Origin of the sequence: Agrococcus sp. DT81.2, assembly GCF_049844935.1 — a bacterium.
Classification (GTDB): domain Bacteria; phylum Actinomycetota; class Actinomycetes; order Actinomycetales; family Microbacteriaceae; genus Agrococcus.
In genome coordinates, this window is the sequence record NZ_JBNCLZ010000009.1 from 1 (window position 1) to 54,728 (window position 54,728).

General features: G+C 72.3%; 56 protein-coding genes and 2 tRNA genes (1 of these 58 running past the window's edge). 38 read left to right on the plus strand and 20 right to left on the minus strand.

Annotation, left to right across the window (positions count from 1 at the left end; translation table 11 throughout):
• Positions 1–55: 55 nt before the first annotated feature.
• The 4 genes from ACLQ21_RS14295 to ACLQ21_RS14310 all read right to left on the minus strand — a co-directional run bounded on the left by ACLQ21_RS14295 (position 56) and on the right by ACLQ21_RS14310 (position 2,041).
• Positions 56–128: transfer RNA gene (locus ACLQ21_RS14295), tRNA-His, on the minus strand.
• A 66-nt stretch (positions 129–194) separates the two neighbouring features.
• Complete coding sequence (gene orn / locus ACLQ21_RS14300) at positions 195–779, minus strand: oligoribonuclease (protein ID WP_425664715.1); 585 nt, start codon at positions 777–779, stop codon at positions 195–197.
• A 67-nt stretch (positions 780–846) separates the two neighbouring features.
• Positions 847–1,488 (minus strand): HAD family hydrolase, encoded by a 642-nt coding sequence (locus ACLQ21_RS14305; RefSeq protein ID WP_425664635.1) that lies wholly within the window; start codon positions 1,486–1,488, stop codon positions 847–849.
• Positions 1,489–1,516: 28 nt separating this feature from the next.
• A complete protein-coding gene (locus tag ACLQ21_RS14310) occupies positions 1,517–2,041 on the minus strand; it encodes a pyridoxamine 5'-phosphate oxidase family protein (protein WP_425664636.1) in 525 nt (174 codons plus the stop codon).
• A gap of 112 nt (positions 2,042–2,153) precedes the next feature.
• Between ACLQ21_RS14310 and ACLQ21_RS14315 the strand changes: the two genes are divergently transcribed.
• From ACLQ21_RS14315 to ACLQ21_RS14325, 3 genes are all read left to right on the plus strand, one after another.
• Positions 2,154–2,226 (plus strand) — tRNA-Arg (locus tag ACLQ21_RS14315).
• A gap of 202 nt (positions 2,227–2,428) precedes the next feature.
• Positions 2,429–3,103 carry a DedA family protein gene (locus ACLQ21_RS14320; protein ID WP_425664637.1) on the plus strand — a complete coding sequence of 225 codons (675 nt, stop codon included), beginning with the start codon at positions 2,429–2,431 and terminating at the stop codon, positions 3,101–3,103.
• A 107-nt stretch (positions 3,104–3,210) separates the two neighbouring features.
• Positions 3,211–3,771: a YceI family protein gene (locus ACLQ21_RS14325; RefSeq protein WP_425664638.1), complete on the plus strand. Its 561-nt coding sequence runs from the start codon at positions 3,211–3,213 to the stop codon at positions 3,769–3,771.
• A 51-nt stretch (positions 3,772–3,822) separates the two neighbouring features.
• Here the strand turns inward: ACLQ21_RS14325 and ACLQ21_RS14330 are convergent, their stop codons facing one another.
• Complete coding sequence (locus ACLQ21_RS14330; protein WP_425664639.1) at positions 3,823–4,074, minus strand: hypothetical protein; 252 nt, start codon at positions 4,072–4,074, stop codon at positions 3,823–3,825.
• Positions 4,075–4,144: 70 nt separating this feature from the next.
• On the opposite strand from ACLQ21_RS14330, the gene msrA reads away from it, so the two are divergent.
• The 6 genes from msrA to ACLQ21_RS14360 all read left to right on the plus strand — a co-directional run bounded on the left by msrA (position 4,145) and on the right by ACLQ21_RS14360 (position 9,475).
• Positions 4,145–4,669 (plus strand): peptide-methionine (S)-S-oxide reductase MsrA, encoded by a 525-nt coding sequence (msrA, locus tag ACLQ21_RS14335; RefSeq protein WP_425664640.1) that lies wholly within the window; start codon positions 4,145–4,147, stop codon positions 4,667–4,669.
• A gap of 64 nt (positions 4,670–4,733) precedes the next feature.
• On the plus strand, positions 4,734–5,222 hold the full coding sequence (locus tag ACLQ21_RS14340; protein WP_425664641.1) for a single-stranded DNA-binding protein: 489 nt from the start codon (positions 4,734–4,736) through the stop codon (positions 5,220–5,222).
• A 73-nt stretch (positions 5,223–5,295) separates the two neighbouring features.
• Positions 5,296–5,754 (plus strand): DUF6993 domain-containing protein, encoded by a 459-nt coding sequence (locus tag ACLQ21_RS14345; protein ID WP_425664642.1) that lies wholly within the window; start codon positions 5,296–5,298, stop codon positions 5,752–5,754.
• Positions 5,755–5,758: 4 nt separating this feature from the next.
• Positions 5,759–7,441, plus strand: a complete 1,683-nt coding sequence (ettA, locus tag ACLQ21_RS14350) for an energy-dependent translational throttle protein EttA (RefSeq protein ID WP_425664643.1) — start codon at positions 5,759–5,761, stop codon at positions 7,439–7,441.
• A complete protein-coding gene (locus ACLQ21_RS14355; RefSeq protein WP_425664644.1) occupies positions 7,441–7,896 on the plus strand; it encodes an acyl-CoA thioesterase in 456 nt (151 codons plus the stop codon). The genes ettA and ACLQ21_RS14355 overlap by 1 nt, the downstream gene beginning before the upstream one ends.
• 52 nt (positions 7,897–7,948) lie before the next feature.
• Positions 7,949–9,475: a CoA-acylating methylmalonate-semialdehyde dehydrogenase gene (locus tag ACLQ21_RS14360; RefSeq protein WP_425664645.1), complete on the plus strand. Its 1,527-nt coding sequence runs from the start codon at positions 7,949–7,951 to the stop codon at positions 9,473–9,475.
• Positions 9,476–9,549: 74 nt separating this feature from the next.
• Here the strand turns inward: ACLQ21_RS14360 and ACLQ21_RS14365 are convergent, their stop codons facing one another.
• Both ACLQ21_RS14365 and ACLQ21_RS14370 read right to left on the minus strand, forming a co-directional pair.
• Positions 9,550–10,122, minus strand: a complete 573-nt coding sequence (locus tag ACLQ21_RS14365; protein ID WP_425664646.1) for a GNAT family N-acetyltransferase — start codon at positions 10,120–10,122, stop codon at positions 9,550–9,552.
• On the minus strand, positions 10,119–11,003 hold the full coding sequence (locus ACLQ21_RS14370; RefSeq protein ID WP_425664647.1) for an acyl-CoA thioesterase: 885 nt from the start codon (positions 11,001–11,003) through the stop codon (positions 10,119–10,121). Before ACLQ21_RS14370 ends, ACLQ21_RS14365 begins: the two co-directional genes overlap by 4 nt.
• A 52-nt stretch (positions 11,004–11,055) precedes the next feature.
• Between ACLQ21_RS14370 and ACLQ21_RS14375 the strand changes: the two genes are divergently transcribed.
• A complete protein-coding gene (locus ACLQ21_RS14375; RefSeq protein ID WP_425664648.1) occupies positions 11,056–11,670 on the plus strand; it encodes a hypothetical protein in 615 nt (204 codons plus the stop codon).
• Positions 11,671–11,712: 42 nt separating this feature from the next.
• Here ACLQ21_RS14375 and ACLQ21_RS14380 read toward each other — a convergent pair whose 3' ends face one another.
• Genes ACLQ21_RS14380 through ACLQ21_RS14395 form a run of 4 tightly spaced genes read right to left on the minus strand, consistent with a single transcriptional unit; the run spans position 11,713 to position 14,406 of the window.
• Positions 11,713–12,171: a VOC family protein gene (locus ACLQ21_RS14380; RefSeq protein ID WP_425664649.1), complete on the minus strand. Its 459-nt coding sequence runs from the start codon at positions 12,169–12,171 to the stop codon at positions 11,713–11,715.
• Positions 12,172–12,210: 39 nt separating this feature from the next.
• Complete coding sequence (locus ACLQ21_RS14385) at positions 12,211–12,642, minus strand: NUDIX domain-containing protein (protein WP_425664650.1); 432 nt, start codon at positions 12,640–12,642, stop codon at positions 12,211–12,213.
• Positions 12,639–13,676, minus strand: a complete 1,038-nt coding sequence (locus ACLQ21_RS14390) for an App1 family protein (protein WP_425664651.1) — start codon at positions 13,674–13,676, stop codon at positions 12,639–12,641. Before ACLQ21_RS14390 ends, ACLQ21_RS14385 begins: the two co-directional genes overlap by 4 nt.
• A gap of 34 nt (positions 13,677–13,710) precedes the next feature.
• The gene (locus ACLQ21_RS14395; protein ID WP_425664652.1) at positions 13,711–14,406 is read right to left on the minus strand and encodes an SOS response-associated peptidase; all 696 of its coding nucleotides are present in this window, start codon (positions 14,404–14,406) and stop codon (positions 13,711–13,713) included.
• A gap of 48 nt (positions 14,407–14,454) precedes the next feature.
• Between ACLQ21_RS14395 and ACLQ21_RS14400 the strand changes: the two genes are divergently transcribed.
• The 5 genes from ACLQ21_RS14400 (at position 14,455) to cydC (ending at position 20,996) form a co-directional block, all read left to right on the plus strand.
• Entirely contained in the window at positions 14,455–15,126 is a 672-nt protein-coding gene (locus ACLQ21_RS14400; RefSeq protein ID WP_425664653.1) for a TetR/AcrR family transcriptional regulator, read from the plus strand.
• Positions 15,127–15,193: 67 nt separating this feature from the next.
• Positions 15,194–16,612 carry a cytochrome ubiquinol oxidase subunit I gene (locus ACLQ21_RS14405; protein WP_425664654.1) on the plus strand — a complete coding sequence of 473 codons (1,419 nt, stop codon included), beginning with the start codon at positions 15,194–15,196 and terminating at the stop codon, positions 16,610–16,612.
• Positions 16,613–16,621: 9 nt separating this feature from the next.
• Entirely contained in the window at positions 16,622–17,653 is a 1,032-nt protein-coding gene (cydB, locus tag ACLQ21_RS14410) for a cytochrome d ubiquinol oxidase subunit II (protein ID WP_425664655.1), read from the plus strand.
• A complete protein-coding gene (gene cydD / locus ACLQ21_RS14415) occupies positions 17,593–19,302 on the plus strand; it encodes a thiol reductant ABC exporter subunit CydD (protein WP_425664656.1) in 1,710 nt (569 codons plus the stop codon). Before cydB ends, cydD begins: the two co-directional genes overlap by 61 nt.
• Positions 19,299–20,996, plus strand: a complete 1,698-nt coding sequence (gene cydC, locus ACLQ21_RS14420; protein ID WP_425664657.1) for a thiol reductant ABC exporter subunit CydC — start codon at positions 19,299–19,301, stop codon at positions 20,994–20,996. The genes cydD and cydC overlap by 4 nt, the downstream gene beginning before the upstream one ends.
• Before the next feature lie 3 nt (positions 20,997–20,999).
• Here the strand turns inward: cydC and ACLQ21_RS14425 are convergent, their stop codons facing one another.
• Together ACLQ21_RS14425 and ACLQ21_RS14430 are read right to left on the minus strand one after the other, a co-directional pair.
• Positions 21,000–21,656, minus strand: a complete 657-nt coding sequence (locus tag ACLQ21_RS14425; RefSeq protein WP_425664658.1) for a DedA family protein — start codon at positions 21,654–21,656, stop codon at positions 21,000–21,002.
• Positions 21,653–22,477, minus strand: a complete 825-nt coding sequence (locus ACLQ21_RS14430) for an aminotransferase class IV (protein WP_425664659.1) — start codon at positions 22,475–22,477, stop codon at positions 21,653–21,655. The genes ACLQ21_RS14425 and ACLQ21_RS14430 overlap by 4 nt, the downstream gene beginning before the upstream one ends.
• 12 nt (positions 22,478–22,489) lie before the next feature.
• On the opposite strand from ACLQ21_RS14430, the gene ACLQ21_RS14435 reads away from it, so the two are divergent.
• The gene (locus ACLQ21_RS14435) at positions 22,490–23,800 is read left to right on the plus strand and encodes an anthranilate synthase component I family protein (protein WP_425664660.1); all 1,311 of its coding nucleotides are present in this window, start codon (positions 22,490–22,492) and stop codon (positions 23,798–23,800) included.
• A 479-nt stretch (positions 23,801–24,279) separates the two neighbouring features.
• Here ACLQ21_RS14435 and ACLQ21_RS14440 read toward each other — a convergent pair whose 3' ends face one another.
• From ACLQ21_RS14440 to ACLQ21_RS14450, 3 genes are all read right to left on the minus strand, one after another.
• Positions 24,280–24,618, minus strand: coding sequence for an ArsR/SmtB family transcription factor (locus tag ACLQ21_RS14440; RefSeq protein WP_425664661.1), 339 nt, complete (start codon positions 24,616–24,618; stop codon positions 24,280–24,282).
• Positions 24,615–25,538, minus strand: a complete 924-nt coding sequence (locus tag ACLQ21_RS14445) for an SRPBCC domain-containing protein (protein WP_425664662.1) — start codon at positions 25,536–25,538, stop codon at positions 24,615–24,617. Before ACLQ21_RS14445 ends, ACLQ21_RS14440 begins: the two co-directional genes overlap by 4 nt.
• An 80-nt stretch (positions 25,539–25,618) precedes the next feature.
• Positions 25,619–26,146: an SRPBCC family protein gene (locus tag ACLQ21_RS14450; RefSeq protein ID WP_425664663.1), complete on the minus strand. Its 528-nt coding sequence runs from the start codon at positions 26,144–26,146 to the stop codon at positions 25,619–25,621.
• 75 nt (positions 26,147–26,221) lie between these two features.
• Between ACLQ21_RS14450 and leuS the strand changes: the two genes are divergently transcribed.
• Entirely contained in the window at positions 26,222–28,765 is a 2,544-nt protein-coding gene (gene leuS, locus ACLQ21_RS14455; RefSeq protein WP_425664664.1) for a leucine--tRNA ligase, read from the plus strand.
• Positions 28,766–29,008: 243 nt separating this feature from the next.
• Here the strand turns inward: leuS and ACLQ21_RS14460 are convergent, their stop codons facing one another.
• Positions 29,009–30,583, minus strand: coding sequence for a DUF4041 domain-containing protein (locus ACLQ21_RS14460; protein WP_425664665.1), 1,575 nt, complete (start codon positions 30,581–30,583; stop codon positions 29,009–29,011).
• 128 nt (positions 30,584–30,711) lie between these two features.
• Here ACLQ21_RS14460 and ACLQ21_RS14465 point away from each other — a divergent pair, with 128 nt between their 5' ends.
• The 4 genes from ACLQ21_RS14465 to holA all read left to right on the plus strand — a co-directional run bounded on the left by ACLQ21_RS14465 (position 30,712) and on the right by holA (position 35,536).
• On the plus strand, positions 30,712–31,296 hold the full coding sequence (locus ACLQ21_RS14465) for a helix-hairpin-helix domain-containing protein (protein WP_425664666.1): 585 nt from the start codon (positions 30,712–30,714) through the stop codon (positions 31,294–31,296).
• A 33-nt stretch (positions 31,297–31,329) separates the two neighbouring features.
• Positions 31,330–33,558 carry a ComEC/Rec2 family competence protein gene (locus ACLQ21_RS14470; protein WP_425664667.1) on the plus strand — a complete coding sequence of 743 codons (2,229 nt, stop codon included), beginning with the start codon at positions 31,330–31,332 and terminating at the stop codon, positions 33,556–33,558.
• Between the two features lie 177 nt (positions 33,559–33,735).
• Positions 33,736–34,494 (plus strand): KH domain-containing protein, encoded by a 759-nt coding sequence (locus ACLQ21_RS14475; protein WP_425664668.1) that lies wholly within the window; start codon positions 33,736–33,738, stop codon positions 34,492–34,494.
• A 49-nt stretch (positions 34,495–34,543) separates the two neighbouring features.
• A complete protein-coding gene (gene holA / locus ACLQ21_RS14480) occupies positions 34,544–35,536 on the plus strand; it encodes a DNA polymerase III subunit delta (protein WP_425664669.1) in 993 nt (330 codons plus the stop codon).
• A gap of 352 nt (positions 35,537–35,888) precedes the next feature.
• Here the strand turns inward: holA and rpsT are convergent, their stop codons facing one another.
• The gene (gene rpsT / locus ACLQ21_RS14485; protein WP_425664670.1) at positions 35,889–36,149 is read right to left on the minus strand and encodes a 30S ribosomal protein S20; all 261 of its coding nucleotides are present in this window, start codon (positions 36,147–36,149) and stop codon (positions 35,889–35,891) included.
• Positions 36,150–36,386: 237 nt separating this feature from the next.
• Here rpsT and lepA point away from each other — a divergent pair, with 237 nt between their 5' ends.
• Genes lepA through hemW form a run of 3 tightly spaced genes read left to right on the plus strand, consistent with a single transcriptional unit; the run spans position 36,387 to position 40,077 of the window.
• Positions 36,387–38,237, plus strand: coding sequence for a translation elongation factor 4 (gene lepA, locus ACLQ21_RS14490; protein ID WP_425664671.1), 1,851 nt, complete (start codon positions 36,387–36,389; stop codon positions 38,235–38,237).
• The gene (locus ACLQ21_RS14495) at positions 38,234–38,869 is read left to right on the plus strand and encodes a DUF1990 family protein (RefSeq protein WP_425664672.1); all 636 of its coding nucleotides are present in this window, start codon (positions 38,234–38,236) and stop codon (positions 38,867–38,869) included. Before lepA ends, ACLQ21_RS14495 begins: the two co-directional genes overlap by 4 nt.
• A gap of 2 nt (positions 38,870–38,871) precedes the next feature.
• Positions 38,872–40,077, plus strand: a complete 1,206-nt coding sequence (hemW, locus tag ACLQ21_RS14500) for a radical SAM family heme chaperone HemW (RefSeq protein ID WP_425664673.1) — start codon at positions 38,872–38,874, stop codon at positions 40,075–40,077.
• Between the two features lie 23 nt (positions 40,078–40,100).
• Here hemW and ACLQ21_RS14505 read toward each other — a convergent pair whose 3' ends face one another.
• Entirely contained in the window at positions 40,101–41,060 is a 960-nt protein-coding gene (locus tag ACLQ21_RS14505) for a DUF4870 domain-containing protein (RefSeq protein ID WP_425664674.1), read from the minus strand.
• Between the two features lie 190 nt (positions 41,061–41,250).
• Between ACLQ21_RS14505 and hrcA the strand changes: the two genes are divergently transcribed.
• Genes hrcA through era form a run of 8 tightly spaced genes read left to right on the plus strand, consistent with a single transcriptional unit; the run spans position 41,251 to position 48,163 of the window.
• The gene (hrcA, locus tag ACLQ21_RS14510) at positions 41,251–42,264 is read left to right on the plus strand and encodes a heat-inducible transcriptional repressor HrcA (protein WP_425664675.1); all 1,014 of its coding nucleotides are present in this window, start codon (positions 41,251–41,253) and stop codon (positions 42,262–42,264) included.
• Positions 42,265–43,350 carry a molecular chaperone DnaJ gene (dnaJ, locus tag ACLQ21_RS14515; RefSeq protein ID WP_425664676.1) on the plus strand — a complete coding sequence of 362 codons (1,086 nt, stop codon included), beginning with the start codon at positions 42,265–42,267 and terminating at the stop codon, positions 43,348–43,350.
• A complete protein-coding gene (locus ACLQ21_RS14520) occupies positions 43,350–44,075 on the plus strand; it encodes a 16S rRNA (uracil(1498)-N(3))-methyltransferase (protein ID WP_425664677.1) in 726 nt (241 codons plus the stop codon). Before dnaJ ends, ACLQ21_RS14520 begins: the two co-directional genes overlap by 1 nt.
• 25 nt (positions 44,076–44,100) lie before the next feature.
• Positions 44,101–44,445 (plus strand): histidine triad nucleotide-binding protein, encoded by a 345-nt coding sequence (locus tag ACLQ21_RS14525; protein ID WP_425664678.1) that lies wholly within the window; start codon positions 44,101–44,103, stop codon positions 44,443–44,445.
• Between the two features lie 34 nt (positions 44,446–44,479).
• Positions 44,480–45,448, plus strand: a complete 969-nt coding sequence (locus tag ACLQ21_RS14530; RefSeq protein WP_425664716.1) for a PhoH family protein — start codon at positions 44,480–44,482, stop codon at positions 45,446–45,448.
• Positions 45,448–45,924 carry an rRNA maturation RNase YbeY gene (gene ybeY / locus ACLQ21_RS14535; protein ID WP_425664679.1) on the plus strand — a complete coding sequence of 159 codons (477 nt, stop codon included), beginning with the start codon at positions 45,448–45,450 and terminating at the stop codon, positions 45,922–45,924. The genes ACLQ21_RS14530 and ybeY overlap by 1 nt, the downstream gene beginning before the upstream one ends.
• Positions 45,924–47,201 (plus strand): hemolysin family protein, encoded by a 1,278-nt coding sequence (locus ACLQ21_RS14540; protein ID WP_425664680.1) that lies wholly within the window; start codon positions 45,924–45,926, stop codon positions 47,199–47,201. The genes ybeY and ACLQ21_RS14540 overlap by 1 nt, the downstream gene beginning before the upstream one ends.
• Positions 47,201–48,163 (plus strand): GTPase Era, encoded by a 963-nt coding sequence (era, locus tag ACLQ21_RS14545; protein ID WP_425664717.1) that lies wholly within the window; start codon positions 47,201–47,203, stop codon positions 48,161–48,163. Before ACLQ21_RS14540 ends, era begins: the two co-directional genes overlap by 1 nt.
• Before the next feature lie 227 nt (positions 48,164–48,390).
• Here era and ACLQ21_RS14550 read toward each other — a convergent pair whose 3' ends face one another.
• Positions 48,391–49,170: an FkbM family methyltransferase gene (locus ACLQ21_RS14550; RefSeq protein WP_425664681.1), complete on the minus strand. Its 780-nt coding sequence runs from the start codon at positions 49,168–49,170 to the stop codon at positions 48,391–48,393.
• Positions 49,171–49,421: 251 nt separating this feature from the next.
• Between ACLQ21_RS14550 and ACLQ21_RS14555 the strand changes: the two genes are divergently transcribed.
• The 6 genes from ACLQ21_RS14555 to ACLQ21_RS14580 all read left to right on the plus strand — a co-directional run.
• Positions 49,422–50,699 (plus strand): sensor histidine kinase, encoded by a 1,278-nt coding sequence (locus tag ACLQ21_RS14555; protein ID WP_425664682.1) that lies wholly within the window; start codon positions 49,422–49,424, stop codon positions 50,697–50,699.
• On the plus strand, positions 50,696–51,346 hold the full coding sequence (locus tag ACLQ21_RS14560; protein WP_425664683.1) for a response regulator: 651 nt from the start codon (positions 50,696–50,698) through the stop codon (positions 51,344–51,346). The genes ACLQ21_RS14555 and ACLQ21_RS14560 overlap by 4 nt, the downstream gene beginning before the upstream one ends.
• Before the next feature lie 68 nt (positions 51,347–51,414).
• Complete coding sequence (locus ACLQ21_RS14565) at positions 51,415–51,699, plus strand: DUF1905 domain-containing protein (RefSeq protein ID WP_425664684.1); 285 nt, start codon at positions 51,415–51,417, stop codon at positions 51,697–51,699.
• 50 nt (positions 51,700–51,749) lie between these two features.
• Positions 51,750–52,487, plus strand: a complete 738-nt coding sequence (locus ACLQ21_RS14570) for an alpha/beta fold hydrolase (protein ID WP_425664685.1) — start codon at positions 51,750–51,752, stop codon at positions 52,485–52,487.
• Between the two features lie 723 nt (positions 52,488–53,210).
• A complete protein-coding gene (locus ACLQ21_RS14575) occupies positions 53,211–54,026 on the plus strand; it encodes an ABC transporter ATP-binding protein (protein WP_425664686.1) in 816 nt (271 codons plus the stop codon).
• A protein-coding gene (locus tag ACLQ21_RS14580) for an FtsX-like permease family protein (RefSeq protein WP_425664687.1) crosses the window boundary here: on the plus strand, positions 54,023–54,728 show its beginning. Its footprint extends 734 nt past the window's final position; only the first 706 of its 1,440 coding nucleotides appear in the window; the start codon lies at positions 54,023–54,025; its stop codon lies beyond the right edge, outside the window. The genes ACLQ21_RS14575 and ACLQ21_RS14580 overlap by 4 nt, the downstream gene beginning before the upstream one ends.

Consider the following 54,728-nt stretch of genomic DNA (forward strand, 5'->3'; position numbering starts at 1 on the left):
TGGCACGTGGCCTTCGCTTCCGCCAACTTCCGCGTGTTTCCGCGGGTTATTCGAGGGTGAGTAACGGGACTTGAACCCGCGACATCCGCCACCACAAGGCGGCGCTCTACCAACTGAGCTATACCCACCATGCGCGCTGAAAGCGCAACCAGGACAGTGTACGACATCCTGAGCCGGATCGCCGCATCGGGCGCTCACTCCGGCTGCAGCGCCCCGAACCCGTCCGAGACTTCGCGGGCGATCGCCTGCAGCTCCTCGCTCGAGCGGCCGGGCGCATCGGTGAACACGGCGCGGCGGTAGTAGCGCAGCTCGCGGATCGACTCGAGGATGTCGGCGAGCGCGCGGTGGCCGCCCGCCTTCTCGGGCGCCTGGAAGTACGCACGCGGGAACCAGCGGCGCGAAAGCTCCTTGATGCTCGACACGTCGATCGAGCGGTAGTGCAGGAACCCGTCGAGCGTCGGCATGTAGCGCGCGATGAACATGCGGTCGGTGCCGATCGTGTTGCCGCCGAGCGGTGCGGAGCGCTCGAGCGGCACGAAGCGCTGCACGTACTCGAGCACCTCGAGCTCGGCCTCGGCGAGCGAGACACCGTGCTCGAGCTGCAGGTCGAGGCCACTCGTGGCGTGCATCTGCCGCACGAAGTCGCCCATCTGCGCGAGCGCCGCGTCGGAGGGCTTGATCACCACCTGCAGCCCCGGGTCGAGCACCTCGAGCTCGAAGTCAGTGACGACGACCGCCATCTCGATGAGCTCGTCGACCGATGGGTCGAGGCCCGTCATCTCGCAGTCGATCCAGACGATCCGATCAGCAGCAGCCACGCGGCGAGTCTACGGGGCGACGGCCAGCTCAGCCGAGCGCCGCGAAGAGCTCGTCGGGGTCGACGTCTGCGAGCGTGGCGATGGTGCGCTCGGCCGGCACCGGGGATGCGATGAGCTGTGTCGTCAGAAACCACAGCCGCGCGCCGGCGGCGGTCGCGGAGCGGGCGCCGCTGCCGGAGTCCTCGAAGGCGATGCTGGCGGATGCGTCGGCGCCCAGCCTGCGGATCGCGAGCGCGTAGGGCTCGGGGTCGGGTTTGGAGCGCTCGACGTCGTCGGCGGAGACGGCGAAGCGCAAGGCACCCTCCGGAGCCGCTTCGAGCATCGCCTGCGCATTGGCGGCGCTCGCGTTCGTGATGAGCGCCGCCGGGATGCCGGCAGCGGCGACGCGCTCGAGCAGCGCGAGGCTGCCGGGGAGCCACGGCACCTCGTCGCGCACGAGCTCGGCGACGGCGCCCGCGACCGTTGCGATGACCGACGTGGTGTCCATGGTGACGCCGCGCTCGCGCATCCGCTCGGCCCAGTCGACCATCGGCCTGCCCGTCGTCCAGTGGGCGTCGTCGGCGGTCCACTCGATGCGGTGCCGGCGCGCGAACACGCGCATCTCGTCGTGCCACATGGGCTCCGAGTCGATGAGGGTCCCGTCCATGTCGAACAGCAGCGCACCGGTCATGCCTCCACCCTGGCATGCCGCGCGACGCTCACCAGCGGAAGCGCGTCACGTCCCTCGGGAAGTCGAACCACGCGAGCACCCGCTCCGGCGTGATGACGCGCAGTCCGCCGCCGTCATCGCTCGCCCAGGCGTCGGGCGGCGGCGTGTAGGCGTCGTCGGTGTACTTGCTGAACGCCGCGGCGAGCCGAGCGCCGAGCCCTTCGGGCGCCGCGCGGGCGGCGAGCGAGCGCCCCTCGACGATGACGACCTGCGTGCCGCTCTCGAGAGTGAGCGTCACGGCGGGATTGCGCTCGGCGTTGCGCGCGTGGCGGGTGGTCGGCGCCCCGTCGTACCAGAAGCGGCCCTCCACCCAGACGCCCCACCGGGGGATGCTGTGGGGCCGACCGTCGGGACGCACCGTCGAGATCCAGTAGTGCTTCGATGCGACGAGCCGTGCCTCGACCTCTGCCCAGTCGAGCAGCCCCTCGTCGTCGGACGGCAGTCCGTAGCCCTCGGGCATCCTGGGGCGGTCGCGCCGGTGCGGCGGCGCGAGCGGTTCCAACTCGGTCTCCATGCGCGGCACGCTATGGGCGGCCGCCCACACCGCGCCAGAGGCGGCTGCCGCAGACCAGACGCCGGCCCGCGGCGGAGCCGATGTGCGCGCGAGCGCCCGGTAGATTGGGTCAGCCCCCGTAGCTCAGCGGATAGAGCAGAGGCCTTCTAATCCTTTTGTCGCGGGTTCGACTCCCGCCGGGGGCGCATCTAGGGCTGTCACTGGTCGCTTCGTATTGCCGCGCGTGCCAAGAATCCTTCACCGAGACGATACGGCCCGACACCGGGATCGGGATGCGATGTGCGCTGCCGGAACTGCCATGCGATCGTGACGATCGAGCGCAGGCGCTCGTCGTGGCACGATGCGTACATGACGCGCTGAGCGGATCGACGACCGTAGGCTGTCGTGGTGCTCCCGACGATCCTGCAGTCCATCCCGCCGTCCGACGAGCTGAGTGGCGTCGCAGGCTGGGCGGTCGGGCTCATGGAGGCGGTCGGCGCGCCAGGCGCGGGGATCGCCATCGCGGCCGAGAACCTGTTCCCGCCCATCCCGAGCGAGGTCATCCTGCCGCTCGCGGGACTGACCGCGGCGGCCGGCGGGTTCTCGCTTGCTGAGGCGATCCTCTGGACGACCGCCGGCTCGGTCGTCGGCGCCCTGCTGCTCTACTCGCTCGGCAGGATCCTCGGCCACGAGCGGCTCGCGCGCATCGCGGAGAGGATGCCGCTCGTGCGCTCGAGCGACATCGACAAGACGACGGCGTGGTTCGCCAAGCACGGCTGGAAGACGGTGTTCTTCGGGCGCTTCCTACCGATCTTCCGCAGCCTCATCTCGATCCCGGCCGGGATCGAGCGGATGCCGGTGCCGCTGTTCCTCGGCCTCACCGCCGTCGGCTCCGCCATCTGGAACACGATCTTCATCATGATCGGCTACACGCTCGGCCAGAACTGGCACGTGATCGAGCCGTACATGGACTGGCTGCAGTGGCTCGTCATCGGAGCGGTCCTGGTCGTGATCGCGTGGTGGGTCTCGCGCCGCATGCTGCTCAACCACCGAGAGGGCAAGCACCTCCTGCACGGCGAGTGACCGGCGGCCGGTCGGACGGATCGGGAATGGATGCCGCGCAGACGCGGTTCCCTCCTCGTAGACCTGCTCGTTCGAATCTGAACGAGGTATCCGACCGAAAGGCCCCCATGCTGCAGAACATCCCCGGCTACCAGCCCGGCACCTACGTCATCGACGGCTCGCACTCGAACGTGACCTTCTCCGTCCGCCACATGATGGTGGCGAAGGTCCGCGGCGAGATCGAAGGCCTCGAGGGCACCATCGTGCTGGCAGAGCAGCCCGAGGACTCGACGATCACCGCGACCGTCGACCCGTCGACGATCAACACGAAGAACGCCGACCGCGACGCGCACCTGCGCTCGGCCGACTTCTTCGCCTCCGACGAGCACCCCACCTGGACGTTCCAGTCCACCGGTGCCCGCGTCGAGGGCGACGACCTCTTCATCGACGGCGAGCTGCAGATCCGCGGCGTGAGCAAGCCCGTCTCGCTCCTGGTCGAGTTCGGCGGCATCGGACCCGACACGTGGGGCAACACCCGCGCCGGCGCCTCGGCACGCACGCGCATCAAGCGCAGCGACTTCGGCATCACCTGGAACGTCGCGATCGAGACCGGCGGCGTCATGCTGTCCGACGACATCGACGTCGAGATCGAGATCTCCGCGATCCAGCAGGCTCCCGTCGCGGCCTGAGTCCACTGGCGAAGCGGGGTCGGGGCGCGAGCCCCGGCCCCGCTTCGGCTGTCAGGGGCCGGTGAAGCAGGCGAGCGCGTCGGCGAGCGACCAGCCGCCGCCGATCGGCACCATCGCCGTGCCGCCCGGCAGCAGCCGGCGCGCTTCGAAGGCGGGGCCGGTGGGACCGTCGACGCGGGCGATGTAGCCGAGCGCGAGGCCGGATGCGCTGACGACGCGCCAGAGGTCGTCGCGCACGCGGCGGGTGGCGACTCCGGTCGCCTGCGGCGCCGTGCGCCGCTGGGTGCTGGACATGATGGCCATGGCCGCTCCTCTCCCTCGACTGCACGCTACGAGGGGCCACCCACACAGGTGCGGGCGCTAGGCTCGCCGCATGCAGGAGATCGTGCTCGCCGGTGGTTGCTTCTGGTGCCTGGACGCCGCGTACCGCGTCGTCGACGGCGTCGAGGATGTCGTGTCGGGCTACACGGGCGGCGACGTCGCGCACCCGAGCTACGAGGCCGTGTGCACCGGCCGGACCGGTCACGCGGAGGCGGTGAAGGTCGTCTACGACGAGTCCCGGCTGCCCACCGAGGTCGTGCTCGACATGTTCTTCACCATGCACGACCCGCGGCAGCTGAACCGGCAGGGCAACGACATCGGCACGCAGTACCGCTCCGCGATGTTCTACCGCGATGACGCGGAGCGCGAGCGCTTCGAGACCGCGATCGCTCGCGCGAGCGACTGGTGGCCGGGCGAGATCGTGACGACGCTCGAGCCGCTCGGCGACTTCTTCGAGGCCGAGGACTACCACCAGGACTTCTTCGCCAAGAACCCGACGCAGGGCTACTGCCTCGCGGTCGCCGCGCCGAAGGTGAACAAGATCCGCGCGGGCTTCGCCGACTACCTGCGCGTCTGACGTTCTCCACAGGGCCGACCTGTCGCCGCGCGGCGCTCCCCGCGCGAAGTGCATCCTCCGTGACATGAACGAAGATGTGATCACCGTCGTCGGCAAGCTCGGCGGCGACCCCACCCTCAAGTCCGTGCACGGCGACCGGGTCGCGGAGTTCCGCCTCGCAAGCACCGCCCGCCGCAAGGAGGGCGACGAGTACGTCAACGGGCACACCAACTGGTACTCGGTCGAGGCGTGGGGCGACTTCGCGCAGCACGTCGCCGCATCGCTGCGGAAGGGCGACCTGATCGTGGTGCTCGGCAAGCTGAGGATCGAGCAGTGGGAGTCGGGGGAGAAGCGCGGCACGAGCGTGAAGATCCGCGCCGAGCACCTCGGCCACTCGCTGCGCACGGGCGCCGTCGCGAAGGATCGGCGCCCCGCGCCCGACCCGGCCACGTCGCTGCCGGAGCAGGAGCCGGTGCACGGCCCGGAGAGCCCCCGCCAGGTCGAGCCGGTGCTGCAGGCCGTCGGCCAGGATGCGTGGACCGCGCCGCTCGCGGAGCCCGACCAGCCGTTCTGAGCGTCGCTCGTTCCGGTCCCTGCTCGCCGCCCTAGGGTGGAGCCGTCCAAGGCGGTCGGGGTGAGGAGGGTGCGTGCGTCGGTTCGCAGCCCTCGCGGTGCTCGCGTCGCTCCTCATGGTCGGCTGCGGTCAGCTGCCCGGCTCGACCGCGCCCGGCTCGGCCGCGCCCGGCGCGACGGCCACCGGCTCGACCCCTCCCGTCGCGACCCAGCCGGATGACGCGGACCCCGAACCGTCGGAATCCGCCGACGCGGAGCTCGAGGCCTTCCTCGCCGCGATCACCGGGCACACGCCGACCGACCCCGAGGCGCTCGTCGCAGCCGTCGAATCCGCGGGCTTCCCGCGCTCCTCGATCGAGCGCACCCGCGAGGTCGACTCGCTCGGGGCGCCCGTGACGTTCCTCCAGATCGCGGTGCTGACGAGCGACGGCTGCATCATCGGCCAGGTGGGCGACGGCGAGCCGATCGCCGTGCGCGCGTCCGCGCTCGGCGGCGGCCGGTGCCTCGTAGGGGAGATCGTCGGCCTAGACTGAGGGCATGGCCGAGTACATCTTCTCCATGGTGCGCGCCCGCAAGACGGTGGGCGACAAGGTGATCCTCGACGACGTCACGACCGCGGTCCTGCCGGGCGCGAAGATCGGCGTCGTCGGACCCAACGGCGCGGGGAAGTCGACGATCCTCAAGATCATCGCCGGCCTCGACACGCCGTCGAACGGCGACGCGAAGCTCACGCCCGGATACTCCGTCGGCATCCTCATGCAGGAGCCGGAGCTCGACGAGTCGAAGACGGTGCTCGAGAACGTCCAGGAGGCCTTCGGGCACCTGACGGCCAAGATCACGCGCTTCAATGAGATCTCCGCCGAGATGGCGAACCCCGACGCCGACTTCGACGCCCTCATGTCCGAGATGGGCACGCTGCAGGAGGAGATCGACGCCGCCGACGCGTGGGACCTCGACTCGCAGCTCGAGCAGGCGATGGACGCCCTGCGCTGCCCGCCGGGGGACTGGCCGGTCACGACCCTCTCCGGAGGCGAGCGCCGCCGCGTCGCGCTCTGCAAGCTGCTGCTCGAGAAGCCCGACCTGCTGCTGCTCGACGAGCCCACCAACCACCTCGACGCCGAGAGCGTGCTGTGGCTCGAGCAGCACCTCGCGAAGTACCCCGGCGCCGTCATGGCCGTCACGCACGACCGGTACTTCCTCGACCACGTCGCTGGCTGGATCTGCGAGGTCGACCGCGGCCGCCTCTACCCCTATGAGGGCAACTACTCGACTTACCTCGAGAAGAAGGCCGAACGCCTTCAGGTGCAGGGCAAGAAGGACCAGAAGCTCGCGAAGCGCCTCTCGGAGGAGCTCGACTGGGTGCGCTCCAACGCCAAGGGCCGTCAGGCGAAGTCGAAGGCGCGCCTCGCCCGCTACGAGGAGATGGCAGCCGAGGCCGAGCGCACCAGGAAGCTCGACTTCGAGGAGATCACGATCCCCCCGGGCCCGCGCCTGGGATCGATCGTGCTCGAGGCGGATGATCTCGAGAAGGGCTTCGGCGACCGCAAGCTCATCGACGGCCTCTCGTTCTCGCTGCCCCGCAACGGCATCGTCGGCGTCATCGGCCCGAACGGCGTCGGCAAGACCACGCTGTTCAAGACGATCGTGGGCCTCGAGCCCCTCGACGACGGCGCGCTGAAGATCGGCGAGACCGTGAAGCTGAGCTACGTCGACCAGAACCGCTCGAACATCGACCCGAACAAGAACCTGTGGGAGGTCGTCTCCGACGGCCTCGACTACATCCAGGTCGGCAACGTCGAGATCCCGTCGCGCGCCTACGTGAGCCAGTTCGGCTTCAAGGGGCCCGACCAGCAGAAGCGCGCAGGCATCCTCTCCGGCGGCGAGCGCAACCGGCTGAACCTCGCGATGACGCTCAAGCAGGGCGGCAACCTGCTGCTGCTCGACGAGCCCACGAACGACCTCGACATCGAGACCCTGGGCAGCCTCGAGAACGCGCTGCTCGAGTTCCCCGGCTGCGCCGTGGTGATCACGCACGACCGGTGGTTCCTCGACCGCATCGCGACGCACATCCTCGCCTACGAGGGCACCGACGAGGACCCCGCCCAGTGGTACTGGTTCGAGGGCAACTTCGAGGCGTACGAGGAGAACAAGATCGAGCGCCTGGGCCCCGACGCCGCGAAGCCGCACCGCTCCGCCTACCGGAAGCTCACGAGGGACTGATGCGCCTCGAGGTGCCCGTGCAGGTGCGGTGGTCCGACCTCGACGCGTACGGGCACGTCAACAACGCCTCGCTGCTGACGCTGCTCGAGGAGGCCCGCGTGACGGCCTTCTGGGCCGGCGGTCCAGAGGGCTCTCCCACGACCGCGGTCATCGACGCTGGGCCCGGTGCGTCGAGCCTCACGGTGATCGCGCGCCAGGAGGCCGAGTACCTCGCGCAGATCCCGCACCACCGGCTGCCGATCCGGGTCGACATCTGGCTCGGCCACATGGGCGGCGCGAGCCTGCAGGTCTGCTACGAGGTGCGCTCGCCCGATCGCGACGAGCTCTACGCGCGCGCCGCGACGATCGTCGTGATGCTGGATGCGGTGACCGGCACACCACGCCGGCTCACCGATGCGGAGCGCAGGGCCTGGGAGCCGTACCTCGAGGCACCGGTCGAGTTCCGCCGCGCCTGACGCTCGGTAGGCTGGCGGGGCAACGATGCCACCACGCCGAGGAGCTGCCACCATGACCGACACCGTCGTCGACACCGCGAGCCCGACCGCCCCGCCCGCCTCCATCCCGCACTGGATCGCCGGCCGCCGTCAGGAGGGCGCGAACCGCACCGCGCCCGTCTTCAACCCCGCGCTCGGCACCGCCGTCAGCGAGGTGGCCCTCGCGAGCGCCGACGAGGTCGCCGACGCGATCGCGACCGCGAAGGCCGCGTACCCGGCCTGGCGCGACCTGTCGATCGCGAAGCGGCAGGCGATCATGTTCCGCTTCCGCGAGCTGATCGTGAGCCGCAAGGACGACCTCGCGAGGATCATCACGCGCGAGCACGGCAAGGTGCACGCGGATGCGCTCGGCGAGATCGCGCGCGCGATCGAGGTCGTCGAGCTCGCGACCGCGTTCCCGCTGCTCACGAAGGGCGAGTACTCCGAGAACGCGTCCACCGGCGTCGACGTCTACTCGCTGCGGCAGCCGCTCGGCGTCGTCGGCATCATCAGCCCCTTCAACTTCCCCGCGATGGTGCCGCTGTGGTTCGCGCCCATCGCGCTCGCCTCCGGGAACGTCGTCGTGCTCAAGCCGAGCGAGAAGGATCCGTCGGCGTCGGTGTTCATCGCCGAGCTCTACCAGGAGGCGGGCCTGCCCGACGGCGTGCTCACCGTGGTGCACGGTGACAAGGAGGCCGTCGACACGCTGCTGACGCATCCCGACGTCGCGGCGATCTCGTTCGTCGGCTCCACGCCCATCGCGCAGTACGTCTACGAGACCGGCTCGAAGCACGGCAAGCGGGTGCAGGCGCTCGGCGGCGCCAAGAACCACATGCTCGTGCTGCCCGACGCCGACCTCGACGTGACGGCCGACGCGGCAGTCAACGCCGGCTTCGGCTCGGCGGGCGAGCGCTGCATGGCGATCTCGGTCGTCGTCGCGGTCGACTCGATCGCCGACGAGCTCGCAGCGAAGATCGCCGAGAAGATGGGCGGCATCCGCACGGGCGACGGCACCCGCGACAACGACATGGGTCCGCTCATCACCGGCGCGCACCGCGACAAGGTCGCCGGGTACATCCAGACCGCCGCCGACGACGGCGCGGAGCTCGTCGTCGACGGCCGCGACCCCGAGGTGGACGGCGACCCCAACGGCTTCTGGATCAAGCCGACGCTCATCGACAAGGTGCCGACCGACTCCGCCGCCTACAAGGAGGAGATCTTCGGGCCGGTGCTCTCGATCGTGCGCGTCGCCTCCTACGAGGAGGGCCTCGAGCTCATCAACGCGAACCCGTACGGCAACGGCACGGCGATCTTCACGAACGACGGCGGCGCGGCGCGGCGCTTCCAGAACGAGGTGCAGGTCGGCATGGTCGGCATCAACGTGCCGATCCCCGTGCCGGTCGGCTACCACTCGTTCGGCGGCTGGAAGCAGTCGATCTTCGGCCAGGGCAAGGCGTACGGCAAGCACGCGTACGACTTCTACACGCGCGAGAAGGTCGTGACGAGCCGCTGGCTCGACCCGAGCCACGGCGGCCTCAACCTGGGCTTCCCCTCGAACTGACCGATCCTTCTCAACGTCGCCAGTGGTCGCGCGACCCGCCCTGCGGGCTGAGCGACCACTGGCGACGTCGAGGATCAGGGGTGGCGGATCGCCAGGATGAGCGACGTGCCGAGCTCGCCGGTCGCCGGGTTGACCTCGTCCTCGACGTGCCGCGCCTCGACGACCATGCCGAGCCGCTCGGCGACGCGGCGCGAGGCGACGTTCTCCTCGTCGAGGTGCGCGATCACGCGGTGCGCACCGATGGCCCACGCGAGCCGCAGCGCGGCACTCGCCGCCTCGGTCGCGATGCCCTTGCCCTGGGCGCCGGGCGCGATCATCCAGCCGAGCTCCGCCTGCCTGCTGCGGAGGCTCGTGATCCGCACCATCAGGTCGCCGACGAGTGCGCCATCGTGCTCGATGCCCAGCTGCACGGCGTCGCCGTCGCGCAGGAAGACCGGCGCGCCGCCGGCCGTCCACGCCATGAGCTCTGCCTCCGTCTGGTCGGGCGTGTACGTCCAGCGCCGCTGGCCTGGCGCGTTGCGGTAGCCGCGCACCGCATCGAAGTCGTCCGGCCGCAGCGTGCGCAGCAGCAGGCGCTCGGTGCGCAGCGGCAACGCGTCGCGCAGCGCGCGCATCGCCTCCGCGGGCGCGATCGGGTCGACCCTCATCCGCCGACCGGCTCTCCGGGTACGCGCACCATGCCCTCCTGGGCGATCGTCGCGACGTGCGTCCCGTCGGCCGTGTAGACGAAGCCGTTCGCGAGCCCGCGTCCGCCGCCCGACGAGCTGGTCTCGAGCTCGAGCAGCAGCCACTCGTCGACGCGCGCCGGCCGGTGCCACCAGACGGCGTGGTCGAGGCTCGCCGCCTTGAGCCCCGGCGTGGCCCAGGCCGCGCCGTGCATGCGGACGATGGGCTCGAGGATCGCGTAGTCCGACAGGTAGGCGAGCGCCGCGCGGTGCAGCGCGTCGTCGTCGGGGAGCGCATCCTTCGCCTTCACCCACACGTGCTGCTTGCCGTTGCGGGGACGCGACGGGTCGGGCACGTACACCGGCCCCTCCACGTGGCGGATGTCGAACGGCCGGGCGATGACCGCCCGCGCCTGCGGGTGGCCGGCGTAGGGGGCGAGGAGGTCCTCCGAGCTCGGCAGCTCCTCGGGGGCGGGCAGCCCCTTCGGGCTCGGGTGCTGCGAGCTGGGCCCCTCGTCGACGTCCTGGAACGACGAGATCATCGACATGATGGGCAGCCCGTGCTGGTAGGCCTGCACGCGGCGGGTGGTGAACGAGCGGCCGTCGTGGATGCGCTCGACCGAGAACGTGATCGGCAGCTCCACGTCGCCGGGCCGCACGAAGTAGCCGTGCACGGAGTGGATGGGGCGCGCGGCATCGACGGTGCGCTGCGCGGCGACCACTGCCTGCGCCATCACCTGACCGCCGAAGACGCGCCCGAACGGCATCGGGTGGCTCGTGCCGGTGAAGATGTCCTCGCTCGTCCGAGCACCGGTGTCCTCGAGGGTCAGGGTCTCCAGCAGGATGCGGATGCGCTCGGTCATGCGGTCCTCTCGACGATGCCCGACACCGGGGCCGCTCTAGTCTAGGGAGCGCATGCACGCCATCCTCGCCCTCGACGAGCGCGCGCGCGCCGACCTCATCCTGCTGCTCGACCGCGCCGCGGTCTTCGGCGACGGCGCAGTGCGGCTCGTCGCTGACGGCGACGTCGCGCTGCTCACCACCCCGCTCACCGCGGCGAGCGGACTGCTCGACACCGGCCCCACGATCCTCGTCGCGCGCGCGTCGCGCATGCGGGAGCCGGCCCGCTTCGACGGCGTGGTCGCCCTGCCGGCGCTGCGCGACGCGCTCCGCGCCGGCGCCGATGTCGAGATCCCGGATGCGGTGGGCCGGCCCGCGTGGGCGGCCGTGTCGCCGCCGCAGGGCGGATGGGCCCACGCGGGCGACGTGCCCGCCGACGCGGTGCGCCTGCTCGCCACGCAGGCCGCCGCCGATGTCGAGGCGGCGCTGCCGCGCTCGCCGGGCGAGGCCGTGCGGCGGCGGGCCGAGCGCGCCGTGTGGGGGCGCGTCGTCGACCCCAGCGGGCTCACGGCCGGTCAGGCCGCGGCGCTCGTCGCCATGCGGTTCCTCGGCGACGCTCCCGTGCGGATCACCGTCGCGGGCGGCTGGACGCGCGCCTCGGGCCGCGCCGGCGAGGTGCTGGCCCGCTGAGTGCTTGCGACACACCCTGACGGCGTGTCGTGACCACCCGGCTCAACCGAGCATGCCCGTCGGGTCGCCCGTCTGCTCGGCGAGCTCGACGATGATGCCCTCGGGGCCGCGCACGTAGCAGAGCAGGTAGATGCCCCGGTAGTCCTCGACGGTGCCGACCGGCTCGAAGCCGAGCCGGGCGAGCCGCTCGAGCGTCCCGCGCAGGTCGGAGACCACGAATGCGAGATGCCGGATGCCGAGGCGGTTCGACGGCGCCGCCTCCGGCCCCGCCTCATCGACCGGGGTGAGGAAGCGCGACACCTCGAGCTGCGAGTGGCCGTCCGGCGTCTGCAGCATGACGAGCTCGACGCGCTGCCCCGGCAGTCCCGTCACGCGCCCAGCCCACGCCTCGTCGACCGTCGCCTCGCCGACCGCGCGCAGCCCGAGCTCCTCGAAGAACGCGCGCGCCGCCTGCAGATCCTCGACGATCACGCCGACGTGGTCCATCCGCTCCACCGCCATGCGACCACGCTGGCACGCTCGCCGGGCGAGGGGAAGGCGTCAGCCGCGCAGCTCGAGGAGTTCGAGGAGCCCGGACGGCACGACCTCGAGCGCGGGATCGTCGAAGCGGTCGGTCGGCAGCCACCACACCGGATGCCCCGCGTCGGTCGTGGGCGGCAGCGACGCATCCGCCGGCAGGTCGACCGCGAGCACCGACACGCGCTCGTGCAGCTCGCGGCCCGCGAACGTCAGCCGGTGCTCGAGCTCGCCGAGCGGCCGCACCGCGCCGCCGTCGACGCCGAGCTCCTCGCGCAGCTCCCGCACCACGGCATCCACCGCCGACTCGCCCGGGTCGATGCCGCCGCCCGGCGGGCGCACGAGCACCCTGCCCGTGCCGGGCTCGGTCGCGCTCGCCACGAGCAGCGCCCCGTCGGCGCGACGGACGACGGCGATCGCGATCGCCCGCGCACCCGAGCCGGCCTCGGCCGTCACAGCACCTGCAGCTCGGGGAGCGCCGCGAGCTCCTTGACCATGCCGCCGCCGTTGGGCGACCACACCCACGGGTGCATCGAGCGGGTCTCGGCGTGCTTGCGGCCACCGGCCAGCACCGCCTCCTGCGTCGAGAGCTCGCGGATCGCGACCGCGCGCACCGAGGTGGGGTGGGCGTTGGCGAACTCGCCGTACAGCTCCTCGTCGTGCTGGCCGTCGTCGCCGACGAGCAGCCACTGGATGTCGGGGAACTCGCGCGCGAGCCGGCGCAGCTGCGAGCGCTTGTGCTCCTTGCCGGAGCGGAAGAATCGGTCGTGCGTCGGTCCCCAGTCGGTCAGCAGCATGCTGCCGGCGGGGTAGAGGTTGCGCGACAGGAACCGGGTGAGCGCCGGCGCCGCGTTCCAGGCCCCCGTCGACAGGTAGATGAAGGGGCTGCCGGGATGGTGCTGCTTGATGCGCTCGTACAGCACGGCCATGCCGGGCACCGGCGTGCGGCCGTGCTCGTCGAGCACGAACGCGTTCCAGGCGGCGAGCAGCGGTCGGGGGAGCGACGTGACCATGACGGTGTCGTCGATGTCGCTCACCACGCCGAAGCGGGTCTCGGGGTCGACGACGAGCACCGGCGCGGCGACGGGCAGCGAGCCGGCGACCGAGACGGTCACCTCCTGCCATCCCGGTTCCAGGCGGATGGGCACGATCGCGTCGACGACGCCGCCGCGGTCCGCGGTCACCACGTGCCGGTCGTCGCCGGCGGCGATCGTCACGTCGACGTCGTTGAGGGTGAGCGAGGTGAAGGAGCGCCAGCCGCGCACGTTCTCGTACTGCGCGCGGCGCTCGCCGCCCGGCTCCACGAGCAGCACGCGCGCGAGCACGCGCACCCAGCCGTCGCCGCCGTAGCCCGGGTACGAGACGATCACGGGCAGCCGGCCGGTGCGCAGCGCGCGCGCCTCCCGCTGCTCGTGCACCCAGTCCTCGATGCGCGCGGCGGTGTGCCTGATGGGCTCCGGGATGCGCGCGAGTGGATCGAGCTCCTCCATGCGTGACCTCCCGAGCCGTGGACGCGAATCGACCCTACTGGGTGACGCTTGCCGCGATGAGATCGGGCCCGGTCTCGCGCACGTTGCCGACCCGCCGGTCGACGACGTGCGACCCGAGCGACGCGACGACCTCCGGCGCCTCCGCGACGACGGCCTCGAGCGCCGCCTCGCCGTCCTCGGTCGGGTCGAGCCAGGCGTCGCGCATCTCGGGCGCCACGACGAGCGGCATCCGCTCGTGGATGTCGGCGAGCGCGCCGGTCGCGGCGGTCGTCAGGATGGCCGTCGACAGCAGCCAGCTGCCGTCCGGCTGCTTCCACCAGGCGTACAGGCCCGCGAACGAGATCGGCGCGTCGCCGTGCACGTAGTGCGGCGTCTTCGCGTCGCCCTCGCGATGCCACTCGAACCAGCCGTCGGCCGGCACGAGCGCGCGGCGCTCGCGCACGGCATCCCGGAACATCGGCTTCGACGCCGCCGACTCGGCGCGAGCGTTGAACGCGCGCTGGCCCACCGACACGTCGTCCGCCCAGGCGGGCACGAGCCCCCAGCGCGCCGCCTCGAGCCGCCGCGCGGGTGGCGACTCGTCGCGCGGCGCGGGCTCGACGACGATCGGCACGGTCTCCGTCGGCGGGATGTTCCAGTTCGGCTCCGGCAGGCCGTCGCCCACCTCGTCGACCTCGAAGAGCGCGACGAGGTCGCTCGTCGGCGTGGCCATCACATAGCGTCCGCACATGCTTGAAAGGGTCTCACCTCAGACCCCCGCGTGCGAGAGGATGTGCACATGAACGAGCGTCCCATCGGCCAGCAGTCGGTCACCGTGCGCCACGAGCCCGTGCAGGCGCGCGCGGCGCAGCGCGTCGAGGCGCTGCTCGACGCGGCCGCCGCCGTCGTCGTCGAGCACGGCATCGAGCACCTCACCACCGCGCTCGTCGCGGAGCGCGCCGGCGCCTCGATCGGCACCGTCTACCGCTACTTCCCCGACCGCGTCGCCGTGCTCGTCGCCCTCGCCGAGCGCAACCTCGAGCGGCTCCGCCACGCGCTCGAGCGCGTGCTCGCGGCACCGCACGAGACGTGGGCGGATGCGACGGACGCGGTGATCGGCGCGATGGTCGACACCTTCCGCGAGGTGCCGTCGTTCCGCTCGCTGCGCACCGGCGAGGGCCTCGACCTCGGCCCGAGCGCTCGCGAGCAGGTCGCACCGCAGTTCGCTGACCGCATCGCCGAGTACGTGCTCGAGCGGTGGGGGATCGAGCTCGACGAAGCGGGCCGCGAGAGCCTCGTGCTCGCGGTCGGCGGGCTCGACGCCCTCGTGACGTACGCGTTCCTGCACGACCCGCACGGCGATCCGAGGTACCTCGCGCTCGGCCGCATGTGCGCGATGCAGCACCTCACGGCGGCGTTCGGCGACCCCGTGACGGCGGACGATCCGCGGGACGGCGCACCTATCACATAGGTATCGGCGTGTCGTTGCTGTCTGATAGGTCGCAGAGGGAGGATGGAGGCATCCGAAAGGCGGCCTGATGCCCATCCTCACGCTGGAGCTCGACCCGCTCGTCCTGTCTCAGTGGCAGTTCGGGCTCACGACGGTCTACCACTTCCTGTTCGTGCCGATCACCCTCGGCATGGTCTGGCTGACGGCCGGGTTCCAGACGGCGTGGGTGCGCACCGGCAACACCGAGCACCTGCGGCTCACCCACTTCTTCGGCAAGCTCTTCCTCATCAACTTCGCCATCGGCGTCGCCACCGGCATCGTGCAGGAGTTCCAGTTCGGGATGAACTGGTCGGACTACTCGCGCTTCGTCGGCGACGTGTTCGGGGCGCCGCTCGCGTTCGAGGGGCTCATCGCCTTCTTCTTCGAGGCGACGTTCATCGGACTGTGGATCTTCGGCTGGAACCGGCTGAGCCCCAAGCTGCACCTGCTGACCATCTACATGGTCGCCCTCGGCACGATGGCGAGCGCGTACTTCATCCTCGCCGCGAACGCGTTCATGCAGAACCCGGTCGGCTTCACGATCAATGAGGCCCGGGAGCGCGCGGAGCTCACCGACATCGGCGCGGTGCTGACGAATCCGGTGCTGCTCGCATCCTTCCCGCACACGATGTTCGCCTCCGTCATGGTCGCCGGCGCCGTCATGGTCGGCATCTCCGCCTGGCACCTCAAGCGCGGTCAGCACGCCGGCATGATGCAGACGTCGCTCCGCGTGGGCCTCTGGAGCGTCATCGGCGGCGGGATGCTGACCTTCATCACGGGCGACATGGTCTCGATCGCCATGGTCGCGGCGCAGCCGATGAAGATGGCCGCCGCCGAGGCGATGTACTTCACCTCCTCGGGCTACGACGCCTCGTTCTCGCTCTTCAGCCTCGGCACCCCGGACGGCGAGCACGAGATCTTCTCCGTGCGCGTGCCGTACCTGCTCGCCCTGCTGTCGACCCACGACCCGCTCGGCACCGTCGAGGGCATCAACGACCTGCAGGCCGAGTACACGGCGCTCTGGGGGCCCGCCGACTACAAGCCCATCATCTGGGTCACGTACTGGTCGTTCCGCTGGATGATGGGCCTCGGGATGCTGTCGTTCGCGATCGCGCTCGTCGGCCTGTGGCTCACGCGCAAGGGACGCATCGACCTGCCGAGGTGGGTGTGGACGGTCGCGATCTGGAGCCTGCCGCTGCCGCTGCTCGGCATGACGGTCGGGTGGATCTTCACCGAGATGGGCCGGCAGCCCTGGCTGGTCTTCTCGCAGATGCGCACCGAGGACGGTGTGAGCCCGGGGGTGAGCGGCGCCGAGGTGCTGACCTCGCTCATCGCCTTCACCGTCATCTACGGGATCCTCGGCGTCATCGAGTTCCGGCTCATGCAGAAGGCCGCCCAGCACGGGCCCGCCGAGGCGCCGGAGCTCGACGAGTCGGGCAAGCCCGCGCAGCCGGTCACGGTCTACTAGGAGGCGCTCGTGGATCTCTCGCTCGTCTGGTTCCTGCTCATCGGGTTCATGTTCGTCGTGTACTTCGTGCTCGACGGCTTCGACTTCGGCGTCGGCATGAGCCTGCCCATCCTCGGCCGCTCCGAGACCGACCGCCGCCGCATCATCAACGCGATCGGCCCGGTCTGGGACCTCAACGAGACGTGGCTCATCGTCGCGGGCGCGAGCCTGTTCGCGGCGTTCCCGGAGTGGTACGCGACCATGTTCTCGGGGTTCTTCCTCGCCCTGCTCGTGCTGCTGCTCGGGCTCATCGTGCGGGCGGTCTCGTTCGAGTTCCGCCACCAGCGCGACTCCGCCAGGTGGCGGGCCGGCTGGGACGCGTGCATCGTCGCCGGCTCCGTGCTGCCCGCGCTCATCTGGGGCGTCGCCTTCGCGAACATCGCGCAGGGCGTCGCGATGGAGCCGCACCAGAGCGGCGCGCTCGTGACCGGCTCGATCCTGTCGCTGCTGAACCCGTACGGGCTCCTCGGCGGGGCGACGATGGTCGCGCTCTTCCTCGCCCACGGCGCCGTCTTCCTCTCGCTCAAGACCGACGGCGACCTCAAGGCGCGCGCCCACGCGCTCGCGAACCGGGCCCTCTCGGCCACCGCTGCGCTCGCCGTGGTGTTCCTGCTCTGGACCGTGCTGCAGAACCCCTCGACCCTCGTGATCGTGCTCGCCGCGCTCGCCGCCCTGACCTGCGTCGCCGCATGGATGCTCAACCGCGTCGAGCGGGACGGCTGGGCGTTCGGCGCCACCGCGGCGACCGTCGCGCTCTCGGTGCTGACGCTGTTCGGCTCGCTCCTCACCCGCGAGGGCGGCCCGTTCGTCATGCCCGCGTCCGACCCGAGGGACGGCTTCGTCGGCCTCACCGTCGCGAACGCCTCGTCGAGCCAGTACACGCTCGAGGTGATGAGCTGGGCGGCGCTCGTCTGCCTGCCGCTCGTGCTCGCGTACCAGGCGTGGACCTACTGGGTCTTCCGCAAGCGCGTGACGGTGGCCGCCGTCGAGGTCGCGCACTGAGCGCGCAGGGCCCGAGCACGCAGGTCGCGCGCACCCGTCGCGGGCCGCTCGATCCGCGACTCCTCCGGCATGCCCCCGGCGCGCGCGGCCACCTCGTGCTCGAGGGCGCGGTCGCGCTCGTGCAGGCGGCGGCGATCGTGGCGTTCGCGTGGTTCGCAGGGCACGCGATCGGCGCGGTCGTGCAGGGCGCACCGCCCGCGACCGTCGTGCCCGACCTGACGCTCGCCGCGGTGGCGGTGCTCGTCCGCGCGGCGGGAGCGTGGCTCTCGGGCTCGCTCGCGCCCGCCGCGGCGGCACGCGTGCAGTCGCAGCTGCGGAGCGCGGCGCTCGCGCGCATCGGCGCCCACGGCAGCCCGGCGGGCGCCGCCGACACCGCCACCGCGCTCGGTCGCGGCCTCGCGGCGCTCGACGGCTGGTTCGGCCAGTTCCTGCCGCAGCTCGTGCGCACCGTCGTCGCGACGCCGATCGTCGTCGTCGCGCTGTGGCTGCAGGACCCGTTCAGCGGCATCGCCGTGCTCGTCTGCCTCCCGCTCATCCCCGTGTTCATGGTGCTCATCGGCCTCGCGACCGAGCGCGTGCAGGGCGAGCAGTGGTCGGCGACCGGCAAGCTCGCCCGCTCGTGGCTCGACACCCTCGAGGGCCTCGCGACCCTGCGCCTGTTCGGCCGCGACCGCCGCGCCGGAGCGCGCGTCGACGCGCTGAGCGACGAGCACCGGGTGCGCACGATGTCGGTGCTGCGCATCTCGTTCGTGTCCTCGATGGTGCTCGAGCTCGCCGGCGCGCTCTCGGTCGCGATCGTCGCCGTCTCGGTCGGCATCCGCCTCGTCGACGGCGACATGGCGCTCGGGCTCGCCTTCAGCGTGCTCATCCTGGTGCCAGATGCGTTCCTGCCCGTCCGGCAGGTCGGCGCCGCGTACCACGCGTCGACCGAGGGCATCGAGGCGTCCCGCGCCGTGCTCGACCTGATCGAGGCGCCGACGCTCTCGGACCGCCCGGCCGCCACGTCGGGCCCGGCGGCCGGCACCGGGCTCGTCGTCGACGCGCTCGAGGTGCGGCGGGGCGAGCGTTGGCTGCCGCCCGTGTCGCTGCGCGCGCGAGCCGGCGAGGTGCTGGTGGTCGCCGGTCCCTCGGGAGCGGGGAAGACGAGCCTGTTCGCCGGGCTGCTCGGCCTCGCGCCCGCCCGCGGCACGGCCGCGCTCGACGGCGCGGCGCTCGAGCCCTCCCGGCTCGCGTGGGCGCCGCAGGGCTCGTGGGACGCGGTCGTCACCGGCACGGTGCGCGAGAACCTCCTGCTCGGCGCGGCCACCGCCGACGACGCGCGGCTGCGTCGCGCGCTCGCCCGAGCCGGCATCGACGTCGACCTCGACGCCCGCATCGAGCCTGCGACGGGCGGCTCGCTCGGCCTCTCCGGCGGCCAGGCGCAGCGCGTGGTGCTCGCCCGAGCGCTGCACCGCGTCGCCGCGGGCGCCGTCGTGCTGCTCGCGGACGAGCCGACGAGCGCGCTCGACGCCGAGGCCGAGCGGCGCGTGATCGCGGGCCTCCGTGCCGCGGCCGCGGAGGGGGCGATCGTGGTCGTCGCGAGCCACCGCCCCGCGGTCATCGCGGCCGCCGACCGGGTCGTGCACATCGGTGAGGCGGTGCTCGCATGACCGGCCGCGAGGTGCTCGCGACGCTCGGCGAGCGGCGCCGCATGGCGGGCGGCATCGCGGCCGCAGCGCTCACCGTGGTGCTCGCGATCGCGCTCATGGCCACCGCGGGGTGGCTGCTCGCGGCGGCGTCGTTCCAGCCGCCGATCCTGCACCTGCAGATGGCGATCGTCGGCGTGCGCGCCTTCGCGATCGGTCGCGCCGCGGGGCGCTACCTCGAGCGGCTCGTCTCGCACGACGCCGCGTTCCGGATGCTCGGCTCGGCGAGGCGAGCCGCGTTCGACCGGCTGCGCCCCGTCGCGCCCGTCGGCGTCGGCCGCTCGAGCGAGCTCATGCCGCGGCTCGTCGGTGACGTCGACCGGCTGCAGGACTGGCCGCTGCGAGTCGTCGGCCCGCTCACGTCGAGCGGCATCGCCGTCGGCCTCGCGATCGCGACCGTCGCCTGGATCCTGCCGGCGGCCGGGCTCGCGCTGCTCGGCGCGGTCGTCGTCGCGGGCGGGCTCGCCGCCCTCCTCACCGCCCGCATCGCCGGCAGCGCCGACGCGGCGCTCGGCCCGCTGCGGTCACGGCTCGAGAGCGCCCTCGTCGACCACATGCGGGCGCTCGACCTGCTGCGCGCGTACGGCGCCGAGCCGGAGCGCCGGGCGGCCATCGAGGCGCTCGACCGCGAGATCGCCCGCCGCGCTCGGCGGCTCGCGCTCGCCGCGGGCGCGGGCGCGGGCATGATCGCGCTCGCCGCAGGCGGCAGCGTGCTCGTGGCCACGTTCATCGCCGCTCCCGCGGTCGCCCGTGGCGAGCTCGCGGGCCCGCTCGCGGCGCTCGTCGCGCTCATCGGCCTCGCCGTCTTCGAGGTGTGGGGAGCCGTGCCGCCCGCTGTCATCGCATGGCGCGAGTCGCGGGCCGCCGCCGAGCGGGTCGCTGAAGCGCTCCCGGGGGACGAGGCGGTCGCTGCCGTGCCCGCCGAGGGCGGCGATCCCGAGCCGCCCGTCGGCGCGCTCGAGCTCCAGGGCCTGCAGGCGGGCTGGCCCGGCGCGGGCCCCGTGTTCGAGCCGGTCGACCTGCGTGCCGAGCCGGGCGAGACAGTGGCAGTGGTCGGTCCGTCCGGTGCCGGCAAGTCGACGCTCGGGCTCGCCCTCGTGCGGCTGCTCGAGTCGACCGGCGGCTACCGCATCGGGGGACGAGACGTGCGCGGCATCGACCCGGACGCGCTGCGCCGGTCGGTGCTGCTCGCCGAGCAGCGTCCGCACATCTTCGACGAGGACCTCGAGCAGAACCTCCGCTTCGCCCGCGAGGACGCCACTGACGACGAGCTGTGGGCGGTGCTCGAGCGGGTCGGCCTCGCCGGCTGGGCGCGCCATCGCGACGGGCTCGCGACCCAGCTGGGGGAGCGCGGCGGGCTCGTCTCGGGCGGCCAGGCGCAGCGCATCGCGCTCGCGCGGGCGCTGCTCGCCGACGCCCGCATCCTCGTGCTCGACGAGCCGACCGCGAGCGTCGACCGGGCGCTCGCCGAGCCGATGCTGCGAGACATCCTCGCCGCGGCGCAGGGCGACGGCCGGATCGTCGTCGTCATCAGCCACGCGCCGCTGCCCGCCGAGCTCGTCACGCGGACGGTGCGCGTCGCACCAGCGGCGGCCGGCGTGCGCGCCGGGCGCGCCGGGCGCGCCGAGCGCATCCGTGCCCAGCAGCTCCGCGCCTAGCGCTCAGTCCTCGACGCGGTCCTCGAGGTGGCGCGCCTCGCCGCGGGAGATGAGCCGCTTCGCGACCCAGACCCCCACGATGAATACGGCGACGACGCCGACGAGCACGAAGCCCGCGCCGTGCAGCTCGTCGGCGAGCTCGCGGTAGGTGCCGCCGGCCAGCCAGCCGGCGCTCGAGTAGGCGCTCGCCCACAGCAGGCACGCGGGGAGCGTCCACGCGAGGAACCGCCGGTAGGGCATGCCCGCGCTGCCCGCGATGAGCGGCACGAGCGAGTGCGCCACGGGCAGGAATCGCGACAGGAAGATCGCGATGCCGCCGCGGCGGGCGAGGTAGCGCTCGGTGCGCCGCCAGCGCACCGACTGCTTGGGCCAGCGACGTGCGAGCCAGCGGTCGATCGCCGGGCCGATCCAGCGGCCGATCGCGAAGCCGATGCTCTCACCGCAGAGCGCGCCAAGCACCGTGGCGGCGATGAGCCCGAGCCACCACGGCCACTCCTCGACCGCGAGCGCGGCGATGATGACGACCGTGTCACCGGGCATCACGAGCCCGAGCAGCACGCTGGTCTCGAGCACCATCGCGAGGCCCGCGAGGAGCGTGCGCAGCAGCGGATCGACCGACCCGACGGTCTCGAGCAGCAGATCGATCGCGTCGTCGATCACCGCCGGCTCGCGATCGGGCCGTCGGTGGTGCGGTCCGCGGCCGGCGCACGGCGCAGCGACTCGAGGCGCGAGCGCCATGCCGGAGCGCGCTCCGGGGTCGCGACGCGCGGGCCGCCGTGCCAGCGGGTGACGGCGCGGATGCCGCGCAGCGCGTTCGCGAGCCACACCTCGCGGCCCTCCAGGTCGTCGGGCGTCGCTCGAGCCTCGCGCACCTCGATGCCGTCGGCGCGGGCGAGGTCGAGGATGACCGCCGCCGTCACCGACGGGAGCCTGAGGATGTCGGCGGCGGGCACGACGAGCGCGTCGCCGTCCCACCACAGCAGCGCTGACCACGTGCCCTCGGCGACGAGTCGGCGCGCGCCATCGCCGCGAGGATCCTTCTCGGTGAGGATCGGCTCGACGTCCGCGCCGATGCGGGCGCGCTCCTCGGCCTGGAGCGCGGCGAGCGCCTCGAGGTCGGGTCCCTTGCGCAGTGGCAGCGTCCGCGGATCCCTGGCGGCCGTGACGACCTCGACCGTCGCGCTCGGCGCGGGCGCGGGCCGGATGCGCAGCCGGATCCCCTCGGGCGTGAGGTCGAGCCGCGGCGACCAGGTGCCGGCGGGCACGACGGTCGCGGCGGCGTCCGCGGCCGCGAGCGCGGCGTCGGCGTCGCCGCCCACGTCGGCCACCGCATCCGCGAATCGACGACGATGCCGGTCGAACGCGAGCACGGCGCCGTCGACGACGAGCCATGAGTCCGCGGCGAGCGTGGCGCCGACTGGCTCCTCCACTGGCTCGAAGCGGGTGCCCGTCCAGGCGCGCACGACGTCACTCCCGCTCATAGGATCGACCCTATGCCCGCGACCCCTGCGGCGCTCCTGCCGCACCTCGGTGCCCGCTGGGCGCACCCGGTGGCGACGACGCCCGAGGCGGCGTTCGCCGCGCTCGAGGCCGACGGCGGTGATGTGGTCTGGCTCGACTCCTCGTCAGGGGGAGCGCACGTGCTGGGCGTCGGAGCGCACGTGCTCCTCGTGCGCGACGGCGCCGCGACGCTCGACGGAAGGCCGGTCCCGGGCGACGCTGTGGCGGCGCTCGAGGAGGCGAGGTCCCGCCTGCCGGGCCCGTGGGTGGGCTGGTTCGGCTACGAGGCGGGCGTGCGGATGCTCGGGCTCGAGCCGCCCGCCGGGCGCTGGCCCGAGGCGGCATGGCTGCTGCTCGACCGGTGGGTCGTGATCGAGGCCGGGCGGGCGCAGTTGCAGTCGCGCGACGGCGAGCCGTGGTCGCTGCTGGCCGCCTCCGTGTCGCTCCCGCCCATGACGGTCGTCGACCCCGCGCTGCTGTCATGGCGCGACGACGACGCCGCCTACGCCAGCAAGGTCGAGCGGTGCCGCGAGCACATCCACGACGGCGACTCGTACGTGCTGTGCCTCACGACCGCGATCGACGCGCCCGCCATCGACGCGATCGCGACGCACGCGCGGCTGCGGTCCGCGAGCCCCGTGCACCACGGCGGCCTGCTGCGGATCGCGGGCGTCACCCTCTCGAGCGCGAGCCCGGAGACGTTCCTGCGAGTGGAGGGCGGCGTCGCGACCACCCGGCCGATCAAGGGCACCCGTCGCCGCGGCGCCGACGACGACGCGGCGCTCGCACGCGAGCTGTGGGACAGCGAGAAGGAGCGCGCCGAGAACGTCATGATCGTCGACCTGTGCCGCAACGACCTGCAGCGGGTCTGCGAGCCGGGGTCGGTCGAGGTGACGAGCCTGTTGGGTGTCGAGACCTACCCGACGGTGCACCAGCTCGTCTCGACCGTGCGCGGGCGGTTGCTGCTCGGCCTCGGTCCGCTCGATGCGGTGCGGGCGCTGTTCCCGGCGGGCTCGATGACGGGCGCGCCGAAGCGCCGCACCGTCGAGCTGCTGCAGGCGCTCGAGGGCGTGCCGCGCGGTCTGTACTCGGGATGCTTCGGGCTCGTCGCGGGGGAGTCGTGCCAGCTCGCGATGGTGATCCGCAGCGTCGTCGCCGACGAGGACGGTGCGCACATCGGTGTCGGCGGGGGCGTCACCGCGCTCTCGGAGCCCGCCTTCGAGGTGGACGAGCTGCACGTGAAGGCGGCGGCGATGCTGGCGGCGCTGGTCCCGGCCGCGCTGCCCCACCCGCTGATCGAGTAGCTGCCGGCCGAGCCGGCCGCGTATCGAGATCAGGACCGCCCGAGCGGACGGGTTCGTCTCGATACGCGGCGCCTTCGGCGCTGCTACTCGACGAGCGGGGGTGGGGGCGGAGCCTGGCCGGGCCGACGGCGCCCCCCCTCCGCTGATCGAGTAGCTGCCGGCGGAGCCGGCCGCGTATCGAGGTCGGGACTGCTTGGCCGGACGGGTTCGTCTCGATACGCGGCGCCTGCGGCGCTGCTACTCGACGAGCGGGGGAAGGGGGAGCCCGGCCGCTCCCTTCTCCGCTGATCGAGTTGCTGCCGGCGGAGCCGGCCGCGTATCGAGATCGGGACTGCTTGGCCGTAAGGGTTCGTCTCGATACGCGGCGCCTTCGGCGCTGCTACTCGACGAGCGGGGGTGGGGGCGGAGCCTGGCCGAGCCGGCGGCGCCCCCTCTCCGCTGATCGAGTAGCTGCCGGCGGAGCCGGCCGCGTATCGAGATCAGGACTGCTGCGCGGCGTCCTTCGCCTCCGCCAGCGCCGCGATCCGGTCCAGCCGCGCATCCCACGACCGGCCGATCGCGTCGAGCCGGTCGGCCAGCGCGCTGAGGCTCGCGCCGATCGCTCGGTGTCGCACCGACCGGCCGTCGCGCACCGCGTCGACGAGCCCCGCCGCCTCGAGCACGGCGAGGTGCTTCGCGATCGCCTGCCGCGACACCGGCAGCTCGCGCGCGAGCTCGCTCGCCGAGCGCGGCTCGCTGCCGAGCAGCTCGAGGATCGCCCAGCGCGTGTCGTCCGCAAGAGCCGCGAACTGCTGCGCCGCAGCCGTGGCCGCCATCATGCCGCCGCCAGCACGTGCGACCGCAGGCTGTCGAGCACGAACTCCCACCCCGGCACGTTCTGCTCCATGCGCTCGTCGCGCTCCTGCTCGGGCACACGCATCCACCCCGACTCCACCACGGTGATGCGGGTCGCCCCGCTCGCGGTCTCGTCGAGGTCGAAGCGCACGTCGCACGCCTCGGGTCCCGGCTCGGCGTCGCCCATCGAGCCCCAGCGGAACGCGAACGTGCGCGGTGCGTCGACGATGCGCAGCGCGATGGGGAAGCGCTGCCCCTCGTGCTCGAACGTGCCGGTCACGCCGGCGCGCACGCCACCGGGGAAGTCGGCCGGATGCCCCCACCACGCCTCGATCGACGCGGGGTCGGTCAGGTGCCGCCAGACGAGGTCGCGCGGCGCCTCGATCTCGAGCGAGCGCGTGATGGTGCCGGCCACCCGATCGGTGATCGCCGGCGTCCAGCGGCGCGCGAGCAGCGCCACGAAGTCGTCGAGCTCCTCCGTCCATCCCTCGCGGTTCTCCTCGAGCGCCGCACGGCGGGCGCCCCCGTCGGCGAGCCGGTCGAAGCCCGTCTCGACCACCGTCAGCCGCGTGACGTCGCCGTCCCGCTCGAGCGTGAAGGTCGCGACCGTGCTGTTGTCCTCCCCGAGCGGCTCGCCGGGCGTGCCCCAGCGGAACGCGAACCGGTTCGGCTCCTCCCACGCTTCGATGCGCGCGGGGAAGTCGCCGTGCGCGTCCCAGCCGAACGCGCCGGTGGCGCCTTCGTGCATACCGTCGGGGAAGTCTGCGCGCTGGCCGAACCACTGCGCGATGCAGCGCGGGTCGGTGAGCGTCTCCCAGACCGCGGCGAGCGGTGCGCGCACCTCGACCGTGCGGGAGACGCGCATCGCGGTGTCGTCGACGGATGCGTGCGGCTCGTGCGTCATGCTGCCTCCTGCAATCGTGTGGTTGCAGGAGCACGCTACTCGCGCGCGTCCTCGACTGCAACCATCCGGTTGCACGTCGGTCAGCCCGCGAGCGACTCTGCGAGGTCGACGAGCTCGTCGAGCTCGACGGTCCAGCCGGCGGCGAGCGCACGCAGCGCCTCGCGCCGGGTCGCGTCGTCGCCTTCGAGCGGGAAGCCCGATTCGACGAGGTGCACCTGCGTGCAGTCATCGAGGTCGCGGAGCGCGATCTCGACCGTCGAGGCGCGGCCCGAGAGGATGCCCTCGGCCCAGTCGAACACGAAGCGCTCCTCGGGCACGACCTCGAGGATGCGGGCGGCGAGCACGACCTCGCCGCTCCACGCGAAGCGGCCGGTCGCGCCGGCGACGACGCCCTCGGGGAAGGCTGCGATGTCGCCGAGCCAGCGGGCGAGCAGGTCCGGCTCGGTGAGGCACCGCCAGACGGTGCTGCGCGGGGCGTCGATCGTGACGATGCGGGTCACTCGCGACGCCGGCACGTCGACGGTCGCCGGCGGGTTCTCGAACTCCGGCAAGACGACCTCCCTCCGCATGGCTGCGGCCGCGGTGGCGACCGCCTCCGATTGTGCCACGAGGCGCTCCGACCGAGTCGCCGTAGACTGGGAAGCCGTCGTGCCGCCTCCGGCCGACGACACCCAGGAGCATCTGTGACCGACGAGACCTACGACTTCGCCCGAATCCAGCAGCGCTGGCTGCCGGTGTGGGACCGCATCCGCCCCTTCGCGACCGACGACGAGTCCGACGCCAGGCCGCGCAAGTACGTGCTCGACATGTTCCCGTACCCCTCGGGCGACCTGCACATGGGGCACGCGGAGTCGTACGCGTACGGCGACGTGCTCGCCCGCTACTGGCGGCAGCAGGGCTTCAACGTGCTGCACCCGATCGGCTGGGACTCGTTCGGGCTGCCCGCCGAGAACGCCGCCATCCAGCGCGGCATCGACCCGAAGGTCTGGACCGAGGCGAACATCGAGCAGCACAAGCGCTCGATGCGGCAGTACGCGACGGCGTTCGACTGGGACCGCATCCTCCACACGTCCGACCCGGCGTACTACAAGTGGAACCAGTGGCTGTTCCTCGAGCTGTACAAGGCGGGCCTCGCCTACCGCAAGCCGTCGAACGTCAACTGGTGCCCCAAGGACCAGACGGTGCTCGCGAACGAGCAGGTCGTCGACGGCGCGTGCGAGCGCTGCGGTACGCCGGTCGTGAAGAAGAAGCTCACGCAGTGGTACTTCAAGATCACCGACTACGCCGACCGGCTGCTCGACGACCTCAACCAGCTCGAGGGCCGCTGGCCCGACAAGGTGCTGCGCATGCAGCGCAACTGGATCGGCCGCTCGATCGGCGCCGAGGTCGAGTTCGAGATCGAGGGTCACCCGAGCCCCGTGCACGTCTTCACGACGCGCCCGGACACGCTCTACGGCGCGACGTTCATGGTGGTCGCGCCCGACTCCGACCTCGCGGCAGAGCTGGCCGCGGGTGCTGACCCGGATGTGCGGATGCGGTTCCAGGCCTACCTCGACGAGGTGGGCCGGATGACCGAGATCGACCGCCAGAACGCGGAGCGCACGAAGACGGGCGTCGATCTCGGCCGCTTCGCGATCCACCCGCTGACGGGCGAGCGACTGCCCGTCTGGACCGCCGACTACGTGCTGGCCGACTACGGCCACGGCGCCGTCATGGCCGTGCCCGCGCACGACCAGCGCGACCTCGACTTCGCGCGCGCCTTCGACCTGCCGGTGAAGGTGGTCGTCGACACGAACGCGACCGTCACGGGCGTCATGCCGGCGATCCCGCTCGACGAGCACGGCAACGCCGTGCTGCCCGACGACCTGCCCGCGCTCGACCCGAAGACGACCGGGGAGGCGCTCACCGGCGACGGCCGACTCATGAACTCAGGCGAGCTCGACGGCCTGTCGAAGCAGCACGCGATCGGCCGCATGGTGCAGCTGCTCGAGGCCAAGGGCGTCGGCCGCTCGGCGAAGTCGTACCGGCTGCGTGATTGGCTCGTGAGCCGGCAGCGCTACTGGGGCACGCCCATCCCGATCATCCACACCGAGGACGGGCAGGAGGTGCCGGTGCCGCTCGAGCAGCTGCCCGTCACGCTGCCCGACTCTGCGGGCCTCGACCTGACGCCGAAGGGCAAGAGCCCGCTCGGCGGCGCCGAGGACTGGGTGAACGTGCCGTCGCCCATCGACGGCAGCCCCGCGCGTCGCGACGCCGACACGATGGACACGTTCGTCGACTCGTCCTGGTACTTCCTGCGCTTCCTGAGCCCGAACGACGACACGCAGGCGTTCGACAAGGCGCAGGTCGACCGCTGGGCACCGGTCGACCGCTACGTCGGCGGCGTCGAGCACGCCATCCTGCACCTGCTCTACGCGCGGTTCATCACGAAGGTGCTGTTCGACCTCGGCCACGTGTCGTTCACGGAGCCGTTCGAGTCGCTGCTGAACCAGGGGATGGTCATCCTCGACGGCGCGAAGATGTCGAAGTCGAAGGGCAACCTCGTCACGCTGTCGGAGGAGCTCGAGCGCTTCGGCGTCGACGCGGTGCGGCTCGCGATGAGCTTCGCGGGCCCGCCCGAGGACGACATCGACTGGAAGGACGTCAGCCCGACCGGCGCGCAGAAGTTCCTGGCGCGGGCGTGGCGGCTCTCGAAGGAGGCGCTCGCGAAGCCGGGCACCGACCCGAAGCCGGGCAATGCTGCGCTGCGTCGCGAGACGCACCGGTTCCTGGCGGATGCGCCGGGCCTGGTCGAGAGCCTGAAGTTCAACGTCGTCGTCGCGCGGCTCATGGAGCTGACGAACGCGACCCGCAAGGCCGTCGACAGCGGTCCGGGGGCCGCGGACCCGGCCGTGCGCGAGGCGGTCGAGACGGTTGCGCTCGGCCTGTCGCTCTTCGCGCCGTACACGGCGGAGGAGATGTGGGCGAACCTCGGCTTCCAGCCGTCGGTCGCGAACGCCGGCTGGCGCAAGGCCGATCGCGCGCTACTCGTCGAGCCGACCGTCACGGCGATCGTGCAGGTCGACGGCAAGGTGCGCGACCGCGTCGACGTGGCCGCTGACATCACGGATGCCGACCTCGAGCGCACCGCGCGCGACCTGCCAGGCGTGAAGCGCTCGATCGGCGACCGCACCGTGCGGCACGTCGTCGTGCGGGCGCCGCGGCTCGTGAACCTCGTCACGGGGTAGTCCCGCTCACGGCTCGTCGCCGTTATCCCGCCGGAGCGCCGACCCAGCCGCACTATGCGTCTGGGTGGGCGCTCTCGCGGGGTGACGCACGCCGTCGTCGGCAAGCCCGCACACGCGAGCTGGCTTGCCTAGATTTCAGGCCCGCCATCCTGCCCGAGCCGCGCCGAGGCGTGGGAGGCCGGGATCATTGCGGCGGAGCCGTACGAGATATTGCCGATCGTCGCCCGCTTGCTCCGCCGCGGATCAACTGGCCTCACCTGGGCGCGACTGCCCGACGATTGCCTGCGTCGCAAGGAACTCCTCCGCGGCGGGCTCGAGCTTGAAGTCGAGGAGCTCGACAGAGTGCTCACGCAGCACCTCTCGGACTTCAGAGGGCGTGGCGTGGAAGTACTCCCGACGCATATTGACTCGGTTCAGTCGTCGGTCCGCGAAGTACTGGTGAAGCATCGACTCGATGCCGACCGCGTCGTCTGCGAAGAAGAGAGCGTGCACGTCGAATCGGAAGGGCACGGACGCGTCGCCCAGCTCGTTGACGCGGTCCATGGGATCGAGCCGCCGGGTGAGCCCGATCTTGACGACATCCGGCCCGAAAGAGCCAACGTTGCTGATCACGTATACGTAACCCGCGCGGATGTTCGCGGCGCGATAGTCGACGTTCTCGATCGCGTGGTCGACGTCTGCGAGGCGTTCTCGCATTCTCGCGGCGCCCTCGAGGTCGCCCTTCTGCTCAAGGGCGAGCGCCGCATTCTCGTAGTGCGACCGCTCCTTCTCGAGTCGGGCTCGCTCGGCAGCGAGCTCTTGCTCGGCCTTGCGTTGCTCACGCAGTTCCTCACGCCTGGCCCGCTCAGCCTCCTTCTCCGCTTGCACCGCTCGCAGGTGCCGATTCGCGAGTTCGAGTTCCTGCAGTCGCAGTCGGTGGTAGCTCGATGTGATGCGGAGGTCGATCATCGTGCCGAGCCGCTCAATCTGCTCCATGGCTTTGGTGAGCCGCGCTTGTGCCGTGGCCAGGTTGCCAGCGCGGACTGCTTTGACACAGTTCTCAGCCTCGGCGTTATAGGAACGCAGCATCAGCTTCGACATGTCCTTCACGAAGCGCGCACCCTTCGCAGTGCTGTTGTTGAACGTGAAGTTGCTGGTGGCTTGAGTGGCGCTTCCGTCTCGGACAGCGGTCTTAATTGCCGTGCGGAGTGACTCCAGTTGCGTCCCGAGCGCCAGAGAATCCTCCGCTGGGTGCTCGAAGTCGTAAAGACCCTGCTCCTGAACATCGATGGCATGCCTGAGATCGAGAAGGCTTGCCGCGGCTGCCTCCACCTCATGACGCCGCGCGGACAGCTGCAGCTCAGCGTCGGCGAGCTGCTCACGAAGGAGCTGCAGGTCGCTATCGAGCGAGGCGTTGGTTGCTTCGCGATCTGCAATCTCAAGCAGACCGTACCGAGCGATCAAAGAGTCGAGTCGCGAGACCTCCGCCCTGAGTGCCTCCGCGTGCCTCCGTGCGCCGAAGAGCGGAACCTTCTCGTCGGCGACCGTGCTCCGATGAGTGCCCACAGTCAGCTCGGCAGCCGCCGACGCGACCGTTGCTGTCCCGCCGGGGGCGATTCGGTGGGCTGTTGTCGGCTGCTCGCTGCTTGGCAGAGACGCGCCGGCGTCCGGCGCGCTGACTGACGCCTGCGGTCGCCAAGGCTCGGGGAGTGGATCCACGCCCGGCGTCCCCGCCGCAGACACGTGATGCGTCCACGCTTGGCCGTCCCAGTAGCGCTGCTCGTAGCGCGTTGTCGGATCGGGATACCAAGCGGCGATCGGCTGCTTCTGCTGACTCATAAGGCGAACCTAGCGATGATTGCCCACACGGCAACCAAATCCGCAATGCATGCGGGCATGGGTCCGATGATCCACAAGTCGACCCGCCTGACGCTCGCTATCGAACGCAAGCGCTCTATCGTCCCGGGATGGCCGGTGATGGCGGGCGCGGCGGGGATGCGCGCTGGCGCCTGGGCGCGGGCGCCGCGGTCGTGCTCGTGCTCGGCGCGGTCGCCGGCGGGGTCGCGCAGCGGATGGTCGCCGATGCACAGCCGGCGGTCGTCGTCGCGACGCCGGTCGCGACCTCCTCCGCCTCTGCCGAGGTGGTCGTCGACGTGCAGGGCGCCGTCGCCCAGCCGGGCGTCTACCGGCTGCCGGCGGGCGCGCGCGTGCTCGACGCGATCGCCCGGGCAGGCGGCACCGTCGCGGAGGCGGCGCCCGGCGCGCTGAACCTCGCCCGGCCGGTCGTCGACGGCGAGCAGGTGCTCGTGCCGACCGAGGGGGAGCAGGTCGAGGCTGGGGCCGCGACGCCGGAGGTCGGAGGACTCGTCTCGCTCAACCGCGCCGATCAGGCGGCGCTCGAGACGTTGCCGCGCGTGGGTCCGGCGCTCGCGCTCGCGATCATCGCGCACCGCGACGAGCACGGGCCGTTCACCGACGTCGCGCAGCTCGACGACGTGCCCGGCATCGGGCCGACGATGCTCGCCACCATCACGCCGCTCGTGACGCTCTGATGTCGAGCGGGCGATGACGAGAAGCGAGCACTGATGCGCGACCTGCGGCTTGCGCTGCCGGTCGGGATGGCATGGGCGGTGCTCGCGGCGCTCAGCCAGCACCCGGAGGCGCTCGGCCCTGCGGCGGCGGTGTGCGGGCTCACGGCTGGCCCCCTCCTGCTGGGCGCGTCGTTGCTCAGCGCGAGAGGCACATCCGCCCGCGGCAGTGAGCACGCCGCCGCCCTGCTCCGGAGCGCCGCCGTCGGCGCCGGTCTCGCCGTGCCGCTCCTCGCCGCCGCCGATGCAGTGACCGGCGTGCCGCTCGACGACTGCGACGCGCTCGCTCTGCTTGTGCTGGGTGGCGCCACGCCCGCCGAGGTGCTCGTCACCGGCTGCGACGGCCGTGCGCTGACGGCGGGCGTGCCGCCCAGCGCGCTGCTGCTGCGAGCGGAGGCGTCGCTCGCGATCGGGGCGACGGCCGTCGGCGCGTGCGACGCGTGGCTCGACGGCCCGCGGTGGCTGCTCACGTGCGCCGAGGTCGAGGTCGCCGAGCCCGCGGCCTGGGCGGCGTGGGCGACGCCGCTGCGCGATGGGTTGCTCCTGGCGTCCGAGCGGCTGCCCGGCGCCGGCGGACAGCTGCTGCCCGGCCTCGCGATCGGCGACGAGCGGCGCATCGGGCCCGCGCTCGAGACCGCGATGCTCGACGCCGGACTCAGCCACCTGACCGCCGTCTCGGGCGCGAACTGCGTCATCGTGGTGGGCGCCGCATTCCACGCCGCCGCCGCGCTCGGCGCGCGCCGCAGCGCGCGGGTCGCGGTCGCGGGCGCAGCGCTCGCCGGCTTCGTCCTGCTCGTGACACCCGAGCCATCCGTCGTGCGCGCCGCCACGATGGCGGCGATCGCGCTCGTCGGGCTCGTCACCGGGCGACGGGCGGGCGCCGTCGCGCTGCTCTCGCTCGCGGTGCTGCTCGTGCTCGCACTGCAGCCGCACCTCGCGACGAGCGCCGGCTTCGCCCTGTCGGCGCTCGCCACCTGCGGGCTCGTCGTGCACGCCCGCCCCATCGCTGCCGCGCTCTCGCGCGTGCTGCCGATGCCGGTCGCGGCGCTCATCGCCGTCCCCGCCGCCGCCCAGCTGTGGTGCCTGCCCGTGCTCGTCGGCCTCGACGCGCGCGTGAGCCTGGTCGCGGTGCTCGCGAACCTGCTCGCCGGCCCGGCTGCGCCGCTCGCGACGATCGCCGGGCTCGCGGCGTGCCTCGCGGCGCCGCTCGCGCCGGCCGTCGCCGTCGGCCTCGCGTGGGTCGCGTGGCTGCCGGCGTCGTGGATCGCCCAGGTCGCGCTGCTCGCCCAGCAGTTGCCCGCGGCCCAGTCGCCGTGGCCGGCCGCGCCCTGGGGCGTCGCAGCGGCATCCGCCATGCTCGTCGCCGTCGTGTTCGGCCATGCGAGCCATCGGCTCGGTCGTGGGCTCGTGGTCGCGCTCGGCGTGGCGCTCGTCGCCGGCGGCTGCGCCGCGTGGCCGGCGGTACGGCTCGGGTCGCTCGCCGACTGGCGCATCGCGCAGTGCGACGTCGGGCAGGGGAGTGCGACGGTCGTGCGGTCGGGCGGAGCGACGGTGCTCGTCGACGCGGGGCGCGAGCCGGGCCCCATCGACCGGTGCTTGCGGATGCTCGGCGTCAGCCGCATCGACCTGCTGGTGCTCACCCACTTCGACGTCGACCACGCGGGCGGCGCGCCCGCGGTGGCGGGTCGCGTGGGCACGCTCGTGCACGGACCGGTCGACGAGCGGGCCGCGCCGCTCGTGGCAGAGCTCGTCGCCGGCGGCGCGACCCCGCACGAGGCTCGGCGGGGCGACGCGTGGCAGCTGGGGGAGGTGCGGGTCGATGCGCTCTGGCCGATCGGCGACCCGAAGCCCGGCAACGACGCGAGCGTCGCCGTCACGATCGACCTCCCAGGCACTCGCCTCGAGCTCGTCGTGCTCGGCGACCTGAGCGCGGAGGCGCAGTCCAGGCTGCTGCGCGCCGGTGTGCCGGGTCCGGCATCCGTCGTCGTCGTGGCTCATCACGGCTCGGCCGACCAGCTGCCCGCGCTCTATCGGCGGCTCAGCGGCGCGGTCGGGCTCGTGGGCGTCGGTCCGAACGACTACGGGCACCCAACGGATGCGGCGCTGCGGCTCGTGCGCGACACCGGCGGCATGCCCCTGCGCACCGACGAGCTCGGCACGATCGCGCTCGCCGTCGACGACGCGGGCGTGCGCGTCTGGTCGGAGCGCGTCGGCGGCTCGCCGTAGCTGGCGCTTCGAGCAACTCGGCATCTCCCGCCGGAATTGCGTACTGCCGCACTGCCGCGGCGCCCCAAGCCTCAAGCTTCGGCTGGATTCTCGTCACGAGCTCTTGAGCCGCCTTCCACCCATAGGCTGATGGCTCGTCGATAAAGAGGCCTTGTCCGCTCGAAGAGGAGCGTATACGTGGAGATTGCAATCGCTGTGGCTTTCGCCCTCGTGATTCTTGGTGGCCTCGCGGCTCTGTTGCTGCGCGGACGGCCCAAGCCAAGATCGCTCCCGATCGTTTATACCGCTCACGCGCGCGACCGGATGTCACAGCGTCGCGTCAACGAGACGCAAGTGGAGCGCGTCGTTGCCGCGCCGCAACGAACGAAGTACGACCCGGACGAGGACAGTTTCCGGCTGGAGCGAGATATCGGTGCCGAGACACTCAAGGTATGGGTGGTGGCGCCGTGGCCGGCGAAGGAACAAGTCGTCATTAAGAGTGTCGCGTGGCACTCTTCGATCCACTTCTCGATCGCTCCAGACGCCATCGGTCGCGTTGTCGGTCGGAGCGGGGAAAGGATTCAAGCCATTGAGCATCGAACGCGAACGCGCGTCTCCATAGATGGCGGAGGCTCCGTGCGTATCACGTCCGGGTCCAGGAGCGACGCTGAAGCAGCGCGCAGCGAGATCGAAGCTGCGGCAAGAACGACACGAGTTGCCGTCGGTGACCATTGGACGGCCGCTGTTTCGAAGCACCTACCGCACGGAGTCATCGTGGAGTCTTCGGACGGCTCCTCGGGCTTCGTTCATGTCAGCGAGTTGCGTTCGCTCGCTGGAGGCAAGCGCATCGACGACCTTTCCTCCGTTGCGCCGATGGGTCGTGTTCTGAAGGTGCGGGTGCATGAGATCCGAGAAGGAAGAGTGCGCTTGAGGCTCGGCGGTTCTCGTCAACCCTGATGTGCGCGTCTGGTCGGAGCGCGTCGGCGGCCGCCCGTAGGCTTGATCCATGGCGGCAGCGAGCATCCCGAAGATCGGCTGGGAGCAGGTGTCGCCCGCGCCCGTCGTGCTGGTGTTCGGCAAGGAGTCGTTCCTCGCCGACCGCGCGCTCCAGCGCCTGCGCGCCCTGCTGCTGCTCGAGGACCCCGAGCTCGAGGTCCGCGACGTCGACGCGGGCCAGTACGGCGACGGCGCGCTCGAGCTCATCGCGAGCCCGTCGCTGTTCGACGAGCCGCGGCTCGTGCGCGTCCAGAACGGCGTGAAGGCGACGGATGCGTTCATCGCCGACGTGCTCCGCTACCTGGCCGCGCCCGTCGACGGCACGACCTTGGTCATCCGCCACGACGGCTCGACGGTGCGCGGCAAGAAGATGCTCGACGCGATCCGCTCGACGCCCGGCGCGATCGAGGTCGTCTGCCAGCCGCTCAAGCGCGGCGACATGATCCCGTTCGCGCGCGCAGAGCTGCGGCTGCTTGAGCGCGACGCGACACCCGGCGCGATCGCCGCGCTGGTCGACGCCTTCTCGAGCGACATCGCCGAGCTCGCGAACGCCATCCGCCAGGTCGCGCTCGACACCGAGGGCGACGTCACCGAGCAGGTCGTGCGCACCTACTACTCGGGGCGCGTCGAGACGACGGCCTTCGCGGTCGTCGACGCCGTCATCGCGGGCGATGTCGCTCGCGCGCTCGTCACCCTGCGGCAGGCGATCGCGACCGGCGCCGACCCCGTGCCGATCGTCGCGGCGTTCGCCATGCGGTACCGGCAGCTCGCGAAGGTGTCGGGCGCCGGCGGCTCCGACATGCAGGCCGCCCGCCAGCTCGGGATGCAGGACTGGCAGGTCGGCAACGCGCGACGCGATCTGCGGTCGTTCACGGATGCGTCCCTGTGCGACGCGATCGAGGCGATCGCGACCGCCGATGCCGCCGTGAAGGGCGCCGAGCGGAGCCCCGGCCACTCGGTCGAGCGGCTCGTGCGCCAGCTGGCAGCCCGCCCGGCGGCCTGACCCGTACCGAACTGCGGGTGCCGACAGTCGCGACTCGCAGATCGGTACCACCATCCAAGGTGCTCGCGAAGGTCTCGTACCGATCTGCGGGTGCCGGCCGTCGCGACCCGCGGATCGGTACCACCAGCCAGGCTGGTCGCGAAGGTGTTGTACCGATCTGCGGGTGCCGGCCGTAGCGACCCGCAGATCGGTACCACCGCTCAGAGCGGCGGCGCGGCTCTGGTACCGAGCTGCGGGTGCTCGCCGCCGTGACCCGCAGATCCGTACCGCAACCCGCAGCCGCAGCCAAGGCCGCGCCCCGCGAACGACGAAGGGGACCCCGACCGGGGTCCCCTTCGTGCAGCGTGTCAGCTCAGAGCGACGCGGCAGCCTTCGCGATCGACGACTTGCGGTTCGCCGCCTGGTTGCGGTGGATGACGCCCTTCGAGACGGCCTTGTCGAGCTTGCGGGTGGCGACGGCCACCTTCTGCTGCGCGACAGCCTTGTCGCCGGCGGCGATGGCCTTCTTGGCCTCGCGTACGGCGGTCTTCAGCTCGCTCTTGACGGCGCGGTTGCGGAGCGTCGCCTTCTCGTTGGTGAGGATGCGCTTGATCTGCGACTTGATGTTCGCCACGTGGTGTCCTGTCCTTGTTGGAAGAGTGGTTGGCGGCGGCTGTTGCTCGCCTGAGCCGCCGCGACCCGCCCTCGCGCGACGGGCGCGCAGAAGAAGGGGAAGCCAGCGAACGATGCTATCAGCGCCCGAGGCCTGCTCGCAACGCGGCAGCCCCTGTCCGCTGTGGGAGAATGGACGTTCCGCACCGCAAGCCGCATCTGCGACGAAGCGGAGATCCCCAGCCGACGAGAAGGACCCGTGAGCCCTAGAGCGACCAAGGCACTCGAGCCAGCCTCCACCGATCCGGCGAAGATCCGCAACTTCTGCATCATCGCCCACATCGACCACGGCAAGTCGACCCTCGCCGACCGCATGCTGCAGCTCACCGGCGTCGTCGACGACCGCTCGATGCGCGCCCAGTACCTCGATCGCATGGACATCGAGCGGGAGCGCGGCATCACGATCAAGTCGCAGGCAGTGCGGATGCCGTGGGCGCTCGACGGCGACACGTTCGCCCTGAACATGATCGACACCCCCGGCCACGTCGACTTCACGTACGAGGTGTCGCGCTCGCTCGCCGCTTGCGAGGGCGCGATCCTGCTCGTCGACGCCGCGCAGGGCATCGAGGCGCAGACGCTCGCAAACCTGTACCTCGCGATGGACAACGATCTCGAGATCATCCCGGTGCTCAACAAGATCGACCTGCCGGCCGCCGACCCCGACAAGTACGCGGCCGAGATCGCCCGCCTCATCGGCGGCGACCCCGACGACGTGCTGCGCGTGAGCGGCAAGACCGGCGCGGGCGTCGACGCGCTGCTCGACCGCGTCGTGCGCACCGTGCCCGCGCCCACGGGCGAGGTCGACGGCCCCGCTCGCGCCATGATCTTCGACTCCGTCTACGACGCGTACCGCGGCGTCGTCACCTACGTGCGCATGGTCGACGGCACGCTGCGCCCCCGCGAGCAGGTCGTCATGATGTCGACCGGCTCGAAGCACGAGGCGCTCGAGATCGGCGTCTCGAGCCCCGAGCCCATCCCCGCGAAGGGCCTGAGCGTCGGCGAGGTCGGCTACCTCATCACCGGCGTGAAGGATGTGCGCCTGTCGAAGGTGGGCGACACCGTCACGGGCGTGAAGTCGCCGGCGGCCACGCCGCTCAAGGGCTACGCCGAGCCGAAGCCCATGGTCTTCTCGGGCCTCTACCCGATCGACGGCAGCGACTACCCGGTGCTGCGCGAGGCGCTCGACAAGCTCAAGCTCTCGGACGCGGCGCTCGTGTACGAGCCGGAGACCTCCGTCGCGCTCGGCTTCGGCTTCCGCTGCGGCTTCCTGGGCCTGCTGCACCTCGAGATCATCACCGAGCGGCTCGAGCGCGAGTTCAACCTCGACCTCATCGCCACCGCGCCGAGCGTGCCGTACGAGGTGCTGACCGAGGACAAGCAGACGCACATCGTCACGAACCCGAGCGAGTTCCCCGAGGGCAAGATCCTGTCGGTGGTCGAGCCGATGGTGCGCGCCACGATCCTCGCGCCGAAGGACTACGTCGGCGCCATCATGGAGCTGTGCCAGACGCGTCGCGGCACGCTCGGCGGCATGGAGTACCTGTCGGAGGACCGCGTCGAGCTGCGCTACCGGCTGCCGCTCGGCGAGATCGTCTTCGACTTCTTCGACCAGCTCAAGTCCAAGACCCAGGGCTACGCCTCGCTCGACTACGAGGTTGACGGCGAGGAGGAGGGCGACCTCGTCAAGGTCGACATCCTGCTGCAGGGCGAGCAGGTCGACGCATTCAGCGCGATCGTGCACCGCGACAAGGCGTACGCGTACGGCGTGCTGATGGCGGGCAAGCTGCGCGAGCTCATCCCGAGGCAGCAGTTCGAGGTGCCGATCCAGGCGGCCATCGGCGCTCGCATCATCGCGCGCGAGACCATCCGGGCCATCCGCAAGGACGTGCTCGCCAAGTGCTACGGCGGTGACATCACCCGCAAGCGCAAGCTGCTGGAGAAGCAGAAGGAGGGCAAGAAGCGGATGAAGATGGTCGGCCGCGTCGAGGTGCCCCAGGAGGCGTTCATCGCCGCCCTCTCCACCGGCGAGACGAAGAAGGACGCGAAATGAAGCCCATCGCCGAGCGCTCGACCAACTACGGCGCCGTGGGCGCCACCGGGCACTTCGACTTCCAGCGGTTCCCGCCGAAGGGCTTCGAGGTCGTGCAGAAGCGCGCCCGCATCGGCCACGGCCGCCCCCGTTACGACGCGGCGGTCGCGGCCCTCCGCACCTGGAAGGTGCAGCGGCTCTCGGGCATCGAGATCGACATCGTCGGCACCGACGAGGGCTCCGTCTACCGCCCCGTCGGCTTCGACGGCACCGAGGCCACCCGCGCCGCGAGCATCGAGCCGCAGCAGGACTTCGGCCCCGACGGCGAGCCCTTCCTGCAGCCGGGCGACTCCGTCGACCAGCGCATCCGGGTCGCGGGCATCCAGGTCCACGCGCCCATGCGGGTGATCGCGGTCGAGGAGGAGCCGACGACGCACGTCGTCATCATCGGCTCGCTCGAGGGCCACCCGCTCGCCGGCGAGGAGCGCTTCACCGTCGAGATCGCCGACGACGAGACCGTCTTCCTGCACTTCCGCGCGATCGTCCGCCAGGAAGCGTGGTGGGCCAAGCTCGGCAGCCCCGTCGCGCGGGCGCTGCGCCGCCGCTACCACGACCGGTTCATGGATGTGCTCCGGTCGATCGACGTCCGCTGACCATGGGGCGGCTGCCTGAGGGCGAGGCCGCGCCGGCCGACGGCCGCCTGCCGGCCGGCACCGCGGTGGACGGGGCGTTCGGCGTCTACCTGCACGTGCCGTTCTGCTCGGTGCGGTGCGGCTACTGCGACTTCAACACCTACACGGCCGACGAGCTGCGCGGCGCGACGCGCGCCGGCTACCCCGGCGACGTCGCCGCCGAGATCGCCATCGCGGCCGAGGTGCTCGGCGAGCTCGGTCCGCTGCGCCCGGCGCAGACCGTGTTCTTCGGCGGCGGCACGCCCACCCTGCTCCCGGCGGGTGACCTGCTGACGATGCTGGCGGGCGTGCGGGATGCGTTCGGCATCGCCGACGGCGCGGAGGTCTCGGTCGAGGCGAACCCCGACTCGATCGATGCGGCCGGCCTCGCGCAGCTGCGCGCCGGCGGCGTGACGCGCGTCTCGTTCGGCATGCAGTCCGCAGTGCCCCACGTGCTGGCGGCGCTCGACCGCACGCACGATCCCGAGCGGGTCCCGCAAGTCGTCGCGTGGGCTCGCGAGGCGGGCCTCGAGGTGTCGATCGACCTCATCTACGGTGCGCCGGGGGAGTCGCTCGCCGACTGGCAGCGCTCGCTCGACGCCGCGGTCGCGATGGCGCCGGATCACGTCTCGGCGTACGCGCTCATCGTCGAGGAGGGCACGGCGCTCGCCCGGCGCATCCGCCGCGGCGAGCTCGCCGCGCCGGACGACGACCTGCAGGCGGCCATGTACGAGGCGGCGGATGCGACGCTCTCGGGCGCGGGCTACGGCTGGTACGAGGTGTCGAACTGGGCGCGCGGGGATCGGGTCGCCCGGCACAACCTCGCCTACTGGCGCGGCCAGGACTGGTGGGGATTCGGGCCCGGCGCCCACAGCCACGTCGGCGGTGTGCGCTGGTGGAACGTGAAGCACCCGGCCGCGTACCGCGACCGGCTCGTGGCCGGAGCCTCGCCGGCGCTCGCGCGCGAGGTGCTCGACGGGGAGACGCGCCGCGTCGAGCGCGTGCTGCTCGAGTCGCGCATCGCCGGCGGCCTGCCGATCGACGTGCTCGAGCCCGAGGGCCGCAGCGCGGTCGCGGGGCTCATCGCCGACGACCTCGTCGACGGAAGAGCCGCCCTCGCCGGCCGGGTGGTCCCGACGCTGCGAGGGCGGCTCCTGGCCGACGCGGTGGTGCGGCGACTGCTGCCCTGAGGCTCAGGCTCTGAGGGCTCGCGCTACTTGATCATCCGCCAGTTGAACGGGTAGCGGTACGAGCCGCCGTTGTTGACCCGGACGCCGCCGATGATCGCGAAGATCACCTGCAGGAGTCCCGGCACCCAGTAGAGCGCCGGCAGGAACGCGAGGATGCCGAGCGTCACGAGCGCGAGGATCGAGCCGACGATGAGGATGCCGATCGCGAGGATCGTCATGAAGATGCCGAAGTTCAGCGCCTCCTTCGACTCCTGCTTCGCGAACGCGCTGCGGTCCTTGTAGATCATGTAGACGATGAGCGGGCCGATCCAGCCGCCGAAGCCGCCGGTGACGATCGTCGAGAGGCCCGAGAGGTGCCCCCACATGCCGGCGTTCTTCTCGTCGACGGGCGACATCGGGGCGGCGGCCGCGTACTGCGGCTGCCCGGGGGCGCCGTACTGCGGCTGGCCGCCGTACGGGGGCTGGCCCGCGCCGTACTGGGGCTGCCCGCCGTACTGCGGCTGCCCCGCCCCGTACTGCGGCTGGCCGTAGGGAGGCTGACCCGGCTGCCCGAACGGCGGCTGGCCGGGCTGACCCTGCCCGTGCTGCGGCTGCCCGTGCTGGGGCTGCCCGTACGGCGGTTGCCCGTGCTGGGGCTGCCCGTACTGGGGCTGCCCGGACTGCGGCTGCGGCGCGGACGCGTGCTCGCCCGGTCGCGGCGCGGCGCTCGCGCCGCCGGTGGGCTGCTCGCCGAACTGCGGCGCGGAGGGCTGGCCGGGGTGCTGCTGGCCGTGCTGCCACCCCTGGCCGTCGGTGCTGAAGGCGGGCTGGCCGGGCGCCTCGGGCGTGACGGCGGGGGAGGAGAACGACTGCGCGGGCTGGCCGACGCCGGGCGCCGCGGGGGCGCTGGGAGCGGCGTGCTGCTCGTCCGTCACGGCGAAGCCATCGACGGGCTGCTCGGACGGATCTGGCTGCTCCCCACGGGGAGCGTTGGGATCGGACATGGCGTGCCTTTCGTGTGTGCCTCGCGGTGCGCGGGACCTATCGCGGGCCCATTGTCCGCCCGAACGGCTGTGCATGCCATCCGAACGGCCGCGGCGCGCGGTAGGATTGGCAGTCAGTAGACGAGAGTGCCAAGCAGAGCTGTGCCGCGTCCGGGAGCGGATGCGGTGCCCACGGACGAGGGGAGCGCGGATGGTCTCGGATCGCGGTCTCGACGTGCTCCGCGCGATCGTGCAGGACTACGTCGCCATGCGGGAGCCGGTCGGCTCGAAGTCGATCGTCGAGCGGCACGCGTTCGGCGTCTCCGCCGCCACCATCCGCAACGACATGGCGCTCCTCGAGGAGGAGGAGCTCATCGTCGCCCCGCACACGTCCTCCGGGCGGGTGCCGACCGACAAGGGCTACCGGGTGTTCGTCGACCGGCTGCAGCGCATGCAGCCGCTCACGCCGGCGCAGCGGATGGCCATCGCGCGGTTCCTCGACGAGGCGGTCGACCGCGACGACGTGCTCGCCCGCACCGCCAGGCTCCTCTCGAGCCTCACGAACCAGGTCGCGCTCGTGCAGGTGCCGATGCGCCGCCCCGCGGGCGTGCGCCGGGTCGAGCTCGTCGCCGTCGCGGAGACGCGGCTGCTGGCCGTGCTGATCCTCGACTCCGGCCGCGTCGAGCAGCGGGTGCTCGACGCGCAGCAGCGCATCGAGCCCGAGCAGGCGACCGCGCTCGGTCGCGCGTTCACCGAGACGGTCGCCGAGCTCTCGCCCACCGACGCCGTCGAGCGGTTGTCGTCGGCCGCCGCATCCGCCCCGCCCGCGCTGCAGACCGCGACCGCGGCCGTCGCGCACGCGCTCACCGAGATGCTGCAGGCCGCGGGCGGCGACCGCATCGTCATGGCAGGCGCCTCGCACCTCGTGCGCGAGGAGCGCGACTTCCACGGCCGCGTCACGCCGGTGCTCGACGCGATCGAGGAGCAGGTGACGCTGCTGCGGCTGTTCGACGAGATGGGCGCGGAGGGCGAGGTGACGACCCGCATCGGCCGCGAGCTGTCGGGACCGCTGGGGGAGGCCGCCGTCGTGGCGTCGACGTACAGCGACTCGCGGCTCGAGGGGCATGTGGGCGTGCTGGGCCCGACCCGGATGGACTACGCAGGAAACATGGCCGCGGTGCGCGCAGTTGCGCGCTACCTGACGCGGCTGCTGAGCGAGGACTGAGTGACTGACCACTACGAGACCCTCGGCGTCGCGCGCGACGCCGGCCAGGACGAGATCAAGAAGGCGTACCGCAGGCTCGCTCGCGAGCTGCACCCCGACGTCAACCCGAGCGAGGACGCCGCGGAGCGATTCAAGACCGTCACGCACGCGTACGACGTGCTCGGCGACCCGCAGTCGCGCGCGGAGTACGACCGGGGCCCGTCGGCCGGCGCGGGGGCGTTCGGCTTCGGTGACATCTTCGAGCAGTTCTTCGGCGGCGGCCGCTCCCAGGGCCCACGCTCGCGGCGGCAGGCGGGGCAGGACAGCCTGCTGCGCGTCGACCTCGATCTCGCCGACGTCGTCTTCGGTGTGCACCGTGAGCTGCGCGTGCAGACGGCCGTGCTGTGCGAGACGTGCGGCGGCGCCTGCACCGCGCCGGGCACGAACCCGGAGCGCTGCTCGATGTGCGGCGGCTCCGGCCACGTGCAGCGGCAGGTGCGCTCGCTGCTCGGCAACGTCGTCACGAGCCAGCCGTGCGCGGTCTGCCAGGGCTACGGCACCGTCATCCCGCATCCGTGCCAGACGTGCGCCGGCCACGGCCGCGTGCGCGCCGAGCGCACCATCCCGGTCGACATCCCCGCGGGCGTCGACACCGGCCTGCGCATCCAGCTGCCCGGCCAGGGCGAGGTCGGCGAGGCGGGCGGCCCCGCCGGCACGCTCTACCTCGAGATCAACGTGCGCCACCACGAGGTGTTCAGCCGCTCGGGCGACGACCTGCTCGCCACGCTCGAGGTGTCGATGCCGGATGCGGCGCTCGGTGCGCGAGCGCGCGTCGAGGCCATCGACGGTCCGGTCGAGGTCGAGGTGCGGCCCGGCACGCAGTCGGGCGACGTGCTGACGGTCGCCGACCGCGGCGTCACGCGCCTGCGCGGAGCGGGGCGGGGCGACCTCAAGCTCGGCGTGCAGGTGGTGACGCCGCAGCGGCTCGACCGCCGCACCGAGGAGCTGCTGCGAGAGTTGCGCGATCGCACCAAGGCGCCGGCGCCGCACCTCGCGCAGTTCAAGCAGGGCCTGTTCGCGAAGATGCGCGACCGCCTCCGCATCTGATGGCCCACTGCTACTGGCATGACGCGCTCGAGGGCGCAGCCGCTGGCGACGTGGTGACGCTCACGGGGGAGGAGGCGCACCACGCCGCCGTCGTCTCGCGGATGCGTCGCGGCGAGCGCGTGCTCGTGAGCGACGGCCGCGGCACGCTCGCCGAGGGCGTCATCGACCGTGCCGAGCGCGACGGCGTCGACGTCGTGCTGCAGCACGTCGACGCGGTGCCGGCGCCGTCGCCGCGCATCGGCCTCGCGCAGGCTCTCGCGAAGGGCGACCGCGCAGAGCTCGCCGTGCAGGCGTCGACGGAGCTCGGCGTCGACGCGATCGTGCCGTGGCAGGCGCGCCGCAGCGTCGTGCAGTGGAAGGGCGAGCGCGGCGACAAGGCGCTCGAGCGCTGGCGCAAGGTCGTGCGCGAGGCGGGCAAGCAGGCCATCCGCCCGCGGCTGCCCGAGGTCGGCGAGGTCGTCGACACCGAGGGGCTCGCCGGGCTCGCGGATGCGTGGCGCCTCGTCGTGCTGGACCCCACCGCCGTCGACTCGATCGCCGACGTCCCCGTCGACCGCGACGTGCTGCTCGTCGTCGGCCCCGAGGGCGGCGTGGACCCGGGCGAGCTCGAGCGGCTCGTGGCCGCCGGCGCCATCCGGGCTCGCATGGGCGATCACGTCCTGCGCACCTCCACCGCCGGACTCGCCGGCATCGCTGCCCTCTCCATGCGGCTCAGCCGCTGGTGAGCGGCGCGAAGGTAGGCTGATCGGCATGGCTGAGCCCACCGTGTTCGAGAAGATCATCGCCCGCGAGATCCCTGCGGAGATCGTGCTCGAGAACGATCGCATCATCGCGTTCACCGACATCCACCCCCAGGCGCCCATGCACGTGCTCGTGGTGCCGAAGACGCCCGCGTACCGCGACGTCGTCGAGCTCGCGGCCGGCGACCCCGACCTGCTCGCCGAGATGATCCAGGCGGCGCAGGCGATCGCGCGCGAGCGCGGCGACGGCGACTTCCGCCTCGTGTTCAACACCGGCGAGCTCGCCGGTCAGACCGTGTTCCACGCCCACGCGCACGTGCTGGGCGGTTCGCTCGGAGAGGGCTCGCTTGCCTGACGCAACCCAGTCGATCGAGATCGACGGCATCGAGATGGTGCGGCTCCTCGGGCCGCAGGACCGCCTGCTGACGCGGCTCGAGCACGAGCATCCCGATGTGCGGGTCGCCGTGCGCGGCAACCTCGTCACGCTCGAGGGCCCGGAGGACGACGTCACGGTCGCAGGGCGGCTCGTGCAGGAGCTCGTCGACCTCGTGCGCCAGGGCGCCGACCTGAGCCAGACCGAGGTCGCGGAGGGCACACGCATCCTGCGCCAGGACTCGACCCGGAGCCTCTCCGACGCGATGGGCGAGGCGATCCTCACGTCGCGCGGCAAGTCGATCCGCGCCAAGACGGAGGGCCAGCGCGCCTACGTCGACGCGATCGACGAGCACACCATCGTCTTCGGCGTCGGCCCCGCCGGCACCGGCAAGACCTACCTCGCGATGGCGAAGGCCGTGCAGGCCCTCCACCGCAAGGAGGTCAACCGCATCATCCTCACGCGCCCCGCGGTCGAGGCCGGAGAGCGGCTGGGCTTCCTGCCTGGAACACTCACCGACAAGATCGATCCCTACCTGCGGCCGCTCTACGACGCGCTCAACGAGATGATGGACCCGGAGCTCGTGCCGAAGCTGCTCGCGACCGGTGTCGTCGAGGTCGCGCCGCTCGCTTACATGCGCGGTCGCACGCTCAACGACTCGTTCATCGTGCTCGACGAGGCGCAGAACACCACGCCCGAGCAGATGAAGATGTTCCTGACCCGCCTCGGCTTCGGCTCGCAGATGGTCGTCACGGGCGACTCGACGCAGGTCGACCTGCCCGCCGGCACCTCGGGGCTGCAGGTCGCGCAGCAGGTGCTGGGACGCATCGACGACATCCACTTCGCCGTGCTGACGAGTGCCGACGTCGTGCGCCACTCGCTCGTGGGCGAGATCGTCGACGCCTACACCGAGCACGACCAGCGCCAGATGGCGAAGCAGGCGCGCAAGTCGCAGCCGCCGCACCAGCGCGGTCGGAGGGGCTGATGGCGATCGACCTGCTGAACGAGACGGATGCCTCGGTCGACGAGGCGCAGCTGATCCGGCTCGTCGGGTTCGACCTCGAGCGCCTCTTCGTGCACCCCGACGCCGACGTGGCGATCGTGCTCGTCGACGTCGCCGCGATGGAGCAGCTGCACGTGCAGTGGATGGACGAGCCCGGCCCGACCGACGTGCTCTCGTTCCCGATGGACGAGCTGCGCCCCGGCGCGCACGACCGGCTGACGCCCGCGGGCCTGCTCGGCGACATCGTGCTGTGCCCGGAGGTCGCGCAGGCGCAGGCCGTCGAGGCCGGCCACAGCCTCATGACCGAGCTGCGGCTGCTGACGACCCACGGCCTGCTGCACCTGCTCGGTTTCGACCACGCCGAGCCGGCGGAGCGCGACGAGATGTTCACCCTGCAGGACAAGCTCCTGGCTGCGTTCGAGGAGCACGACGGCGGCACGCCGGGCCGCCTCCCCTGATGTTCGAGATCCTCCTCTTCGCCGCCGCCGCGGTGCTCATCGCGTTCGGCGCGTGGCTCGCCGCCGCTGACGCCGCGCTCGGCGTGGTCTCGCGCGCCGAGCTGCAGGACGCATCCGTCACCGCGCGCCACGGCCGCGCGATGCTCGCCATCGCCGACGACCTGCGCGGCCACCTCATGACGCTGCAGTTCGGCCGCATCATGTGCGAGACGCTCGCCGCCGTGCTCATCACCCTCGCGGTCGACTCGCTCGTCACCGAGTGGTGGACGACGCTGCTCATCGCGGGCGGCGTCATGATCGTCGTCTCGTTCGTGCTCGTCGGCACGAGCCCGCGAGCGGTCGGTCGCACGCACGCGGTCGCGCTGCTGCGGGGCTCCGCACGCTTCCTGCGCTTCTGGCGGGTGCTGATGGGGCCGATCGCGAGCCTCGTCGCCGCCGTCGGCGACAAGATCACGCCCGGACGGCAGCGCGAGACCGCGTTCACGACCGAGGCGCAGCTGCTGTCGATGGTCGACGCCGCGGCCGAGTCCGACGTGCTCGAGGACGACGACCGCGAGCTGATCCACTCGATCTTCGAGTTCAACGAGACGCTCGTGCGCGAGGTGATGGTGCCCCGGCCCGACATGATCACCGTCGAGCGCGACGCGACGGCCCAGGATGCGCTTCGGCAATTCCTCGACAACGGCCTGTCGCGCATGCCCGTGGTGGGCGAGGCGACCGACGAGATCATCGGCATCCTCTACCTCCGCGACGTCGTGCGCAGCCGCACGTGGCGGCCGGAGTCGACCGAGACCGCCGAGGAGCTCGCGCGGCCGGCGATCCTCGTGCCCGAGTCGAAGAAGGCCGACGACACCCTCGCGCTCATGCAGGCCGAGCGCGTGCACGTCGCGATGGTCGTCGACGAGTACGGCGGCATCGCCGGGCTCGTGACGCTCGAGGACCTCGTCGAGGAGCTCGTGGGCGAGATCCGCGACGAGCACGACCGGGGCCGCAGCGAGATCGTCGACGAGGGCGAGGGCGTCTGGCGCGTCTCGGCGCGGCTGCAGATCGACGAGCTGGGCGACCTGTTCGACCTCACGCTCGACGACGAGGACGTCGACACCGTCGGCGGCCTCGTGCAGAAGGAGCTCGGCCGCATCGCCGAGGTCGGCGACGTCGTCCACGCGGGAGAGCTGCGCATCGAGGTGCGCTCGATCGACGGCCGCGGCCGCAACGCGGGCGAGATGGAGGTCTCGCGCGAGGTTCGCGCGGACCGAGAGGCCGAGGGGGCCGCATGATGGACGACACCGCCGACCTCGACTCGGGTTCCGATGCCGCCGCTTTCGACTCCGGCGCGCAGGGCCAGCGCGACGCGGCGCACCGGAGCGGGTTCGTGACGTTCGTCGGGCGTCCGAACGCGGGCAAGTCGACGCTCATGAACGCGCTCGTGGGCGAGAAGATCGCCATCACGTCGTCGAAGCCGCAGACGACGCGGCACGCGATCCGCGGCGTCGTCCACCGCGACGACGCGCAGGTCGTGATCGTCGACACCCCCGGGATGCACAAGCCGCGAACGCTGCTGGGGAAGCGCCTCAACGCCGTCGTGCAGACGACGCTCGGCGACGTCGACGTCATCTGCCTGTGCGTGCCGGCCGACGAGCCGCTCGGCCCGGGCGACCGCTTCATCGACCAGCAGCTCGAGGGCTTCCCGCGAGCGAAGAAGGTGGCGGTCGTGACGAAGACCGACGCCGCCTCCAAGCAGCGCGTCGCCGAGCAGCTGCTCGAGGTCAACGAGCTGCGCGAGTGGGATGCCGTCGTGCCGCTGTCGTCGCTGCAGGGCACGCAGCTCGATGTGCTGCTCGACACGCTCGTCGGGCTGCTGCCCCAGGGCCCGCCGCTCTACGAGGCCGAGACGACCACCGAGGAGCCGCTGCACATCCGCATCGCCGAGCTGATCCGCGAGGCCGCGCTCGAGGGCGTGCGCGACGAGCTGCCGCACTCGATCATGGTGACGATCGACGACATCGTGCGCCGCGAGGACCGAGAGCTCACCGACGTCTACGCCAACCTCTGGGTCGAGCGCGACAGCCAGAAGGGCATCGTCATCGGCAAGGGCGGCTCGCGGCTGCGGCAGGTGGGGGCGGATGCGCGAGCCGAGATCGAGCGGATCGTCGGCACGCAGGTGCACCTCGACCTGCGCGTCAAGATCGCGAAGGAGTGGCAGGGCGACCCGAAGCAGCTGGGCCGCTTCGGGTTTTGAGTCCGCAGCGCTCAATGCGGCGAAGCCGCGTTGAGCGCGGAGGACTCAAGGTCGAGTAGCACGCGAAGCGCGCGTATCGAGACCCACCCACCCCGCTGGTCGAGCAGCACGCGAAGCGCGCGCATCGAGACCCACCCATCCCGCTGGTCGAGTAGCACGCGAAGCGCGCGTATCGAGACCCACCCACCCCGCTGGTCGAGCAGCACGCGAAGCGCGCGCATCGAGACCTAGCCTTCCGCCGCCCTGAAGAGGTAGTTCCGCGTGCCGAGCACCACCCGCTCGGCGGGCCGCCAGCCGCCGTCGCGCCAGGTCGCCATGCCGTAGCCGCGCGCCCGCAGCATCCTGCTGACGTCCTCGGCGGTCCGGCCGTACCGCGACAGATGTCGATCCTCGATCTCGAGCAGCAGCGCCGGCATGTCGCGCTCGAGCACGCGCGCCGCGCCGTGCAGCACCTCGGGCTCGAAGCCCTCGACATCCGCCTTGATGAAGCGCACGCGCTCGATGCCGCGCGCGTCGCACACGTCGTCGATCGTCGTCACCGGCACGCGGATGCGCCGCCCCGCCGAACCCGGCGCGCCGGTCGGCGCCAACCCGTCGGCGAGATGCGCGTGCCCGCTGATCGGCAGGCCGTACCGCGACGGCAGCACGAGCTGCAGGTGGCCGGCGACGCGGCCCATGCCGGAGTCCGAGAGTCGCACGTGCGAAGCGCCGACCGCACCGCGCACCGCGGCCAGCAGCCTGCGGGGCCGACGCTGCGGCTCGAAGCTGTGCACGGCGCCGCCCGGGCCGACGAGCTCGGCGAGCGGGAAGGTGTACATGCCGTAGGCGGCGCCGATGTCGAAGCAGACGTCGCCGGGACCGACGACGTGGTGCAGGCCGCGGAGCTCGGCCTCGGCCAGGCCGAGCGCGGCTGCGATCCGCAGTGATCGCGCGGCGACAGCGAGTCGCCCTCGGCCGCGCGCGAGCTCGGGCCGTCCGGCGGTTGTCTCGACGGTCGTCTCGTCCACGTGACCTCGGTCCTCTAGGCGGGTCTGCGCCAGTGCAGAGGCCGAGCATATCCGCGGGCTGCCGCAGGATCGGGCATCTCACGGCGAGCGGCTCCTCATCGAGCGCGGGCCGGTGCGACCTCCGCCGGTGGCCGAGCCCGCAGGATCGCCGCTGTCTGTGGTGGGTTCGACGGGGCGGACGCCTCCGTCGAGCGGATGATTCCGGGCCGTCGGACGGCCGCGCCCGTCGCGCTCCTCCTACGCTGGATCGCGTGACCACCCTCCCGACCATCGACGCCGCCGTGCCCGCCGCAGCGCATCCGGTCGACCCGGGGCGGGTTTCTACGCGGGCGCCCGGCTCGCTCCGCACCGACGCCATCATCGCGGCCGTCACCGTGCTCTTCCTTGCCCTGCCGACGCTGCTGCTCGGCACGGTCGGCTTCGGCTGGCACTGGCTGCTCGCCGCCATCGTCGCGCTCGCGATCCCCGGCGCGATCCTGCTGCGCCGCACGCAGCCGGTGCTCGCGATCGCCGGCCTCACCGTGCTCGCGGTCGTGCACGTCGTCGTCGCGGCACCCATGTTCCCGATGTGGTTCGGCGTGCTGGTCGTGCTCTACTCGGCGGGCCGCTTCTCGCGCTGGCCCGGCAGGCTCGCGGCGTTCGGGCTCGCGCTCGTCGCGTCGGTGCTCGCCGCCTACTGGATGACCACGACTGGCGGCATCGCCGGGTTCAGTGCGGGCCAGCCGGTGCCGATCGAGGAGATCGTGCGGTTCGTCGCGTTCCTGTGGATCCCGCCGATGCTGCTGTTCTCGATGACGATCCTCGTCGGCTGGGGCGTCGCGGCCGCCGCGCGCACGGAGGCGGCGACCGTCGTGGCGCAGGTTTCGCTGCAGCGCGCCGACCAGGAGGAGGAGCGCGCGGCGCTTGCCCGCGACATGCACGACGTCGTCGCGCACTCTCTCGCCGTCGTGATCGCGCAGGCCAACGGCGCGCGCTACACGGCTGACCCGGCCGCGAAGGATGCATCCCTCGAGACCATCGCGGGCACCGCCAAGGAGGCGCTCGGCGACGTGCGGCTGCTGCTCGCCCAGCTGCGGCACAGCGAGGCGCCCGACCCGGTCGCGTCGCTCGACGACGTCGACGTGCTCGTCGAGCGGATGCGCGCAAGCGGTCTCGACGTGCGCGTCGAGCGGGCGGGCGACCGGCCGGCGCTGCCCCGCACGGCCGACATCGCGGCCTACCGGATTCTGCAGGAGGCGCTCACGAACGCGCTGCGTCACGGCGACCGCGCAGAGCCGGTGCACGTGCGGCTGCACGGCGTGCCGGTCGCGCCGGGCGCCACCGGCATCGTGCTCGACGTGCACAACCGCATGCTGAGCGCTCCGGGTCACCCCGGGCACGGCGTGCGCGGCATGCACGAGCGCGCACGGCTCGCGGGCGGCGACGCATGGACCGGAGTCGAGGGCGGCTGGTTCCGGGTGCGGGCTGCGTTCCCCGCCGGGCTCATGCAGCAGGCGGGCGCGGCGCGCAGCCACGGGAGCGCCGCATGATCCGGGTGCTCATCGTCGACGACCAGGCGCTGTTCCGCGGCGGCATCCGCATGCTCGTCGAGTCGCAGCCCGACCTGACGTGCGTCGGGGAGGCGGCCGACGGGGCGCAGGCGGTGCGGCTCGCCGACGAGCAGCAGCCCGACGTGGTGCTCATGGACGTGCGGATGCCCGTGCTCGACGGCATCTCGGCGACTGACCGCATCGTGCGCGCGAACCCGGCGGCGCGCGTGGTCGTGCTCACGACCTTCGACCTCGACGAGGCGGCGGCGCGTGCCATCCGCGCTGGGGCGTCGGGCTTCATCCTCAAGGACGCGGAGCCCGAGCTCGTGCTCGCGGCGATCCGCACGGTGCACGCCGGCAACGAGGTCGTGGCGGCGAGCGCCACGCGTGAGCTGTTCAAGGCGTTCGGGCGGCAACGGCGCGCGGCCCCGACGGCGTTCGGCGAGCTGACCGATCGCGAGCGCGAGATCTTCGGGCTGGCGGCGAAGGGCCTCTCGAACACCGAGATCGCCCGCTCGGAGTTCGTCTCGGAGGCGACCGTGAAGACGCACATCTCGCGCATCCTGGCGAAGCTCGGCCTGCGCGACCGCGTGCAGCTCGTGGTGTTCGCCTACGAGCACGGGCTGGTGGGGGAGCAGCCCGTCTGACGCGGCGCCGGGCGCAGTGGGGAGTAGCCTGAGGCACCTCGTCAGCAGCACCACGAACGGAGCACGCCGTGTCCGGTCCCGGCTCTCTCGATCTTCGCTTCACCGCCGTCCTCGGACGCGTGCGCCCTGGCGACACCTGGACGTGCGTCGTGATGCCCGACTCGGCGACCGTCTTCGGTACTCGGGGCCTCGTGAAGGTCGCCGGGACCGTGGACGGCATGCCCTTCCGCGGTGCCTTCATGGCGCTCGGCGACGGCACCCACAAGCTGCCGATCGCGGCGAAGATCCGGCACGCCATCGGCAAGCAGGACGGTGACGAGGTCGACATCCACCTCACGGAGCGCTTGAGCTGAGCCGCGGTGGGCGTCGACGTGGCGACCCGGCGACCCGGCACGATGGGTGCATGCATCTCCACGAGTCCGGACCGCCCGATGGGCCTCCGCTGCTGCTCCTGCACGGCGGGGGAGTGTCCGGGTGGATGTGGCGGCCGACGCTCTCGGTGCTCCGCACGCCGGCACGGGTGCTGGTGCCCGACTTGCCTGGGCACGGCCGCAGCGCATCCCAGGACTACCGCTCGCACGACGAGACGGTCGGCGCGCTCGTCGAGCTGCTCGAGCGGCATGCGCCGGGCGGCGCCCTGGTCGTCGGCTTCTCGCTGGGTGCGCAGCTCGCGGTGCTGCTCACCGCCGAGCGCCCCGACCTCGTGACGGATGTCGTGGTCGTGAGCGCGCAGGCCAAGCCGCTCGCGCTCGCGGGCCCCACCGTCGCGATGCTGGCAGCAGCCGCGCCGCTCGCGCGCTGGCCGCGGTTCGCGCGGCTGCAGGCGAAGGAGCTGTTCGTGCCGGCGACCCTGCTGCCGGCCTACGTCGCCGAGTCGGCACGGATCAGCCGGGCGACGCTCGTCGCGAGCGTGTGCGAGAACATCCGCTTCACGCCGCCCGCCGCATGGGCGACGCCCGGAGCCCCGGCGCTCGTGCTCGCCGGCGCGCGAGAGCGCCGCGTCATGCGCGACTCCGCGAGGGCGCTGCATGCGGCACGCCCCGGGAGCGAATTGCGGATCGTCGACGGCATCGGCCACGGCCTGCCGCTGCAGGCGCCGGAGCTCATGGCGGCGATGCTCGACGAGCGCCTGGCTGGTTGAGCCGCTCCGCGCCCTCCGCCGCACCCGCTGGTTGAGCCGCTCCGCGCCCTCCGCCCCACCCGCTGGTTGAGCCGCGCGCCGCCCGCGGCCGCCCCGCCCCCACCCGCTGGTTGAGCCGCTCCGCGCCGAAGGCGCTGAGCGTGTCGAAACCACAGCCCCAGCTGACCAAGGGGCCGGTTTCGACACGGTCAGGGCGCTGGGCGCCCGGACCGGCTCAACGAGCGGGGGCGGGTCTACCCGCTGGTTGAGCCGCTCCGCGCCGGAGGCGCTGAGCGTGTCGAAACCGCAGCCCGAGCCGGCCTAGGGGCCGGTTTCGACACGGTCAGGGCGCTGGGCGCCCGGACCGGCTCAACCATCGGGGGCGCGTCTACCCGCTGGTTGAGCCGCTCCGCGCCGGAGGCGCTGAGCGTGTCGAAACCGCAGCCCCAGCCGACCAAGCGGCCGGTTTCGACACGGTCGGGGGCGCTGCGCGCCCGGCCCGCTCAACCAACGGGGGCGGGTCTACCCGCTGGTTGAGCCGGTCCGCGCCGAAGGCGCTGAGCGTCTCGGAACCGCAGCCCCGGCCGGCCAAGGGCCGGTTTCGACACGGTCAGGGCGCTGGGCGCCCGGACCGGCTCAACCAGCGGGGGTCGGGCAGCGGCCGCGCACATCATCCCCTCGGATGACCCCGGATCGGCCCACCGCCCGACGACGCCCGCCGCGCGAATCCGTTGACTGGGAGGCATGCACCAGCACGCACTCCGCCTCCGAGCCGTCACGAAGCGCTTCGGCACCGGCGACGCATCCGTCACCGCCCTCGACCGCCTCGATCTCGAGATCGAGCCCGGCACACTCACGGCCGTCATGGGTCAGTCGGGGTCGGGCAAGTCCACCCTGCTGCACCTCGCCGCGGGGCTCGACGCGCCCACCTCGGGCGACGTCGTCATCGGCGGCACGTCCGTCGTCGGCCTCGACGACGACGCGCTCACGGCGCTGCGCCGCGCGCAGGTGGGCGTCGTCTTTCAGTCGTTCAACCTCGTGCCGAGTCTCACTGCACTCGAGAACGTGCAGCTGCCCGCGCTGCTCGCCGGGCAGCAGCCGGATCGCGCGCGCATACGCTCGCTGCTCGATGACCTGGGCGTCGCCGGGCTGGTCGGGCGGAGGCCGCATGAGCTCTCGGGCGGCCAGCAGCAGCGCTTCGCCATCGCGCGGGCGCTCGCCCACCGCCCCGCCATCGTGCTCGCCGACGAGCCGACGGGCGCGCTCGACAGCGCCACGTCGCTCGAGGTGCAGCAGATCCTCGTCGCGCAGGCCGCCGCGGGCCAGGCGATCGTCGTCGTGACGCACGATCCCGCGGGCGCGGCCCGCGCCGAACGCGTCGTGCTGCTGCGCGACGGTCGGATCGACGACGACCTCCCGGCCACCGACGCGGCGACGATCGCGCAGCGCATGCTGCAGCGCCCGATGGACCCGGCTCCGGATGGTGCACCTCAGACCTCGGGTCCAGCATCCGCGATCGGGTCCAGCAGCGCGCCCGCACGCTGGACCGCGCAGCGATGACCGCCGCCACCACTGTGGCCGTCGCGCCCGTCGCCCCCGCCCGGCGGCTCGACGCCTCCTCCCGCACCGGCGCATCCCTCGCCTTCGGTGTCGCCGCGCTCGCCGCGGCGTTCGGCACGGCGCTCTCGACGCTCATGGAGCACGCCGCGCTCGCCCTCTACGGCGAGCGCATGGTGGCCGAGAGCGAGACCGCCCGCCTGCTGCTCGCGATCGCCGGCACGCTCCTCATCGGCGTCTCGGTCGTCGTCGCGGCGATCGTCGTGCGCCAGGCGCTGACGGGCGCCGTCGACGACCTGCGCGGCGAGATCGCGCTGCGCCGCCTGCTGGGCGCCACGGCCGGTTCCGAGCGGCGACGGATGCTGACCCGGTTCGTGGGCGTCGGCGTCGGCGGCGCCGCGATCGGCTGGGTCGCCGGCGTGCTCGTCGCGCTGCCTGTCGAGGCCCTGCTGTCGCAGCTGCCGGGCGGCTTCGAGCTGACCGGCATGCCGCCGCTCATGCCCGCGGCACTGATCCCCGCGGGGGCGGTCGCCGTCGCCGCGGCGGCGGCCGCCTGGCTCGCCACGCGCGAGGTGCTCGCCGTCACGCCGCTCGAGGCGCTCCGCGGCTCGGGCATCGACGTCGAGACGGTTCGGCGCCCGCGCCGTCGCGCCGCGATCGTCGGGCTCGGCATCGGCGCGCTGCTGCTCGCCGCCGCGGTCGCGC

Bases quoted from the DNA above. Each gene is read 5' to 3' on its own strand.
- ACLQ21_RS14525 (WP_425664678.1), top strand. From the start codon at position 44,101: ATGGCTGAGCCCACCGTGTTCGAGAAGATCATCGCCCGCGAGATCCCT.
- ACLQ21_RS14460 (WP_425664665.1), bottom strand. From the start codon at position 30,583: ATGAGTCAGCAGAAGCAGCCGATCGCCGCTTGGTATCCCGATCCGACA.
- ACLQ21_RS14380 (WP_425664649.1), bottom strand. From the start codon at position 12,171: ATGGCGGTGGAGCGGATGGACCACGTCGGCGTGATCGTCGAGGATCTG.
- ybeY (WP_425664679.1), top strand. From the start codon at position 45,448: ATGGCGATCGACCTGCTGAACGAGACGGATGCCTCGGTCGACGAGGCG.
- ACLQ21_RS14375 (WP_425664648.1), top strand. From the start codon at position 11,056: ATGCACGCCATCCTCGCCCTCGACGAGCGCGCGCGCGCCGACCTCATC.
- ACLQ21_RS14370 (WP_425664647.1), bottom strand. From the start codon at position 11,003: ATGACCGAGCGCATCCGCATCCTGCTGGAGACCCTGACCCTCGAGGAC.
- ACLQ21_RS14310 (WP_425664636.1), bottom strand. From the start codon at position 2,041: ATGGAGACCGAGTTGGAACCGCTCGCGCCGCCGCACCGGCGCGACCGC.
- ACLQ21_RS14430 (WP_425664659.1), bottom strand. From the start codon at position 22,477: ATGAGCGGGAGTGACGTCGTGCGCGCCTGGACGGGCACCCGCTTCGAG.
- ACLQ21_RS14340 (WP_425664641.1), top strand. From the start codon at position 4,734: ATGAACGAAGATGTGATCACCGTCGTCGGCAAGCTCGGCGGCGACCCC.
- ACLQ21_RS14530 (WP_425664716.1), top strand. From the start codon at position 44,480: ATGGTGCGGCTCCTCGGGCCGCAGGACCGCCTGCTGACGCGGCTCGAG.
- ACLQ21_RS14560 (WP_425664683.1), top strand. From the start codon at position 50,696: ATGATCCGGGTGCTCATCGTCGACGACCAGGCGCTGTTCCGCGGCGGC.
- ACLQ21_RS14395 (WP_425664652.1), bottom strand. From the start codon at position 14,406: ATGTGCGGACGCTATGTGATGGCCACGCCGACGAGCGACCTCGTCGCG.
- ACLQ21_RS14495 (WP_425664672.1), top strand. From the start codon at position 38,234: ATGAAGCCCATCGCCGAGCGCTCGACCAACTACGGCGCCGTGGGCGCC.
- ACLQ21_RS14465 (WP_425664666.1), top strand. From the start codon at position 30,712: ATGGCCGGTGATGGCGGGCGCGGCGGGGATGCGCGCTGGCGCCTGGGC.
- ACLQ21_RS14405 (WP_425664654.1), top strand. From the start codon at position 15,194: ATGCCCATCCTCACGCTGGAGCTCGACCCGCTCGTCCTGTCTCAGTGG.
- ettA (WP_425664643.1), top strand. From the start codon at position 5,759: ATGGCCGAGTACATCTTCTCCATGGTGCGCGCCCGCAAGACGGTGGGC.
- ACLQ21_RS14435 (WP_425664660.1), top strand. From the start codon at position 22,490: ATGCCCGCGACCCCTGCGGCGCTCCTGCCGCACCTCGGTGCCCGCTGG.
- ACLQ21_RS14400 (WP_425664653.1), top strand. From the start codon at position 14,455: ATGAACGAGCGTCCCATCGGCCAGCAGTCGGTCACCGTGCGCCACGAG.
- ACLQ21_RS14520 (WP_425664677.1), top strand. From the start codon at position 43,350: ATGGCCCACTGCTACTGGCATGACGCGCTCGAGGGCGCAGCCGCTGGC.
- ACLQ21_RS14390 (WP_425664651.1), bottom strand. From the start codon at position 13,676: ATGGAGGAGCTCGATCCACTCGCGCGCATCCCGGAGCCCATCAGGCAC.
- ACLQ21_RS14540 (WP_425664680.1), top strand. From the start codon at position 45,924: ATGTTCGAGATCCTCCTCTTCGCCGCCGCCGCGGTGCTCATCGCGTTC.
- ACLQ21_RS14570 (WP_425664685.1), top strand. From the start codon at position 51,750: ATGCATCTCCACGAGTCCGGACCGCCCGATGGGCCTCCGCTGCTGCTC.
- ACLQ21_RS14360 (WP_425664645.1), top strand. From the start codon at position 7,949: ATGACCGACACCGTCGTCGACACCGCGAGCCCGACCGCCCCGCCCGCC.
- hemW (WP_425664673.1), top strand. From the start codon at position 38,872: ATGGGGCGGCTGCCTGAGGGCGAGGCCGCGCCGGCCGACGGCCGCCTG.
- ACLQ21_RS14325 (WP_425664638.1), top strand. From the start codon at position 3,211: ATGCTGCAGAACATCCCCGGCTACCAGCCCGGCACCTACGTCATCGAC.
- holA (WP_425664669.1), top strand. From the start codon at position 34,544: ATGGCGGCAGCGAGCATCCCGAAGATCGGCTGGGAGCAGGTGTCGCCC.
- era (WP_425664717.1), top strand. From the start codon at position 47,201: ATGGACGACACCGCCGACCTCGACTCGGGTTCCGATGCCGCCGCTTTC.
- orn (WP_425664715.1), bottom strand. From the start codon at position 779: ATGACGGGCCTCGACCCATCGGTCGACGAGCTCATCGAGATGGCGGTC.
- ACLQ21_RS14330 (WP_425664639.1), bottom strand. From the start codon at position 4,074: ATGGCCATCATGTCCAGCACCCAGCGGCGCACGGCGCCGCAGGCGACC.
- ACLQ21_RS14505 (WP_425664674.1), bottom strand. From the start codon at position 41,060: ATGTCCGATCCCAACGCTCCCCGTGGGGAGCAGCCAGATCCGTCCGAG.
- ACLQ21_RS14440 (WP_425664661.1), bottom strand. From the start codon at position 24,618: ATGATGGCGGCCACGGCTGCGGCGCAGCAGTTCGCGGCTCTTGCGGAC.
- hrcA (WP_425664675.1), top strand. From the start codon at position 41,251: ATGGTCTCGGATCGCGGTCTCGACGTGCTCCGCGCGATCGTGCAGGAC.
- ACLQ21_RS14575 (WP_425664686.1), top strand. From the start codon at position 53,211: ATGCACCAGCACGCACTCCGCCTCCGAGCCGTCACGAAGCGCTTCGGC.
- ACLQ21_RS14305 (WP_425664635.1), bottom strand. From the start codon at position 1,488: ATGACCGGTGCGCTGCTGTTCGACATGGACGGGACCCTCATCGACTCG.
- ACLQ21_RS14355 (WP_425664644.1), top strand. From the start codon at position 7,441: ATGCGCCTCGAGGTGCCCGTGCAGGTGCGGTGGTCCGACCTCGACGCG.
- ACLQ21_RS14445 (WP_425664662.1), bottom strand. From the start codon at position 25,538: ATGACGCACGAGCCGCACGCATCCGTCGACGACACCGCGATGCGCGTC.
- ACLQ21_RS14365 (WP_425664646.1), bottom strand. From the start codon at position 10,122: ATGAGGGTCGACCCGATCGCGCCCGCGGAGGCGATGCGCGCGCTGCGC.
- msrA (WP_425664640.1), top strand. From the start codon at position 4,145: ATGCAGGAGATCGTGCTCGCCGGTGGTTGCTTCTGGTGCCTGGACGCC.
- ACLQ21_RS14470 (WP_425664667.1), top strand. From the start codon at position 31,330: ATGCGCGACCTGCGGCTTGCGCTGCCGGTCGGGATGGCATGGGCGGTG.
- cydC (WP_425664657.1), top strand. From the start codon at position 19,299: ATGACCGGCCGCGAGGTGCTCGCGACGCTCGGCGAGCGGCGCCGCATG.